The sequence below is a fragment of the Neptuniibacter caesariensis genome, assembly GCF_000153345.1.
Taxonomy (GTDB): Bacteria; Pseudomonadota; Gammaproteobacteria; order Pseudomonadales; family Balneatricaceae; genus Neptuniibacter; species Neptuniibacter caesariensis.
The window spans coordinates 933,686-980,715 of sequence record NZ_CH724125.1 but is presented as its reverse complement, the minus strand read 5'-3'; the positions used below and the strand labels follow the sequence as shown (position 1 = coordinate 980,715).

Below are 47,030 nucleotides of genomic sequence, written 5' to 3'. Positions count from 1 at the left end.
CCCCCGTGCTTCATTACCAGCCCACCGTATAAGAGAGCAACCGGCTAATCTGTGCCAAAGGCCGGCCTGATTCCTGCTGCCACTGGTTAAAACAATCCTGAACTTTCTGAAGATCTCGCTTTGCTGTGGGTTTCTTTTCCACAATGCCCTGCGCTTTCAACCCCGCGACCACATCATCGGTAAGAATAAACGTATCCTTACCGACCATACGCAAAAAATAAGGCCCTGAATTACCACCTAACTGGTTGCCATGCTTCTTTAAAAAAGCCCATAAGCCGATAATATCGTTCTCCGGCCAATCAGCCAGAAATTTGGCAAAGCTACCATGCTTTTTTGCCTGCTCTTCTACCATCATGGCATTAATGCGCACAGACTTTATCTTTCCCCAATGCCGAATTAGCTTGTCGTTCTGCATCAGATTTTCTAATTGCTCATCGCTCATTAAAGCAATTTTTTCCGGATCAAATCCGTAAAAGGCTTTCTCAAACTCCGGCCATTTTGAATCCACCAGCGAGTGTTTAAGCCCAGCGCGAAAAACTCGCCGCGCCATGTCACTTAGAATCCGGTCATCCGGCACCCTTTCGAGTTCCATTTTAGATAATGAATGCGGTAATAATGCTTCTACATCCTCACCGGAACGATGCTCACAGACGTGCTCGTAGATCCATTTGAAAGACTTCATTGCAGATTATTCACCCTCTTCAAAATTCAAAGATGCAGAATTGATACAATACCTAAGCCCCGTTGGTTGCGGACCATCCGGAAACACATGCCCCAAATGAGAGCCACAGCTTGCACAGGTCACTTCAGTACGAATCATGCCATGAGACGAATCACGATGCTCATCGATCACCTCTGAGGAAACTGGCTCCCAAAAACTTGGCCAACCGCTACCGGAATCATATTTAACTTCCGAGCGAAACAGCTCATCGCCGCAGCATACACACAGGTATTTCCCTAGCTGTTTATTATCGTAATACTCACCGGTAAACGCCCTTTCGGTGCCCTTTTCACGGCAAATTCTGTACTGCTCCGGACTTAACTGTTCTTTCCACTCCTGCTCAGAACGTACCAATTTTGGTTTTTTTTCACTCATAGTTCTCTCCAAACAAGAAAAAAGCCTGAAAAACCCCGTTTTTCTGGGTTTCAAGAAACAAACAGCGTATGATTAGCCTCTTTTTTTCAGAGACTTATACCATAAACGAATGGTTCCATTGCAATAGGACAAGCTTGCTTAGGGAAAAATTCCCGAACAAGCCTGCAGGAAATAAAAATGCCAGTTATCCGTAAATCAAACAAGCTGATCAATGTATGTTATGACATTCGTGGACCAGTTCTTCAAGAAGCCAAGCGGCTGGAAGAGGAAGGTCAACGAATCTTAAAGCTGAACATTGGTAATCCGGCCCCATGGGGGTTTGAAGCGCCAGAAGAGATTGTGCAGGACGTGATCCTTAACCTGCCCGCCTCCCAGGGCTACTGCGATTCAAAAGGCTTGTTTTCCGCCCGTAAGGCGGTGATGCAGGAGTGCCAGAAAAACGGCATCAAAAATGTAGGCATTGAAGATATCTACATTGGTAATGGTGTTTCTGAACTGATCGTGATGGCGATGCAGGGTCTGCTCAACGACACTGATGAGATGCTAATTCCTGCTCCGGACTATCCATTGTGGACGGCTGCTGTAAGCCTGAGTGGCGGCAACCCAATCCACTATCACTGCGATGAAGAGAAAGACTGGGCGCCGGATATCGAAGATATGCGCAGTAAGATTACTGAGCGCACTAAAGGCATCGTGGTTATCAACCCAAACAACCCTACTGGTGCTGTTTATCCTAAACCTGTACTTGAACAGATCATCGAGTTAGCCCGTGAACACAACCTGATTGTCTTCGCAGATGAGATCTATGACAAGATTCTTTACGATGAAGCGGAGCACACTTCAATGGCTTCGTTGGCTGATGATGTGCTGTGCATCTCTTTTAACGGTCTGTCTAAGTCATACCGCGCTGCTGGATTCCGCTCCGGCTGGATGATCGTCAGCGGCCCTAAGCATAATGCGCGCGACTATATCGAAGGTCTGGAAATGCTTTCGAGCATGCGTTTATGCTCAAACGTCCCAACACAACATGCGATTCAGACAGCTTTAGGTGGATACCAAAGTGTTAATGAATTGATCGTGCCAGGCGGCCGTCTTTATGAACAACGCAATCTAGCCTGGGAAATGCTTAATGAGATCCCCGGGGTTAGCTGTACTAAACCAGAGGGGGCACTTTATATGTTCCCGAAACTTGATCCTGACGTTTATCCGATTAAAAACGATGAGAAGATGGCTCTGGATCTACTGTTACAGCAAAAAGTACTAATCGTTCAGGGCAGCGGTTTCAACTTGCCGGATACACAGCATTTCCGCTTAGTTATCCTGCCTCGGGAAGACGAACTAAGGGATGCGATAGAAAGGATTGCAACCTTCTTAAAAACCTATGAACAATAAAAAACGGCCGCAAATGCGGCCGTTTTCTTTTGTAAGATTATTGTAATCATACTGACTCATACTATTGTATAGTTACCTAATGATTCGGAAACAACAGGACAAATAATGTTTATCAAGGTAAGAAAAAACTGCGGCATCTACATGGAACATAACGGACTGGAACAGCGTCACCTGGTGCCTGTAACGTCCAATTTCCTAATTAATCTAAATCACGTTGCAGAAGTCTCTTTCTACACAATCAAAGAAGCCAAAACTCGCTTCGACCTGGAACATCACGAGCACACTATTCCACCTCATACACGTGTTATTCACGTCCAGATGAGCTACCTGTTCGGGTCTTACAAAGAAACAGTTAACGATAAAAAAGCACGCTTGGTTGACCGCTGTTTCTACAAACTTTACTTCATGCCTGAAGAGATGGGCCAGTACGAAAGTATTCGCACACAGATAGAAGGCCTGGTGCTAAATCAAGACTAACTTAAAAAAGCGGCGATTAGCCGCTTTTTTTTGCTAGAAAATCAAAAACTTCTTGCAAAAAGCGGCGTAGAACTCTAATTATCTTATATGAGCTTTTCGCGTTTAAAGGGTACGTAAGTTTGCGAAGGGCTCAATAACAAGAATCTGATCTCTAAGGAGTGCATATGGAGATTCGCGAACTACTTGAGCAAACAGACAAACTGCCCAATGTTCCTGAAGTGGTAAGACAGCTTATTCAGCAGCTAAATAACCCCGCAGCTGACTACGGCGAAATCGCTGAAAAAGTATCACAAGATCAAACCCTATCCCTTAAAATCCTACGCTTGGTTAACTCCGCCCATTTTGGTTTAAGCCGCAAAGTTTCCTCTATTGATGAAGCGGTAGTCATGCTAGGTATGGTTCGCCTGAAAACACTCGTTATCGCATCAGGTATCGCAGGCTCGGTTAAAGAAGTTGAAGGCCTGGATCTCAAGAAATTCTGGAGCGAGTCCTTCCGCGTTGCAGCACTGGCTAAATGGTTTGCAGAGCGTGACACAGACGTTGATCCGGATATCGCATTTACGGCTGGCTTGATACATAACATCGGCCGCTTGCTCCTTCACCTTTCTCAGCCTATGCGTGCTCAGGCGATTCAGACACTGATCGAGGAATCCAACTGCAGCCGCAGCGATGCTGAGATGGAAAGACTTGGATTTACTTCTCCAGAAGCAGGTCAGGCACTGCTGGATATGTGGAACTTCCCCGCTGAACTGGGTATCGCTGTCCGTCAGCACAAAAACCCGACCAGCTTTGAAGAACCATCAGCACTGTCTGCCGTTGTAAACCTGGCTTGTGTGGTTAACTCCGCTATTCGTAATGGTGACGATGTTGAAACTCTGCAGGGTAATTTCCCAGCAGAATCTGCTGCGTTAGCAGGTGTATCAGCAGATACAATTGATAATCTTGAAGAAGCACTTAATCTGGATTCAGGCCTGGATGGCTTGGCAGATTAAGCAAACGCTATAAAAAAAGGCAGCTTAAGCTGCCTTTTTTTGTGTATTCAAATCGATTCCGCATCAGAACTCAGATTCACCGCCTTAATACAGGTAATGATATCCTCAACGTCCTGCAACGCTCGATGACGCCTAAACTGCGCTTTAGCCAGAAAGCCAAACTGAATCACCTGCTCTTTACTTAGCACCCTTTCAAGGCCTGCCATTTTAAAGCTTGGTGTCATACCGGTCGCGTCAAACAGTCGGCTGACCCAAAACCAATCAAATTCAAACGCGTCACTGATGAGCGTTTTGCCCTTCAGTTTTTCATTTAAGCGTTTGCAAGCTTGCTTAATATCAAGCCCTTTCTTAACCAGATCGCCTCGATCGATACCATGCATCTCCTCAGCATGGTCATCCCAGTACTGCCAATTCTCCGCAGTATCCGGATTGATCAGGAAACTATCTTTTTCACCCGTTTCATCGTTTATCCAGGCAACTTCAATCGGGTAAGACTGGGAACCCAGACCACTGGCTTCCAAATCAATACAGATTAACTCCACTTATTTCTCCCTAGTATAAAGCAGCACTTTAAGTCCTTTTTCTACTTCTGCTTCCGGAAAGTCTTCTGGGTTTGCTAATCGCTCGACAAACCTGAAATCCGGACACTCCTCAAGCATCAGCTGCTTTAAAAATTCAGTCCCGTTTTTGGGATCATTATGACAGGCAAGCACCTGACTTCCTGCCTCTGTTAACTCATTTAGTCGTCGGATAACCCGACGATAGTCTTTTTCAGCAACAAAACTACCTGGTTGGAAGCTAGGAGGATCGATGACAATAAGATCATAAGGGCCGTATTGTCTTACCCGCTTCCAGGATCTGAAAAGATCATAAGCCAGGAATTTAACTCTGCCATCTTGCAAGCCATTGAGGCGATGATTTTCTTTACCCGTATTGATTGCACCACGCGACATATCAACATTAACAACATGATCAGCACCACCCGCCAGGGCAGCAACTGAAAATGCACAGGTATATGAAAATAAGTTTAGAACACGCTTGCCACCTGCGTTCTGCATAACCCAGCGGCGCCCTTCACGCATATCCAGAAAAAGGCCGCTATTTTGATTACGTTGAGGTTTGACCTGATAAAACAGTCCAAGTTCCATGGTATTCATCTGATCAGGAACATCACCCCAAACAACATCCTGCAACGAATCCTGACCACGGGAGCGCTGCTGAATCACCAGCCCTTCCACCTCAGGCACTGACTTAATCGTTTCACTCAGCGCTTCTAACCAATCAGCCTCTACCGGTTTATAAAGTCGGGCAACAGCGTAGGGAGGGAACCAGTCCACGACCAGATGTTCAAAGCCGTCAAAGCAGTGACCTCTTCCATGAAAAATGCGGCGAGATTCACCATTAGCCAGTGGAATCTGGCGCTGAATTTCATCAAGAACGGCTTGCATTAAAGCTCCTGTAGTACAGTCGTAAAAAATGGGGGCTAGATTATAGGCCTGAGCGGTTTCTGAGACCAGATAATAGAAGACATTTTGACTTGAAACTTTTAGTATCCGCCACCATCTAATAATAAGTTTTTTAATGACAGGACTATTGTTAACTATGATGCGCATCGGTTTATTTTTACTTACCAATATCGCTGTACTGATTGTCGCCAGTATTACTTTAAATATTCTGTTCGGGCACTACGTCACAGCAACAGGGCTAAATCTTCCCGTTCTTCTTATTTTCTGTGTAGTTTTTGGCTTTATAGGTTCATTTATCTCGCTGTTCCTATCGAAAAAGATGGCCAAAATGAGCACAGGAACAGAGATCATCACCCAAGCCCGCAATGCTGACGAGCAATGGTTGCTGGATACGGTTGCTGAACTATCACAACAGGCAGGTATAAAAGTGCCAGAAGTGGGCATTTTCCCTGCTCAGCAAGCCAATGCCTTTGCAACAGGCTGGAATAAGAATGATGCGCTGGTCGCGGTGAGCTTAGGCCTGCTACAACGTTTCCAGAAGGAAGAGATCAAAGCGGTTATGGCCCACGAGATTGGCCACGTTGCAAATGGCGACATGGTTACAATGGCGCTGGTTCAGGGCGTAATCAACACATTCGTTATGTTCTTTGCACGTATTGCAGGCTATGCGGTAGATAGTTTCCTTAAAAGTGACGACGATGAAAGCCCAGCGGGTACTGGTATTGGTTATTTCATCACGGTCATTGTTTTTGAACTGATTTTCGCATTCCTTGCATCATTTATTGTTGCCTGGTTCTCACGCTACCGCGAGTTCCGCGCCGATGAAGCTGGTGCACGCCTGTCCAGCAACCACGCAATGATCGGTGCACTTCAGCGCTTGAAAGCTGAGTACGATATGCCGGATCAGATGCCGGGGCAGCTAACGGCCTTCGGTATCAGTAGCCACTTGCAATCAGGCTTAATGGCCCTACGTGCGAGCCATCCACCACTAGACAAACGTATCCAGGCCCTACAAAACATGAAGTAAACATCACTTCATAATAAATCCCCGGTTCGCCGGGGATTTTTTTATTTAGTAGCGAGTGTGTTTCCGGAGATAAATTGCCTATAACGTATTACTTTTTCTAACTGCCCTTCACCATACAACCGGTATTTATAGTACTTATCGCCTTTACGATAGACGCCTCTGCATCGAGATCCTTTACCCTCCATGCTCATGCACATCTCCCCTTGATTATTAACGTCCAATAGCATCCTTAATAATGCAAGCAGCGCCCCACCCCTTCCTGATTACCATAATGAATGATTAACCCGGCAACTACGGATTCGACTACACTGATATATAGCACTTTGTTTAAAAACGAAGGGCTATCAACCACGATGAATAAGGAATTAATTGCGTATTTCATATGCTTCTAGTGCCTTACACGACTTAAGTATGATAAAAAAACAACATTTCTCTACACAAAACAGCGACTAAAGTGTAATTTTTACTGTATCTCTAAAGTTGTTTTAGTTAGAGTTAAAAAAATAAGTACTTTCCCTTACTCTTGTTTGAATAGGGATTGCAGAATAACAACAAGAAGTACTGCGCTGGAGTAGTTAAATGAGCCTAAAACTCACCCATAAAATTACCTTGGGTTTCGCCGCACTGGTTATCTCGATTCTGGTCGTTGGTGGCGGTGGTCTGGTTGGTAACAGTAATATCTACCAGAAGTTAAATCACATTACTGAAGATACCCTGCCGATTCTGGTTGGCAGTTTCAACCAGATGATCGAACTGCAACAAGCCAACCAAAACCTCTATATCACCCTTGCCGAAGAAGACAGCGAAAAGATTGCAGCGAGCACGAAAGTCTTTGAAGCCAATCTCAAATCATTCAGCGCAAAGATAAAGCAGCTAGCGCCCCTTCTGGAAAACCAGCCGGAACTGTCTGAGAAGCTGGCAGGTGTTGAAAAGCTTAGCCAGGACTATCAAAAGCAAGCCGCTTCGGTACTCAAGCTACATAATGAGCGCCTGGTGCTGAGCCAGCGTGTGACAGAACAAGAGCTGGACCTGCAAGGCAAAGCGGATTCGGTATCAGGCTGGACACAACGCTATATCAGCAAAAGCAGAAACAGTGATGGCGTAATCGCAGCGCGTAACCTGACCCGCAGTATGACCAAGTTACGTATACAGATAACCAACTATAAACGCGGTGGTGATCTTAAAACGCTGAATGAGCGTGTAGCATCGAACAAAGGTGATCTGACTGACAAGTACGCGGCTTTTACCAAAGCAGAACTTAAAGCCCAGCAAGTTAACAGTTTGATTATTGCCCTAGACACGCACTTTAATAAAGAAGACGGCTTAATCAACCTCTACAACCGAAAGCAGCAAACACTTGATGAGCTAAATAAGCAGCTCACCAACACCCACCAATTGCTTAAGAAAGTCAGCACAGCTGCAAATCAGTTTATTGAATTTGCGAAAAATGAAGCCAGCACAGCGGAAACCGCTGCACAAGAAGCGAATAGCCTGAGTAAAGGCCTGATCATTGCGCTCTCGGTCGGTACTACCGCTTTTGCTGTGTTTATCGCTTTTATCACGATCGGTACGATCAGAAAGCCGCTGGCACAGTTTACGTCTGAGCTACTGAAACTACGTGATGGTGATTTGACCGTTAGCTTCAACCAGGCACGTAAAGATGAATTCGGTGAACTTGCTGAGTCACTAAACACAGTTGTATCAAGTCAGCGCCAGATTCTGCAGGAAGTTGCAAAAGGCTCAGAAAACCTATCTGTCGTGGCACAGACCAATTCTGAAATCAGCCAGTTGACCACAGGCGCTATGCAGGATCAAAGTCAGCAGCTTGAGATGGCCTCTTCGGCTGCGCTAGAGATGGAAAGCAGCGTAGGCGAAGTTGCAAACCATAGTGCGACCACCCTGGATGCAGTTCATCAGTGTGAAAGCCTGAGCCATGAAGTAAACAATAATGTTGGCGAAACGCTGAAGAGCATTAAAGAACAGGCAGCGGCTATCAACAATGCGGTAGACGTCAGTAATGGTCTGGCGAACTACAGCACAGAGATCGACGCGATTCTGGAAACTATCCACGCGATCGCTGAACAGACCAACCTGCTGGCTCTCAACGCGGCGATCGAAGCGGCCCGTGCCGGTGATCATGGACGCGGCTTCGCCGTTGTAGCCGATGAAGTTCGCGGACTAGCCAGCCGTACTCGTAACTCAACTGATGAGATTCAGGAGATGATCGAGAATATGAAAGGCAGTATTCAGGAAGTGGTTACGGTTATGCAGAACAGCTATGACCAGGCGCAATCCTGTGTTGGCAACGCAAACACTTCGCAGGAATCACTGGCTTCCATGAATGAATCGATCAGCAACATCCGCTTGCTGAACACCCAGATCGAAGATGCTGCACAACAGCAGAGGCAGGCCGTACAAGAGGTCAGCACTCAGCTAAACAGTATCAATCATTCGGCAAGTGAAACGGCTGAAGGCGCACAGGAAGCATCCAACAGTAGTGATCAGTTGCTGTCAATTTCTAACAAGCAACAAGACCTGCTGAAGCGATTTACACTATAACTAATTGCGGGCTCTAAATCCTTTAGAGCCCGCTTTATTAGTGAAGGCACGAAAACCTTTATCCTTAATTGAAAAAATGCGTTTTCACTGGCTAAAAAGAGTTGATGGCTTATTTTTTCACTCCTTATAAACATATCGGAGGTTAAAATTGCTATTTCGGGTCACATTGCCTACCTTTCTTCTGGAATGAAGCTCAAGTTCCTGTAGCAGATCATTGTTTCATTTTGATGCAGAAGGTATCTTTGAGCCGTTTTTTTTAAAACCCAAATATTTCCTATCCCCACAAGGGATTTCAAATAATAAAAATCTGAGGCATATGATGAACAAAATCGCCAAAAAGCTGATGACATTGGGAACCGTTGCTGCATTGGCAGGTGCTGTGTCTGTTGCAAACGCGGAAACACTGAAAATTGGTCTGGCAGGTCCAGCTACAGGTCCTGTAGCACAGTATGGTGACATGCAGAAAATCGGTGTTATGGCTGCGATCGACGATATCAACAAAGCAGGTGGTATCAACGGCATGCAACTGGAAGGCGTTATCTACGATGATGCTTGCGACCCAAAACAGGCTGTAGCAGTAGCGAACAAAATCGTAAATGATGGCGTTCAGCATGTTGTAGGTCACCTGTGCTCTTCTTCTACTGAGCCAGCAGCAGACATCTACGACGAAGAAGGCGTTTTGATGATCACTGCAGCGTCTACCTCCCCGACGATCACTGAGAAAGGTTTCCAGCTTGTATTCCGTACAATCGGTCTGGACAGCCTGCAGGGTAGCCTGGCTGCAGATCACATCCTGAACTCTGTTAAGCCTCAGCGTGTGGCAGTAATCCACGACAAGCAGCAGTACGGCGAAGGCCTGGCAACTGCTGTTAAAACTAAACTGGAAGGTAACAACCTGAACCCAGTTATGTTTGAAGGTGTTACTCCAGGCGATAAAGACTTCTCAGCACTGATCGCTAAGCTGAAAAAGAACAACATCGATTTCGTTTACTACGGTGGTTACCACCCAGAGCTGGGTCTGATCCTGCGTCAGTCTAGCGAGAAAGGCTTCAAAGCTCAGTTCATGGGTCCAGAAGGCGTAGTAAACTCTGACCTGGCTAAAATTGCGGGTAAAGCAGTTGAAGGCGTACTGGCAACAGCACCTAAGAGCTTCGACCAGAACGCAGTTAACCAGGCACGTGTAGAAGCGATCAAAGCGAAAGGCGAAGACCCAACAGGTCCATTCGTATTCACAGCTTACGCGGCAGTTGAAGTTATGACTAACGCAATGAAAGCTACTGGCAAAACTGATCCATTCGAGCTGGCGGACCACATCCGTGCAACTGAACTGGATACTGCTATCGGTAAAGTTAAATATAACAAGCAAGGCGACCTGACTGAGTCTACTTTCCTGGTTTACAAACTACACCAGGATGGCTCTAAGACGCCTGCACAGTAATTAACTATGCGGATTATTCCTGTGCTGACTACAAGACAGCACTAACGAGATCCTACCCCCCTACTCCGTGATCCGGAGCTGGGGGGTTCATGTTTTCTGGTCCCTGTAAATGTCTGAATTTTCTCTCTATCTTTTACAACAGCTTATTAATGGACTGACCATCGGATCTACCTATGCCCTGATCGCTATCGGTTACACGATGGTTTACGGCATTATCGGTATGATCAACTTTGCCCACGGCGAAATTTACATGATTGGCTCCTATGTCACTTTCATCGTAATCGCTGGCCTGCTAGGCATGGGTTTGGTCTCCCTCCCTATTGTTTTACTCATCGTGCTTATCGTCGCTGTCATTGTCTCCAGTACCTATGGCTGGACAGTGGAGCGAGTGGCCTACCGGCCATTGCGAGGCTCGAACCGTCTGATCCCACTGATCTCTGCGATCGGTATGTCGATCTTCCTGCAAAACTACGTTGGTCTGTCTCAGGGCTACCGTGATGCAGCGCTGCCACCACAAGTTGTGGGTGGCTGGACATTCGGTGATCCTGCGGTGTTTGAAGTCACTATCTCTTACATGCAGTCGATTATCTGGATCGCGACGCTGCTTACGATGACCGCACTTACCCTGTTTATCTCCCGTTCACGCATGGGTCGCGCTTGTCGTGCCTGCTCTGAAGACCTGGGGATGACCAACCTACTGGGTATCGACACTAACAAGATCATCGCGCTGACCTTCATCGTGGGTGCTGCACTGGCAGCAGTAGCAGGTATCCTGCTAAGCCTTTACTACGGTGTGATCAACCCGTTTGTTGGCTTTATCGCAGGCCTTAAAGCCTTCACCGCAGCAGTACTGGGTGGAATCGGTTCCATTCCGGGTGCAATGTTGGGTGGTTTGATTCTGGGTGTTACAGAAGCAATGACTGCGGCTTTCTTCCCGGCGGAATATAAAGATGTTGTATCTTTCGGCCTGCTGGTTCTGATCCTGCTGTTCCGTCCAAGCGGACTGCTGGGTAAACCGGAAGTGGAGAAAGTGTGATGACTAACAAGTTTTATAACGCGCTTTTTGCCTCGGGTATCGCTTTTATTCTCACCTGCCTGATGGTGGGTATTAAGCTTGATACAGAGGGCACACAGCTGGCAATTAAAGGTGCAAGTGCTGAACAATGGACCTGGATCGGTCTGGGTATCGCGCTGGTTTTCCTGTCACAGCTGTTCTCCGACAAGATCGATGCGATCTTCAGCAAAGTTCCGAAACCAAAGCTAAGCAATATGCTGCCAAAAGAGCAGAAAATGGCGACGCTGAAACCCTGGCTACTGGCCCTGCTGATCGTGGGCATGCTGGTTTGGCCATTTATGGTTTCCCGTGGTTCGGTTGACCTTGCGACCCTGGCACTGATCTACATCATGCTGGGTCTGGGCCTGAACATCGTAGTCGGCCTTGCTGGTCTGCTGGATCTTGGCTTCGTAGCCTTCTATGCAGTAGGTGCCTACACGTACGCGCTGCTTTCTCAGTATTTCGGCATGTCATTCTGGGCTTGTCTACCGATCTCGGCGGGTCTGGCTGCACTATTCGGCTTTATTCTGGGCTTCCCGGTATTGAGGCTGCGTGGTGACTATCTGGCGATCGTAACTCTGGGCTTCGGTGAGATTATCCGTATTCTCCTGAACAACTGGACAGCAGTCACTGGTGGTCCTAACGGTATCTCTGGTATCGATAAGCCAACCCTGTTCGGTCTGGAATTCAGCCGCCGTGCCAAGGAAGAAGACACGGTACTCTTCCATGAGTTCTTCGGCATTGATTACTCCAGCTCATACAAGGTGATCTTCCTTTATCTGATCGCAGTGATCCTGACCATCTTCGTGGTTTACGTGATCAACCGTCTGATGCGTATGCCGGTTGGCCGTGCGTGGGAAGCCCTGCGTGAAGACGAGATCGCTTGTCGCTCACTAGGTCTGAACCGTACAGTCATCAAGCTGTCTGCCTTTACACTAGGTGCAACCACTGCAGGTTTTGCAGGTGCATTCTTTGCCGCACGACAGGGCTTTATCAGTCCGGAATCCTTTATCTTCATCGAGTCCGCAATCATTCTCGCCATCGTTGTATTGGGCGGAATGGGCTCACAGGTCGGCGTTATCCTGGCCGCGATTATCATGACCATCCTTCCAGAGCTTGCGCGTGAGTTCTCTGAATACCGCATGCTGTTATTCGGATTCCTGATGGTAATTATGATGCGCTGGCGCCCACAGGGTCTGGTACCAATGAAACGCCCACATCTGGAGTTGAATCGATGAGCCAATTACTTCTTGATGTAAACGCACTAACGATGCGTTTTGGTGGGTTGGTAGCAGTAAACGGTGTAAATCTGAAGGTTAAAAACCGCCAGATCGTTTCGATTATCGGCCCTAACGGTGCAGGTAAAACCACCGTATTTAACTGCCTGTCGGGTTTCTATATCCCAACAGCGGGTAGCGTGATGTTCAAGAACGAGCAGATCGCTGGCCTGAAAGACTTCCAGATCTCCCGTAAAGGTTTGGTCCGTACTTTCCAGCACGTACGCCTGTTCTCAAACATGACTGTGGTTGAAAACATGCTGGTTGCCCAGCACCGTCACCTGAACACTAACCTGTTCTCAGGTCTGTTCAAAACCCCTTCCTACCGTCGTAAGGAAGGTGAAGCGATGGATCATGCGGCACAATGGCTCGAGGAAGTAGGTCTTCTGGATGTAGCTAACCGCCAGGCGGGCAACCTCTCTTACGGCCAGCAACGCCGTCTGGAAATTGCCCGCTGCATGGTAACTCAGCCAGAACTGCTAATGCTGGATGAGCCAGCGGCTGGTCTAAACCCCAATGAAACCAAAGAACTGGACGAACTGATCATCAAACTACGTGATGAGCACGAGATCTCCATTCTTCTGATTGAGCATGATATGAGCCTGGTAATGGGCATCTCTGATCATATCTATGTTATTGCGCAGGGTACTCCGCTGGCGGATGGTTCGCCGGAAGAGATCAAGAACAACCCTGACGTAATCAAAGCTTACCTGGGGGAAGACTAATATGCTGCGCATTGAAAATGTTAATACGCATTATGGCCAGATTCAGGCTCTGCATGATATCTCTCTGGAAGTTAAACAGGGCGAGATCGTTACACTGATCGGTGCCAACGGTGCCGGTAAAACTACCCTGATGATGACCATCTGTGGTGATCCGCAGGCGACCTCCGGAACCATCGAATTTGACGGTGAAGTGATCTCTGGTCTGGACACCCCATCAGTGATGCGTAAAGGCCTGGCGATCGTACCTGAAGGCCGCCGTGTCTTCAGTGGTATGACGGTAGAAGAGAACCTGTTTATGGGTTCCTACTTCCGCAGCAAAGCGGAAGCACAGGAAACCGTTAAACACGTACTGGAACTCTTCCCTCGTCTGGAAGAGCGTTTTGATCAGCGTGCCGGCACAATGTCCGGTGGTGAACAGCAGATGCTGGCGATTGGCCGTGCCATGATGTCTAAGCCACGCATGATCCTGCTGGACGAACCCTCACTGGGCCTGGCACCGATCATCATTCAGCAGATCTTCGATATCATCGAAAAACTGCGTGATGAAGGCGTAACCATCTTCCTGGTAGAGCAGAACGCGAACCAGGCTCTGCGTATCGCCGACCGCGGTTACGTGCTTGAGAATGGCCGTGTGGTATTGGAAGATACCGGTGATGCTCTGCTGGTTAACGACGATGTGCGTAAGGCGTATCTTGGGGGATAAGTAAGCCCTCTTAGAAACCATAAAAAACCGGCCGCTGAGCCGGTTTTTTTTGTTTCTAAGGGGCAGGGAAAAGCAGCCAGGGCCTGCTGACTGCGGATAACTTCAGCTAAATGCGGCTGCCTTCCGCTGCCTTCCGCTGCCTTCCGCTGCCTTCCGCTGCCTTCCGCTGCCTTCCGCTGCCTTCCGCTGCCTTCCGCTGCCTTCCGCTGACTTCCGCTGACTTCCGCTGACTTCGGCTGACTTCGGCTGACTTCGGCTGACTTCGGCTGACTTCGGCTGACTTCGGCTGACTTCGGCTGACTTCGGCTGACTTCGGCTGACTTCGGCTGACTTCGGCTGACTTCGGCTGACTTCGGCTGACTTCGGCTGACTTCGGCTGACTTCGGCTGCCTTCCGCTGCCTTCCGCTGCCTTCCGCTGCCTTCCGCTGCCTTCCGCTGCCTTCCGCTGCCTTCATCAGATCTTAACCGCCTTTAATACAATCTGTATCCCACTATTTAATTTATCTGTGCCTATTGCCAGGTCCGGCTTGGGATTACCATGTTTGGCACTATGCTAAACAGTTCAGTTAACGACAATATTCGCGGTACGCTTTTTATGGTCTTCGCTATGGCAGCTTTTGCCGTGGAAGATATGTTTATCAAAGCCGCGGCGGACCACCTTTCCCTTGGCACCCTGCTGATCCTGTTCGGTAGCGGGGGGATGTTGATATTTATGGTGATGGCTACGCTGAAAGGTGAAGCGATCTATAACCCGGCGCTCTTTTCCAGAGTACAGCTAATACGCTCAGCTTTTGAAATAGTCGGCCGGCTGTTCTTTGCCCTGGCGATTACCCTCTCTCCCCTATCCAGCGCCTCGGCGATTCTTCAGGCGACCCCCTTGGTGGTAGTTCTTGGCGGTATCCTGTTCTTTAAAGAACGGGTTGGCTGGCAGCACTGGCTGGCGATTATGGCAGGCTTTATCGGTGTTCTGATGATAGTACGCCCGGGGCTGGACAGCTTCAGTGCCGCTTCTATCTTTGCCGTCATTAGCACGATTGGCTTTGCCGGGCGTGATCTGGCGACTCGCGCTGCGCCCCCGACCCTGACCAATTTCCAACTGGGTATCTACGGGTTTATGGTACTGATTATTTGTGGCGCTATCCTTCAGGCTTGGTACGCAGAATCGGTTGATCTTGCCCCGCTGTTGGATTCCTCCGCAGGGCTAAAAACCGCTTGCGCCATCATCTTTGGCGTGATCGCCTATAACTTCCTGACCAAAGCGATGCGTACCGGTGAGATATCTATGGTCACCCCGTTTCGCTATACCCGGCTGATCTTTGCATTTGTTCTGGGGATTATTGTCTTTAACGAACGGCCTGATCTGCTGACGTTATTGGGCGGATTGGTTATTGCAGGAAGTGGAATTTTCTTATTGTGGCAAAGCCGCAAACGAACCAAGAAATTGGTGAGAAGTTACTAAACCAGGAGTCTGCTTTTATACTGTCGAATCAACAGCGGCTCGAAGTACTAGTATCGGTAAAGCCTGACGGACAGAAACCATCAAAACTATAGTTCATCACTTACTGGAGCTCTTTAAGTGCAGCAATGACTTTTTTTCGCTGAGCCGTGACGATATCGAGGTTTTTCTTAAGGCGTTTTAATTCATTTTCTTCACTTTCAGCAGCAACCTTCTCTTTCAGTTGCTTCTTTTTCTTTTTTAACTTTTGCTGGATATCTTTGAGACATTTCTTGCGCTCATCTGCTTGAAGTTTCTCATCGTCGAGGTATTTCTGGGCAGTCTCTAACAACTTGAGCAGTTTCACAGTCTTACCTCCAGGCAATCAATATTGAGATTGTTATTTGTTGTCATCGAGAATTTCGCTCACTTCATCTTCAGTCAGCGCCACACTGCGTACCGCCTTATCCATATCCAGATTCCCACTCGCAAACAGAGTCTCCCCCATCTGGATCAGGTTTTTGGCGACATCATAAGCATAATTTGTGTCATTCATCATCGACGTTGCCATAACAGCGGTGATTTTATTCTCGCGTATCAGCATCTCCATATCACCGTTCGCCGTCACATCATTGGCTCTCATATCAAGCTTCAAACTATCCAGGGAGAGCACATTTGAAGAGTCTTCAACATCATTACGAATAGCATCCAGTTCACGCATCAGGTTACCTAATTGAATGCGGAACTTATTGTACTCTGCGCGGATATATTGGTTTTCCGAGACAATGTAATATGAAAGGTTCTTGCTCATATGCTTGGTATCTTTAATGGCTTCCACAATGTCACGTCCTGCAGCCCGCAGCCGGAACAACTCATCACTTTGCTCCGGAGTCATATTCGACTGGGCACCACTGATGAACTTTACGATATCACTGTAAAGGCCCTTGATACTGATTTCATATTCGTGATCAAAATTGATCGGAATGACTTTATGGTCTTGCCTGACAACATCTTCGAGTTGTTTATCCGACAAAATATCATCGCGATGTAAACTCAGGCCGTGAGCGATGATGGCGAAGGCATTATCGTACAATCTCAGTGTTTCTTTACGTACCGCCTCAATTGCGGTGTCGGGCAACTCCTCAACCGCTTCATTGAGATACATTGGTTTCTCTCTGGACTGCACTTTCTCAGGCATCGCTTTGGTCAAAGAGCTAGCCAGTTTGTCGATGAAAGGCATCATCGCAATAATGCCTATCGAATTAAAAATCGTATGAAATATTGCCAGCTTTAAGGTGTAATTATCCGCAGCGATCCCCACCATAGCGCTGAAACCGTCGACCATTTCAGCAATCTGGTAGATAAACACGATAGCGATAATTGCGGTGACCATGTTGAATATCAAGTGAGCCGCTGCCAGGCGTTTACCCTGCACACTTGCGCTCATCGACCCGATGATTGCTGTAATCGTGGTGCCTATATTGGCACCTATCGCCAGCGCTAAAGCGTTCTCATAAGTGATCTGTTGCGCTGCCAAGCCGGTAATAATAATGACCAATGTTGCATGGCTGGACTGCATAATCACCGTTGCAGCGATACCAATAAGAGTAAACAACATAATTCCGCTGTAACCCGAAACCGAAAACGCTGTCAGATCGATGGTATCGCGGAAGGCCTCAAAGCCCTCTTTCATATAGTGAATGCCGAGGAACAGAAATCCGAGACCGGCAAGAATATAGCCGATGCCGTTCATCGTTCTCGATTTCTGGAAGATCAGAACAATACCGAATACCAACATAGGCATCGCATAGGCAGAAATCTTAACCTTCATGCCCAAACCGGCAATTAACCAGGCGCCGGTTGTAGTACCAAGATTGGCGCCAAAAATAATTCCGATCCCCGCAGCCAGGCCAATCAGCCCGGCACTCAGGAAAGAGATGGTGATGACCGAAACCAGCGAGCTGGATTGCATAATGGAAGTGCTGACTACACCAAACGTCAGTGACTTCCATGGGCCATCGGTTGTTTTTCGTAATATGCGCTCTAGCACTCCGCCAGTGAAGGTTTTGAAACCTTCTTCAAGAGCAAGCATCCCGAACAGGAAGATAGCGACCCCAGCGGCGATTTCCTTGAAGTTAGGACTGATCCAGAAACCCCAAGCCAGAATCGCAAGCATAGTGAATAGAATAATCTTCCTGAACATCTATAAATGTCACCCTTTCAGATAAAAAAACAAAACCACCAGTAAAGTCAGCGCCATACCAAAAGCTTAATGCATCGATAAATAATGCCGATTCAAACTTCCAGCATCATTCCTCTTATAGTAAAGAAAAGAATAGCAGCCATAACGCCTGCGGCAGGAACTGTGATCACCCACGCCGCTGCTATTTTTAATAGCGCAGAACGTTTAACCAGCTCTGTACGATAGATTTTTTTCAGGCTCTTACGCTCTTTTTTGTTCAGTTCAGCTGACGCTCTATGCTCTTTGAGCTGTTTCAGCATGACCTCTTTCTCTTCGATGGTTGCGTTCTCGAACTCCTCGATGAACTGCTTAACTTTATCTTCATCCTCTTCCGAATGGTGAGCATGTATCTCTGCTATTTTCTTCGCATAGTTTGTTTTCAGGTATTCGCGCAGGAAACCAACACCGAAAACACCACCCACGGCAATATGTGTAGAGGAGACAGGCAGACCCAGCTGAGAAGCAATGATGACGGTAATCGCAGCCGCCATCGCAATAGAGAATGCCCGCATCTGATTAAGCTCGGTGATTTCAGAACCCACAGTCTTAATGAGTTTTGGACCATACAGAGCCAAGCCGAGCGCGATACCCAGTGCGCCAATCATCATTACCCAGATTGGGATACTGGCTTTGGCAGAAACCTCACCGCTCATAATGGAATCATTGATTGCAGCAAGCGGACCGACCGCGTTGGCCACGTCGTTGGCGCCATGAGCGAAACTCAGCAACGCCGCCGCAAAGATCAATGGGATTGTGAATAAAGAGTTTACAGAATCCTTGCTGTTTTCAAGTTTATCGGCAGCCGTTTTAATCATGGGTTTTACAATCACATAGATAGCAGCCGCCACCACAGCACCGATTAATGCCGCCGTAGCAAAATCCAGCTTCCAGATCTTCTTCAAACCTTTAAGCGCCAGGTAAGTCGAGAAAGCCCAGGCCATTAAAGTCACCAGAATCGGCACCCATTTTTTGGCCGCGGTAATCATGTCTTGCTTATAGGTTATGTTCTTTTTGATCAGCATCAGGAAAGACGCAGCAATCACTCCGCCCATCACCGGAGAGATAACCCAACTGGCGGCAATCATGCCCATTTTGTCCCAGTTAGCGACAGCAACCCCGCCTGCTGCCATGCCTGCACCCAATACACCGCCGACAATGGAGTGAGTCGTCGAGACCGGCGCACCCAATGAGGTAGCGATGTTAAGCCAGATGGCTGCGGAAAGGAGAGCCGCCATCATAAGCCAGATAAACGTATCGGCATCCTGAATCGCTTGAGGGTTAATAATGCCTTTTTTAATCGTGCTAACCACGTCACCACCAGCGAGTAGCGCACCCGAAGCTTCGAAAACGGCAGCAATAATAATAGCCCCCGTCAAACTTAATGCCTTGGAACCAACCGCTGGCCCTACATTGTTCGCGACATCGTTAGCACCAATATTCATCGCCATATAGCCACCAATCATGGCAGCCGCTACCAACATTATTCCGTTGGGTACGTTACCTACCGTCGAGTAGCTGTACATAATAACCCCCACAATAAAGAGGATCGCATAGCCCAGCCTCACGATTTCAGGTCTGCCAAAAAGCGTAGCCCGCTCTATTTTGTCGAGTTGGTTGATATCCACTTCAGTTTTACCCCTTGGATTAACGCATCGTTGCTCGAAAGATAGGTAGCACCGAGGTTTTTCTGATTCATAGAAAACGGTGCTGTCATATCTTTGTAATCTAGTCCTCCGCGCCGACTAAAACCATTGAGTAGATCAATAAAATGGGTTGTAGATAAAAGAAAAACGGTTAAGAGCGGTTGGGGGCGGCTGAAACCAGGAAAAAGCAGGACGCCACTTCGTGGCTAGAGATCGCTTTACTTTCAGGACGCAGCTTCGCTGCTAGAGGACGGCTTCGCCTAGAGGAAAGTTCTAGACGCTAGTTACTAGAACCTAGTAACCAGGAACCCTTGCCTTTTCCATTAATCGATTACATATTAGGCACTTAAGGAATTCTCTGTGCAGATATATAAGCACAGTCAGTCATCAGAACGCGCATGCTCGTTTTTATCGGAGGAAAATGGCAGTGCTGTCTAAAAGCTATTTAGATTCAAATTGCTACAGCTATACCTATTTATCCTCTTGGCAGAAGAACGCGCACGCTTGTTATTAAAATTTTAAAGGTCAAAGGGAACTATGAGTAATATTTTAGAGATTGACCTCAATAAAAAACTAGAGATAAAAATTAATAATGAGAAGCCGGTTGCACTTAAGGACCTTTCATTATCCCTTTTATCGTTTAATCATCAATTTCACAAATTTGTTGAGTCTGAGACAGACAAAGAAACTGATATAGGCTCCGAGCTTCTTATCAAAGAAGTTCGGAAAGGCTCCATTGTGGTTGAATTGGTTTCTCAAGCAGCACCTGTTGTTCCATTATTGTGGGAGGGAGGTACACTAAATCAATGGGCCAAGCTGGTTCAAGATATGTGCCTTTGGCTATTGGGCCAAGCCGAAAACCCGCCAAAAGATGTTTCTAAGAAAGACCTTCAAGAATGGAATCAATTTGTGGAGCCGGTTGCTAAGGACCATGGTTCACAAATGAATATCAATGTCTCCGATGGTGGCACTGTAATAAATAATTTCACAATAAATTCAACAGAAGCCAATGCTATTCAGAATGAAATAGCTCGAAAAGTTGAAGCCTTAGATACTCCAGAAGATCACATTCATCGTCGTAAGGTAATGTACTGGTATCAAGCTAAGTTTGATCCGCATTCAGACACCGGAAATAGAGCAATTATTGATGACCTTTCAAGAAGTAGTTTAAAGGTGATATTTGAAAATAATGCGGTAAAAGATGGCATGCTTCATCCTCAGGAAAGGTTTAACAAACCTTGGCATGAACTAGCATATGTCGTTGATGTAGAAGTTGAAACTGTACGAGGAGTTCCAAAAATGTACAAGGTTTTGCAGTATTACCCAGAATATACTTTCGATCCTGAGGAAGATTGACTTTTAACAAGAACAGGTAGTTGACGCGCTATGCGCAAAACAACTGTAAGCACTACATTTCTCATCTATAAAGGAGTGAACTTGGAAGTCTATAACGTTAAATCCGAGGAAGAAGATGCAAAATACCTTCTTTCTTACATCAATGATGTATTAATTCCATCATCTAAAGAATTCTTCAGCTTACTGGATGACAATAATGTGTTACTCCATCATGCGTTTTCATTTAATGCCATCTTAGCTCACGCTATTGACTACATGGTTTTTATTGCTAAGAAAGTAAGCGATGTTAAGAGAAAGGATTTTATATCAAATTTTGATCAAAGATATGGAGTCGATGGCTGTGCTCACATCAACAATAAATTTAGATTGTTAGATGCAATTAACAACTCATTCAAGCATGTTGAGTTAGAACAAAAAAGATACTCTGACCTAATTGAAATGTATGGGGACCTAACCTTCCACAGTTTGGCACCAATTGAAGGTAAAATATTTTTCAAATCATCATCATATAAGTTTGATTATTCTCGCGTGGTAATGAGGCCGATAGCTGTAATTTTTAATTGCGGATTAAAAACAATAGACGATGTAGATGATTTTATAAACGGTAGGATTTGCGGGAGTACTGGGTACGGATATTTTGATTACGATTATGAACCACACGACGCTATTGATAGGATGATTGATGCGTGCAATCCAGAATGTATGGATTGTGGTGAAAGTGGTGATGATTGTGATTGCCCAAATTTCATATACGGCAATGATCGAGGTGATTTTTCCTCTAATATCGATCCAAGTTTCGAATTTGGTGACGTTATGTCAGATATCAGCGGCACGCGTGAATGGAGTAAGTGAAGCTGCATGTAGAACACCTATTAACTTCACATCTGAGTATATCGTTTCCGGACATCAACCTTGAACCTCAATACTTCGAAGGTGAAACCCCGTAAGCTTGCCGGAAGGCGCGGTTAAAGTGGCTTTGGTCGTAGAAGCCTACGGCCTGGGAGACTTCGGAGAGAGTCTGTTTAGTGCGGCGCAGAAGTGCGCAGGCGTGTTCGAGGCGGAAGCGGGTTAGCCAGGCGTGCGGGGTAACCCCGACGGTTTTCTCAAAGCGGCGAAGGAACTGGTAACGGCTTAGATCGCAGAGTTCGGCCAGTTCATCCAAAACGATCTTATTATCCAACGATTCACGGCAGTATTCCCGTACCTGTTGCCACTGTTTCTCTGAGAGATAGCCCTTGCCCCCTTCGGGTGTCACCACACAGAGATCGGTGAGGAGTGGTGCCAATAACTTTAACCAGTGCTCTTCGGTTGCCATAGAAGAGAGTTGGTTTTGTTCCTGTAATGAAAGGAACAGGTTGAGTAGCGCTGCTGCACAGCGTGGGTCTTCCAGCATCGCGCCAGCAAAAAACAGCTCGCCCTTATCAGCGAAAATATCCGCGAAGTAATGCTCCAGAATCTCTTGCGAGATACGGAAGGTTTTCATTTTGTAGGGTGAATCACCGTAGCTGATCCCATCGTGGATCTCGCCCGGCGGCATGATCGATACCCGACCGGGCCCTAAAAGCACCGATCTGCCCTGAAACTTCTGTTTTTGCACCCCTTCAACCACCAGCCCGATGTGGTAATCCAAGTGGTAGTGGGGCTCAAACTGAAAATCAGAATAAACACCTTCACTTAAAACCAGATCGGGCGTGTCGGCTACACGGTGGTACTGCACATCATCTGCCATGTTAACGCCTCCTCTGGTTTTAAAGTTAATCGTGATTGTTACGGTTTACTGACTATGCAGTTTAGCGATTGCCTGCAGGAAGTCATCTACTTCCTCTTCACGAGCCATAAAGGAGGTGACAAAACGGCACACACCTTTACCCCAGCGATTGGCGTAAAAGCTAAACCCCTGAGAGTGCAATGCTTCGATGGTTCGCTCGGGCAAACGGCAAAATAGAATATTTGTCTCTACCTCGGTGAGCAGTTCGATCTGCGGGAATCGGTCCAGCCCATCGGCCAACTTCTTTGCCATCGCATTGGCATGGCCCGCATTATGAAGCCAAAGATCATCTTTCAGGTAAGCGTTCATCTGCGCAGCCATAAAACGCATTTTGGAGAACAACTGCCCCGCTCGCTTGCGGCGAAACTCCAACTCTTCAACTAAGGACAGATCAAAGACGATGATCGCTTCAGCGGCCATTACGCCATTTTTAGTGGCGCCAAATGAGAGCAGATCCACCCCGGCTTTCCAGGTCATCTCTGCTGGGGTGCAGCCCAGACTGACCAGCGCATTAGCAAAACGGGCGCCGTCCATATGCAGTTTTAATTCCTGAGCTTTGGCAATCCGGCCAATCGCACTGATCTCTTCCAGACTATATAAGCTGCCTGACTCGGTTGCCTGGGTAATACTCACCACTGAAGGCTGCACCGAATGCACATCGCCCTTCTTCAGCCCTGCCTTCTCTTGCAGGTGTTCAGCACTGATCTTACTGTTCTCACCCGCTACATTAACCAGCTTTGCGCCATTAGTGTAAAACTCCGGCGCGCCACACTCATCATTATTTATATGGCTCTCTTCATGACACAGCACTGAACCCCAGGGCGGTGTTGCCGCTGCCAGACAGAGCGCATTAGCAGCTGTGCCAGTGGGCACCAATAACACTTTAAGATCACACTCAAATAGTTCCTTGAAGCGTTCTTCACAGGCCGCAGTCAGTTCATCACTTCCATAGGGTTGTGCGATGGATTGATTCGCCTGAATCATCGCTTCCATCACTTCCTGCGAAGCGGAAGCAATATTGTCACTGGTAAAACTGGCTTTGTAATTGTTGTTCTGCATCTATCTATCACTCTCTCCGATCAGGCTCACACTATATCCCCGGACTTTGATCGGCGTATTGTAAAAAATTGCATTTTTCATCGGCTCACGAAAAACCTGTCAGCAGATAAGTCTTAGCCAATCGCTTATTGTTCGATCAGGCACTGATAAATTTTATTTATCAGATAAAGAAGAAATAAATCATTAGACAAGCTATACAGCAGTATTAGATGATTCAGTAATCATATTTTCTTATAAGAGAGCCGCTAATTAGCCCGCTAACTTGTAGGAACACTTATAAAAACAGAAAGCGACTACCCTTAAGAAGAGCCTGGTCCCCAATGATCAGCTGCGAGCACCACATTCACTTAAGCAACGCCATCTGAGCAGTAGTCGGTTTAACAAGGGCAAGAATATGACATCCGAACTATCCCCGTTTGAGATTCGTCAGCAGATCCGCGCTGGCAACTTTACTGGTAATACATCCGGTCTGGCACAAGGTTTTGTTCAGGGTAACCTGGCGATCATGCCTAAAGAGTGGGCCAATGACTTCCTTTTATTTTGCCAGCAGAACCCTAAGCCCTGCCCTATTGTTGGTATGTCCACCGCACCGGGTGATTTTCTGCTCAACGATCTGGGTGAAGATATCGATATCCGCCGTGATGTCCCACGCTACCGTATCTACCGTGATGGGGTTCTGACCGAAGAGGTTCAGGATGTCTCTGAAGTATGGCGCGATGATCTGGTGACCTTTGTTCTGGGTTGCTCTTTCTCCTTTGAAGAAGCGCTGATCGCCGATGGTCTTGAAGTGCGAAACATCACAGAAGGTGTGAATGTACCTATGTATCGCACCAACATCGCCTGCAAACCTGCAGGTCGCTTCCACGGCAATACCGTTGTAAGCATGCGCCCGATGAAAGCGGCAGATGCGATTCGTGCGGTACAGATCTGCACCCGTTTCCCATCCGTTCACGGCGCCCCACTGCACCTGGGTGATCCGGCCGAGATCGGTATCAGCGATATCAACAAACCTGACTTCGGTGACGCTGTCACCATCAAAGAGGGCGAGCTACCGGTATTCTGGGCCTGTGGTGTTACCCCGCAGGCTGCTATCGAGCAGGCAAAACCTGAGTTCTGTATTACCCACAGCCCAGGCCACATGTTGATTACTGACCTGCCAAACAGCCGTTTGGCTGTACTTTAAGGAGTAGATCATGAGCTTAAAACTGAATTGTGATCTGGGCGAAAGCTTTGGCTCCTGGAAGATGGGGCTGGATGAAGCGGTGATGCCGCATATCGATCAGGCTAATATCGCTTGTGGTTTCCACGCTGGCGATCCGCTGGTACTGCAGAAAACCCTGAGCCTGGCGAAAACGAATAATGTCACTATCGGTGCACACCCGGGTTACCCGGATCTGGTTGGCTTTGGGCGCCGTACCATGAAAGTCAGCGATGCCGAACTTAAAGCAATGGTTCAGTATCAGATTGCGGCGATCGATGGCATGGCGGCAACTCAGGGCCTGACCCTGACTTACGTTAAACCACACGGCGCTATGTACAACGACATGATGGCGAATGCGCAGAACCGCAAAGTGATTATGCAAGCCATCGCCGAATACCACCGCCCGCTCGTGCTGATGCTACAGAGCACGCCACAGGCTGAACAGCATCTGGCTGAAGCTAAAGAAGCCGGCATCGAGTTGTGGTTCGAAATCTTTGCCGATCGTTGCTATGACGACGATGGCAAACTGCTGGCACGCAGCAAACCGGGTGCAGTACACAGCAAAGAGAAGATGCTGGCTCAGGTTAAACAGCTGAAAGAATCCGGCACTGTGACGACCGTTAGCGGCCATACACTTAACCTTCGCTCCGACACTTTGTGTGTTCATGGCGATAACATGGAAGGTGTTAACGCGATCCAGGAGATCCGGGAGCTAATCAGCTAATGCGTATTGAAGTGGCGGGCGAAAACGCCCTGATTATCTACTTTGGCGAGCAGACTGATCCCCGCGTTTCGGCACAGGTGCAGCAGGCCGTTACCATTCTGGATACAGAGCTGAACGACTGCTTGATCGATATGGTCCCCTCCTATGCATCATTGCTGGTGATCTTCGACATGCTCGCTTGTGACCATCTGCATATTCGCAGCAAGATCCGTGAGTTGCTTAGCCAACTGGATCAGGCCAATGCGACCGAAGGCAAGCTGGTAGAACTACCCGCATACTACAGCACCGAATCTGGCCCTGACCTTGAAGATCTGGCAAAACGCGCGGAGCTCTCGGTTGAGGAAGTGATTAAGCTGCATAGCGAAACTGAATACCGTGTTTACGCCATCGGCTTTGCCCCAGGCTTTGCTTATCTGGGTGAAGTTGACCCGCGTATTGCAGCACCACGTCTATCAACACCACGCCAGAAAGTACCCCGTGGTGCAGTGGCAATTGCTGACCGGCAGACCGCAGTCTATCCGGCCGTTTCTCCGGGCGGCTGGAACCTGATCGGCCTGTGCCCTACTCGTATGTTTGATCCGGCTGCTGAACCGACAATGCCGGTACAGGTAGGTGATCGCATTCGTTTCACCCCGATCGATCGTGCCGAATTCCTATCACTGGGGGGCGAATTATGAGCGGCTTTAAAGTCATTCAACCCGGTATTCTGACCCTGATTCAGGATGCAGGCCGTTTTGGCCACCACCGTATCGGGCTGACCACCGGCGGTCCGCTGGATGCTGACGCCTTTAACTGGGCTAACCGCCTGGTCGATAACCCGCTGAACACGACCGCACTGGAGATCAGTGTGGGTGGATTAGTGCTAGAAGCCGAAGTGAATACCTGCCTGGTACTGACGGGTGCCGAGATGCCACTGAAAATTAACGGCATTGAGCAGGACCGCTGGCACGCCCATCAGGTTAAAGAAGGTGACCGAATCGAAGTCGGCTTTACCACACAAGGGGCACGTGCCTACCTGGCAGTAAGCGGCGGATTCCAGATCGAGCATAGTTTTTCCAGCGCAGCGACAGTAACCCGTGAATCACTGGGTGGCTTGTCAGGTGAAAAGCTGCAGCAAGGCGATCACCTGAGCTGTGCCGAGATTGATGGCCGTAAGGCCTTCCGTTTGGCTGAACATCATCGACCGGTCTATCAGGATCAGATCAGCCTGCGTGTGATTACCGGTTATCAGCAACACACATTTAGCGATGTGGCTAAACGCGTGTTCTTCAGCAGTGAATATGAAGTCACGGATCGCGCTGACCGCATGGGCTACCGCCTTTCCGGTCCGGAAGTAAAGTCCTCAATCGACGGCATTCTTTCAGAAGGTATCTGTCACGGAGCCATCCAGATTCCAGCCGACGGTCAGCCAATCGTTTTGCTTAACGACCGCCAAACCATTGGGGGTTATCCAAAGATAGGTTCAATGATCTCGATGGATACCGCACGCATGGCACAGCTGATGCCCGGCGCCAAAGTTTCTTTTGAAGAGATCAGCATTGATGATGCCCACAACCTGCACTGTCTGGCGCACGTCAAATTCAACAACACCGACCCTGAAGCGGTGTAAATAAAAAATACGATAATAAGTTGGCTGCACTGACAGCCAACCAGTGGAAACAAATATGTCAAACGCAATCAATGAAGCGAACCTAAGCAAACAGATAGAAGACTTGCTGGTCGCAAAAAACCTACGCGGTATGAAAACCGTACAGCCAGCACTAGCGCCTGGTTATTACCAGCGCGCGGCGCGCATCCTTAACAAATGTAAGGGCCATGTGCTGATCGGAACCGGTTTTCCGGTAGTCGATACTTTCGAAACCGATGGGCCTGTAGGCGCTATTGCGCTGTACAACGCACTGGAAGCACTGGGTGCAACGCCGATCATCGTCTGTGGTCCTCCGGTATCACAGGCACTGATGGACGAATACCGAGTGCATGAGATCCGCGTTGGCGAACACCAGGAGCGAACGCTGGAAGCGTTCCAGGCGCTGTACCAGTACAACCCGGATGCAGTGCTATCTATCGAGCGTCCAGGTCAGGCTGCTGATGGTGGTTATTACAATATGCGCGGTGAAAGCATCAGTGAACGTACTGCCTGCTTCGATACCTTCGTCCTGAACGCAAAATGCCCAACGATTGGCATCGGTGACGGCGGCAACGAGATCGGTATGGGCAATATTCAGGATGCACTGAAAGATCTGGATATTATGGCGTCAGCCACTCAGGTAGATGAACTGCTGATCGCTGATGTATCCAACTGGGGTGCTTACGGCATTATCGCTTTCCTCAGCCTGTGGAATGACAAAGACCTGTTGGCCGATATCAAGCCGCTGGAGATTCTCGAATATCTCTCCAAGCTAGGCAGTGTCGATGGGGTTACGCGGATTAACGAGTTAACCGAAGACGGTCTGCCGGTTGACGAAGGTAATCAGATCATTGCCGAGTTACGTAAACTAACCGGCTTTGCGTAAACAGGAATAAGCCAGACTTTGTCTGGCTTTTTTTCACAACGGACGTATACAGCTTGACCGACCTTCTAAGCCCATTAGCTTTAGGTCATACTCAGATTAGCAGACCTTCATAGAGAACAGATGGAAAGTTAGAAGCTTATGCGCCTGAGAAATTTACAAACTTTTGTTGCGGTTGCTCGCCTGGGCAGTTTTCATGCAGCAGCCCAACAACAACATACCACCCAACCTGGCGTGTCTGCGCGAATCAACGCCCTTGAAGAAGAACTCGGCGTCCAGCTTTTTATCCGTGATAAAAGTGGTACCCGCCTCTCCCCTAAAGGGGTTCAGCTCCTTCCCTATGCAGAGAAGATGCTCGCAATCGGTCAGGAGATGAAAGAACAACTCAGCGAAGAACAGCAACAAAAAGGCAATATCCGCATCGGTATCGCCGATACGCTGGCACATCTCTGGTTGACCCGCCTGCTGGAACACTGGCAGCAACAGCACCCTCTACTGTCATTCGAGCTGAATACGGATGTCTCTCAACGCCTTATCCAGCAGCTTTCTGATCATCAGCTGGATCTGGCCCTGATCGTCGACCAACCGCTTTCCGATACAGCGCTGGTCTCCGAGCCTCTGTGTAGTTACCCACAAAAATGGGTTGCTGCCCCCGATCTGATCACTGGTGATTCGGTTAAAGATATCGAAGACTTGGCTCGCTACCCAATTCTGAGCTTCCCAAGGGATACCCGCCCATGGGAGTTTCTCCAAAGCCTGTTTATCAACCGGATTGAGATGCCTCGCTTTCATACCTGCGGCTCGGTTAAAGGATTACTGGAACTGACACAGCAAGGCCTGGGTATTGCTTTGTTAACTGCACCACTGGTCGATAAGCAGATAGCATCCGGCGAACTGGTTGAGCTGGATATTTCACCAAACCCGCCAGGGCTCAATTTTAGTTTTAGCTGGCGTCTGGATGACAACAGAATCCTGCCAAAACTATTAGCGGACAGTGGTCGAGGCACAATCAGCCAGGATCATACGGACTAAAACCAGATGATATTACGGAAAAATAACGCATAATCAGAAGATAAGCCTATATTATTAAAATAATTAGGGATTTATCGTTAAATTTCTTTTGCTATTGAAAGCTTTTCACTTTTTATAGAGACTTCCGGTAGCAAAATTTCCTGCATTTCATGGAAAAACCATGACATCTCCCTGAAATTTAAGCAGGCCCTAAATAAGTCTGAACTTGAATTAGACTGATAAGAGACCACAGCTATGTGTAAACAGTAAAATAACTGTGCGCTGGCAAAAATGGTTTCAGAACAAGAGTGGAAGGTAAGAATTTATGAGCATTTCATTTCTGAATGGCGACTACATGCCACTGGAAGAAGCACGCATCTCTCCTCTGGACCGCGGCTTCCTGTTTGGCGACGGCATCTACGAAGTTATCCCTTATTACAAAGGCAAATCTGTAGGCCTGATGCCGCACATCGAACGCATGATCAACGGCCTGGCTGCCATCGAGATTAAGTGCACTAAAACCGCTGATGAGTGGAAAGAGCTGCTGGATGATCTGGTAGCACGCAACGAATCCATGGGCGACAACCTGGGTGTATACGTTCACGTATCTCGTGGTGCTGATGTTAAGCGCTACCACCCGTACCCAGAAGGTGTTGAGCCAACGGTGTTCTGTTTCTGCTTCAACATCAAAGATCCTGAGCCGGTTGATCGCACTAAAGTCACTCAGTACAGCCTGGTTTCTACTGAAGACCTGCGCTGGCAGCGCTGCCACATCAAATCGACTGCGCTTCTGGGTAACGTTATCCACTTCCAGGAAGGTTACTCTAGCGGTGCTGATGAAGCGCTTCTATACAATGCTAACGGCGAACTGACTGAAGGTAGTTCTTGTAATGCCTTCATCGTCAAAGATGGCATTATCGCTACACCAATTCAGGACAACCAGATTCTGCCAGGTATCACACGCCGCATTATTCTGGACAGTCTGAAAGCAGACGGTTCCCTGCAGGTTGAAGAACGTACCATCACTATGGATGAAGTTCGCGATGCAGACGAGATCTGGATCACAAGCTCTTCAAAAGAGATTGCACCCGTGACTAAGCTGGATGGCAAACCTGTCGGCGACGGTTCTGTAGGCGAGATCTGGGAAAAAGCTTTCGCTATCTATACTGCATCAAAATACGATTTTTGATCGGCCAAATTAGCAAAAAAACGCAGCCAACGGCTGCGTTTTTTATTTCACTTTAATCTACTGATCATTATCCGGTAGCGCTGCGCTCTGCCCACATAAGTATTTACAGACAATTCGCTCCAACTCCCCCTCCTCTTCCAACCGACTAATACTGTTGTTCATCGGCTCAAGGAGTTTTGACTTGCTAACGTGCAGTCGGAAAACCACCGGGTTACTGTTGTAAGGTAGCGAGATCTGATAATTAAGATTACCCGCACGCTGGTAGTGCAGTGCTGGCGCCTCATTCATAAGGCCCAACTCATTCCAGCCACGGTGAACCCTCTGCGCAATCTGCCATTGATTGGTGAAATCTTCACGCAGGATCTTTTCCGGAACAGAGGAACCTCGCACCGTTGCTACACGTTGCCCCTCAAGGTCTTTAAGAATAAACACAGGGAAAGACAGTTCAGGACGGTAGATGAACACCTCATTCACGACCCCGAATGGGCGCGTATAGAGAGAGAAATCTTCTAACAGGGCAGATATTTCCGCTTTGGGGTTTACCCCTGCCTCCAGATCAATCTCACCTGCAACAAAGTGGCGCTGCAAACGCGCCTGAGACAGGGGAATAATCTCCAGTTCAACATTAAGCTCCTCGGCTATCGAGCGCAGAGTATCAACATAGATTCCGGTGTAATCACCCGCATCAGTCTGCCAGAAGAAAGGCACCTTTCCCGGTTGCGGCATACCCACCCTAAGCTTAACTGCATCAGCAAAAGCACTAGGGGCTAGTAAGGCACTCAAGCATAAAACGCTGAGCAATTTGGCACATGAGGACACTTTATTCATACGTAGTATGTTAATCTATACCGAAAGAAAACAAACCCAATTTTATTCCCAGCATGCCATTGTAATGACCAACACCCACTCAACCATAACTGTATCCGCTAAACTGCTTGAACCCTTTATGCAGTTGGCCCGTCACTACCCTCAAACCGATGGCAGCGATATCAGTTTGCAGTTACTACAACTGGCAAAAATTACTGAAGCTGAGTTTAACAAACCTGGTGCGCGCTTTCCCGAAGATAAATTCCCTCTGATACTTCAGAAGCTGCAAAGCATCACAAGTAATCCTCTTGTAGCGCTTAGCCTGGGTGAGGCGACTCAACCACAGATGCTCGGATCACTGGGCTTTCTGATGTCCACTGCACCTAATCTGGAACTTGCTTACCAGATACTAACGGACTACCTGCCACTGATTCACGAAGGGGCGGTACTGCAACTGGAAAAGAGCGTAGACGGGATCGAGTTAACATTTGAATTACACGATAACCATCCGGGTATCGTTAGCTTCTTCCTCTCCTGCTTAATCAACTGGCCACGTCATCTGACCGGACAACAAGTAGCTGCGAAGCATGTCTACCTGAATTGCCCTGAACCCGCGGATAAACGTCTTTATCAACAGCACTTCGCCGCAGAAGTAAGTTTCGATCAACCCAGAAACCAACTACTGATTAACAGCGAATACCTTAATCTGAGTTGCGTTGATGCCAATGCCGAAATGCACCAACTGCATCGGGAGTTTGCTGACTCGCTGATGAGCAAAATCGGGGTGCAGAATGCCCTGACAGCAAGAACGCGAAACCTGATTCGTCAGCACCTGAGTGGCAATAACGGGCTTATCCGCCGTGAACAGGTCGCATCAGAGCTGGGGCTAAGCTTAAGGACGCTGCAACGGAAACTAGGTAATCTGGGCAGTAGTTTTCAGGATATTTATGATGAAACCCGTAAAGAGATCTGCCTTCAGCTAATCCAGCGGGGCGAGCATAGTTTCGGTGAAATCTCCTATCAGTTGGGTTTCTCTAATCAGTCCGCCTTTCAGAAAGCTTTTAAGCGCTGGATGAACACCACGCCAAGTGAGTACCGATCGCGAATAAAGCCTGAGCAGGTTGAGATAGCCTCAGCGAAACCTGAAACCACGACCACCAGTTGGCTTAACCAATCAGACTTCACCGAATTGCTGATCCAGAAGACCGACCACCTCAGTCAATTCAGCTGCCAGCTTCTGGAATGGGCATCACTGTGCGGCGATGACTTCAGCCTTGAAGAGATCTCCACCCTTACCGGTGACCCTATCGCCCGGCTGGCTATTTATCTGTGGCCATCAGAGCAAAGCGGGCTGATCATCTGCACCGATGACCCGGGAGACAGAACCCACTTTAGGTTTGCTGACGTCAGAATTCGTCAGCATTTCCTGGAGCGTCAAAACGAGACACAGCTTATCCAACGCCATGGCGATCTCGCCAGAGCCATGCTCGGTCAAACCAACCTATCGCAACAGACCGCTAAGCTGTTCACTCATATCGAAAAGGCACGCTCGCTCTTTTCTGCAAAAGAGTGCGAAGCGATTCTTAAAATCGCCCTGCAAACCTCTGAAGACCTAGCCGCTGCGGGCGATTTCCGAAAAGCCAGTTATTATCAGAGCCAGGCCCTGGCACTTATTTCCGTAGAAAGTACGGCTGAATATGAAAAACAGTACTGGCGTTTAGCTGAACTACTGTTTTTATCAGGGGAAGCCAAATCGGCTCAGGAGATGATCGACCAGAGCGACTGTCACTCCCAGGCCAAGCCATTACTACAGGCAAGAATCTATCAGCACCAAGGAAGCGCTGACCGAGCGCTTGAGCATCTACTAAAACAGCCGGTTAACAGGCTTCTGCCCAAAGATGAATCTGCGCAATTGCTGTTCCTGGTTGAACAAACCGAGCACCATCGCGCCCGCCTTGAAAATATCGATGCAGAGTTTCAAAACCTTGCAGAAAGTAGTCAGCAGGAGCATTACCAGCAGTTTCTTGAACAGATTGCGCTACTTGCCAGAGAGCAAAAACACCCCTTGCTTGCTGCCTGTGCTATCTGCCTGATGGTCAAAGACACCTTTGAGTATGGTCGAACTTCACACAGCGCTTTTGCTTTTGCCAGTTTCGCCTGGGTGGCCGGTTGGTTCTGCGCTGATATTAAACTCGCCAGAAAAGCTGCGGATGCTAGCAGGCTAGTACTTAATGCACAGCAGGGGCAGATCCCACTGAGCAGCCCCCTCGCGCAGAATCAGGACCCATCACTGATACTCAGCAGCCAGGTAGAGCACTGGCTAGTGCCGCTTAATAAAGTGCAGCGTAACCTCTCTGAGCTTGAGCACTCTTGCCGTCTGAAGCATCACTGGCTTGAACTGATTGATGTACTCACTTTGAGCTTCCAGATGAGCATCTATCGCCCGGGCAGCCTTAACCTGGAGCAGCTTGAGGAAGCACTGGAAGACTCTCTGGAACCGATCCGCCACCCTGATCTTGAACATAAGAAAAACCAAGTCAGAGAGGAAATTTTATCGGCTCTGAATCAGCTAAGGGGACGACCTGGCCGCGAAAGAGATTCTGCATCGGTATATGGCCTTTCCGCCTGCTCCCAGATCGTTAATGCCCTTGTGTTGAATGAACAATCCTCCTGGGCAAAGTTACTGCTCAAAGTTGACCAGCTTGAGCAAAGCTTGCCGGGTTATTTCAGCCATACGGAAGCACTGTTTGCGACAACACTGATGCGGGCTATTCTTGCCCAGAAACAGCAAGGATTTAGCCGTAAAGGGCAGATTGAGTTTACCCGTCAGCATTCGCGTATTGAAATCTGGGCTGAGCAGATGCCAGAAAACTTCGCAACGCAAAATCTGCTGATCAAAGCGGAAAAAGCGCGGCTCTCTGACGAAGATCCAACGCCCTTCTACGAAGCGGTTTTATCTGAGTGTCAGATTTCTGAAGCGGGTTATATCACCCCACTTTGCTATCAACGTTATGCTGACTATCTGATCACACAACAACAAAACCACCTCGGCAGATTTTGTTTGGCCGAAGCCTGCAGACTTTATCAGCAATGGGGTGCGACAAAAGCAGCTAAAATAGTAGAACAACAACTGAGTTTGCTGGCAAAATAGAACCTTCTGACAGTCCTGAATTAGTGGCCACTCTATGACCCCCTGGAAAGTATTAATCGTCGATGATGAAGAGGGTATTCACGGTATTACCCGCATGATTTTCCGTGGCTACGAATTCGAACAACGACCTATCGAGCTGATCAGTGCAACCAGCAGTGATGAGGCGAAAAAGATACTCAGGGAACAACCTGATATCGCCCTTGCCCTACTTGATGTCGTGATGGAACAGGACAACACCGGCTTACTGCTTGTCGAGCATATTCGTAAAGAGCTGGATAATCAGGATATACGCATTATTCTGCGTACCGGCCACCCGGGCTATGCACCTGAGGCCCAGGTGATCGTCACTTATGATATCAACGATTATCTCAGCAAAGCGGAACTCTCGGCTTCCCGTCTGTTAACCTCAGTTATTGTCGCGCTTCGCTCTTATCGTGATATTCGCTCAGCTCGCATAGCGCCCGCTCAAGAAGAGATCAGCGATCCTCAGGAAAACAACGATCTGCTACCGACAACCGTCGGTCATCTTCATTCACTTCTGGCTCCACTGCTTAAAAGCAGTACTCGCCTAGAACAGATGGACCTGAATCCGGTTGCCAAGGATCTATGTACCAATCTTAAAGCGCAGCTTGATCGGCTGAATACCAACCTGTTACTGCTACAGGGAACCCAGCAGGCGACCGAGACAACGGTTATCTCAACATCGGCACTGATGGACGATGTGCTAAGGGTATTCCTGCCGCAAACACGCCAGGAAGGCTGGCTGATCGACTACCAGATACAATCCCCTCTGGAACAGGTCAGCACTGACCACCTGTTATTTCGAGCCTTACTAATCTGCTCAGTAGAACTGGCGTTGTTACAGGCCCAAGGTCATGATCTGAAGATAGTCCTGCAACCCACAGATGGACAGCAGATCAAACTCACGGTGAGTCAGACAAGCGGCCACGGAAGCTTCAAACAAACGCCATGGGCGCAATATCTGAGCACCTGCCTGGAAAGTCTGTGCCAACAGCTTGGCGGGAGTACTATTGAGGCAGATGACAACCATCTGATAAGTTGCCTTCTACCCCAAGTTTAAACTGAAGGTTTTGCGCGATTAGTTATCTGAAAGCATGTAGATGGTTGCTTCTTCAGACTGGCGCTGTAACCACTGATCAGTTTCTTCTTTGTTGCGGCCAAAAAACACCACACGTGATGCCTGGCTTAGCTCACCACGGCGACCGATCTCATAGCGGTATACCCACCAGCTATGATCACTCACCTGACGAACTTTAAGTGCGAATTGAACGAATTTACTTGTTAGGAGCGTATTTGCGTAAGTCATTTTTAGTTTATTTGGTTAGGGTTAGAAAATGCCGGAGCCGTTCGGCTCCGGCGTCGCTCAATTAATACTTTCCTTTTGCCTGAGCCAGTTCCATCAGACCACGGATTGCCACAGTAAAGATTGCATAATCCTGCTGGTCGCTGTTGCGAATTTCCTGCAACAGGCCATGCCAACGATTTAGCAAAACTTCATTTTCTGACAACCAGCTCGTCATGCGTGCATCCATATCCAGTTCTGCATCCTGATCAGTTCGAAGAACAGAGATAGTGATGGACTGCTGATGACGGGTCAGGTCTTCACGGAAACCGTCACGGGCCATAGTTTCCCAGTGGTTGCTGGTATCCAGCAGTTTGATCTGATGGTCAAACCAGTGCAGGTTCAGACGATCACTCAAACCGAAGTGGATTCGCGCCACCTGATCAGGGGCTGTACCGGTCTGCTCAGATGCCTCAATAACACCCAACAGAGTGTAAAGGCTATCAGACGCAGCAACGATATCAGCCAGGGCAGTAGGCGCCCCCATAGCCACCAATTCGCTGTACTGCTCCTCCCAGCGTTCAAGGTGTTTGCCTTCCAGGAACTGTTGCAACTGACCACTGATCTCACGCACTGCCGGGCGGAATTTCTCAACCGCTGCAGCAGCATTCTGTCGCATGCGCTGCTGGCGCATAAACCAGTAGGTTGCACGACGCATCAGACGGATCATTTCTGCCATCATCAGTTGCTGAATATCAGAAGATACCTGGTTATCCAGCGCCTCGATATCACGCCATCTCTGTGGAATATCGAAAACATCACGGGCGATCACATAAGCAGCAGCAACCTCGGCACACGCGGAACCACCCATCTGCATCAAACGCTCGACAAAGGTGATACCCATGGTATTTACCATGCCATTCGCCACCTGAGTCGCAATGATCTCTTTACGCAGTCGATGCTGATTGATCTGTTCTGCGTACTCTTCGATGAGCCTCTGCGGGAAGGCACTCATCACCTCCTTGCTCAAGTACTCATCGGACGTAATCCAGGAATCAATCAGCGCTTCTTTAAGCTCCATTTTCACATAGGAGATAAGCACAGATAGCTCGGGACGGGTCAGACCCAGACCTTTAGTTTTACGCTCGAACAACTGGTCAGACGGCGGGATAAATTCAAGTCCGCGATCCAGTTTGCCATCCGCTTCCAGACGATCGGTCAGGCGGATATATTCATCCAGAGAACGTATCGCATGGCTATGCGCCAGACTGATCGCCTGCGCCTGCTCATAGTTGTTGTGCAATACCAGTTCAGATACTGCATCGGTCATTTCACGCAACAGCGCATTTCGCTGCTTAACGGTCAGATCACCATTGGCTACAACTTCATTCAGCAGGATCTTGATGTTGACCTCATGGTCGGAACAATCCACACCACCCGCATTGTCGATAAAGTCAGTATTCGACTTACCGCCGTTAGCACAGAACTCCATACGTCCCAGCTGGGTAAAGCCAAGGTTTCCGCCCTCACCCAGTACTCGGCAACGCAGTTCATTACCATTAACGCGTAAGCCATCATTCGCCTTATCACCCACATCCGCATGGGTTTCATGGCTGGCCTTAACATAAGTACCGATACCACCGTTCCAGATCAGATCTACAGGTGCTTTCAGCAACGCATTGATCAGATCATTTGGCGTCAGGCGATCTTCTTCGATTGCAAAACGCGCCTTCATCTCAGGCGAGATATCCAGCCACTTAGCTGAGCGAGAGAAAATGCCACCACCAGCGGAGATCAGTGACTGGTCATAGTCTTCCCAGCTTGAGCGCGGTAGTTCAAACATACGCTTACGTTCAGCATAGCTAGCCGCTGCTTCAGGGTTTGGATCGATAAAGATATGCATATGGTTAAATGCTGCACACAGACGGATATGCTCCGACAACAGCATGCCGTTACCAAATACATCACCGGCCATATCGCCGATGCCGATCACAGTGAACTCTTCACTCTGAGTATCCAGACCAAGTTCACGGAAATGCAGTTTTACTGACTCCCAGGCACCACGTGCGGTTATACCCATACCCTTGTGGTCATAACCTTGTGAACCACCTGAAGCGAATGCATCGCCCAGCCAGAAGCCCCGGCTCTCTGCAATCTCATTGGCAATATCAGAGAAAGTCGCTGTACCTTTGTCTGCCGCGACCACAAAATAAGGGTCGTCTTCATCATGACGAACCACATCAACCGGAGGGACTACCTCGCCCGCTACCAGATTGTCGGTAACATCCAGCAACGCACTGATAAAGATCTTATAGCTGGCAATACCTTCATTCAGCCAGGCATCACGACCTCCTGTTGTTGGCAGCTGTTTGGCAACAAAGCCACCTTTCGCCCCTACAGGCACGATCACCGAGTTCTTAACCTGCTGTGCTTTTACCAGCCCCAGCACTTCCGTACGGTAATCTTCCAAACGGTCAGACCAACGCAGACCACCGCGGGCAACTTTACCGCCACGCAGGTGTACACCCTCTACCCGCGCTGAATAAACAAAGATCTCAAACATCGGACGTGGTTGAGGAATACCACTGATCTGTTTAGGGCTCAGTTTGAATGAGAAGTAATCTTTCAGTTCACCTGCTTCATCACGCTGGAAGAAACTGGTTCGCAGTGTTGCTTTAATCAACTCCAGGAAACGGCGCAGAATCTGGTCTTCGTTGAGGTTATCAACTTTGTCCAGCGCATCAACGATGCTTGATTCGATACGCTCGGCCAGCGCCGCTACTTTTTCACTGTTCTGGCGGCCTGGTTCAAAACGCGCCCGGAACAGTGCAACCAAAAGACGGGTAACCGGAACATGCCCGGAGAGTGCTCCGGCAATGTAAGGCTGAGAAAAACCAAAACGGATCTGCTGGCTGTAACGGGCATAAGCACGCAGCATCGCAACCTCACGCCAGTTCAGGTTCGCCCCAATAACCAGTTGGTTGAACTCATCATTCTCAGCACGGCCACTCCAGATATTGGCAAAGGCTTCCTGGAATACATCCTGAACTTCGTCCAGAACCACAGGCTCAGCGCCCTGATAGATCAGGGTGAAGTCATGAATCCAGAACTGATCACCGTCTGCACGTCGCACCGAATAAGGGTGCTCCCCTACCACGCGCATTCCGAGGTTTTCCAGAACAGGAATCACGTCAGATAACACCAGAGGCTGACCTGCGTTAAACAGCTTAAAGCGCAGTAGTTCAGAGCTCTGCTCTAGTACACGATAGAAGCTCATCGTAATTGGATTCACTTCACTCAGCGCTTCGATACGCTGGATATCATAAACTGAACTTGCCGGGCTGAAATGCTCACGATAAGCACTGGTAAAAGCATATCGATACTGGCGAAGCAGGCGGTTGCCTTTCTCTTCACCACAAACATCATTCAACGCAGCATACAGCTCTTCACTCCAGTCGCGGGATACTTTCACAACTTCCGCTTCCAGTGCTGCCATATCCACCTGCGGTGGATTATGCGGATCGATTCGCAAGACATACTGAACACGAGCAAGGACAGATTCGCTGAAAGTGGTGGTGAACTCTGTACCGGTTGCACCAGTTGCTTTCACAAGTAGATCCTGTACCTGCAGACGTAGCTCGGTATTGAAGATGTCACGCGGTACATAATAAAGGAAAGTAATAAACTGGTTACAACGATCTGCGCGCATAATCAGTCGCGCTTTGCGACGCTCATTGAGGCTGAAAATGCTCATCGCAATTTCATGCAGTTCTTCAGCAGTCGTCAGGAGCATCTCATCACGGGGCAGATCATTCATAATCTGCATTAAGTGCTTACCATTGTGGCTCTGAGGATCAAAGCCTGTGCGTTTCAGTACTTCTTTGGCTTTATCGCGCAGGAAAGGAATCGTGGACAAGGAATCAGTATAAACTGGCGAGGTGTAAAGGCCATGGAAACGGACTTTACCGATGACATTACCCTGCTCATCAAAACGTTTTATCACAACACGGTCGATATAGGCCGGACGGTGTACCAGAGAATAATGAGCATCTTTAGCAAACATCAGCGTTTCAGGTTCCAGCAGGAACTCACGCTCCTCGTCTCTCAAACCTGCTAAGTGTTTAGCATTCTTTTTCTTGTCCAGCTTGAAGATACCTAGCTCGGCACCAGCCACAGGTACAACCTGCTCATCTTCTACTGTTACTTCGTCATAACCGAGGAATGTGAAATGATCATCCAGCATCCAGTTAAGGAATGCGCAGATCGACTCATTGCCTTCCTGCTGCTCCAACTCTGCCAGGATCTCTTTAACCCGGCCACACATCGAATCATAATCATCAACCGCTGCATAAACATGCTTGAGCACATTATTTAACAGGGCCTGGATCGCTTTAAGATCTGCATCATCGCTCGTGCGATCAACTTCCAGATAGATCACCGACTCAGCATTTGCGCCTTCAGTACCTGCACCGACTACCTGCTTAAGCTGGCCTTTATCGCGCTGGGTGTGAAGAATCGCATTATGGATCGTATGGATCACCAATCCTTGCTGGTTTAGCGCCATCCGCACAGAATCCACCAGGAATGGCATATCCTGCTGAATGATCTCAATCACTGTGTGATTGGCACGCCAGCCATGCTGTTCAAGATCAGGGTTGTAGATATGAACCTTAGGTTTACCCGGCTCAATGCTTTGCAGGAACTGCCAACATGAGAGGGTTGCACCATAAAGATTATCTAATGAACGTTCTGCTATCTCTTCAGAGGTCGCAGTACGATAAAAATGCTCGGAAAAGTCGGTCACCTGCGTGGCCATTTCGGCAGACAGACGTTGCTGGAACTGTTCAATCAAAGGTAACAGCAAGGCACTGCTGTCGCAGACTCGGTCAGACATTGTTGTTTTATTTTTAACCTCAGTTTGGTGAAAGACAGCCAGTGAAGTCCAACCACTGGCCTAAGTTATGACTAATTCTTTAACAGCATCACAGTGCATCCTGCTCGCTCTGCAACTCGTGCAGAAACTGAACCCAACAGGAACTCATCAAACTTATTCCTGTGATGTGCACGCATGATGACAAGATCAACAGCATTCTTCTTAATATAGCGATTGATCATCTCCGCTGGAGACCCTTCATAAACCTTGAGTATAGGCTCAAGATCTTCAGGTAGCATCTCTGCAGCCTCTTTATAAAACTGACGGGCAACTTCTTCGACCGCTTTGGTGTGATCCTTCTGGCTAAAGTAAGACGCCACCAGCGCATTCGAAAACCCGGGAACAACAGTAATCATGTGCAGTTCTTCTGCACCATCACGCAGTTCACGTAGCGCATATTTCAATGCTTCACGGGTAAATTCAGGTTCAGCCAGATCTACCGGTACCAATACTTTTTTAAACATAACCATTGCTCCGGTCAGGCCGGCTTACACCGGCACTGACATCTTTTATAACCTCAGGCAGCTACAGGCTCTGCAGCTGTACCCTCTCCCGTACGACGACGGCGCTGAAGAACCACAACCAGAATAAGCAACAATATCGCCGGGATATAGATTAGCTGCTTAGGTGGTTGCGACTGAGGTGCTTCAACGGATGTGATCACCTGATCAAATGCCAGGCCGGCTTTTTCAGCAGCGCTATCAAAGCCCACATAATCGATAACGACCTTGCCGTTATTTTCGATCAGCTCGATACCGCTAGCCGCCAGACGATCTGCACCCGTTGCCCCTTCTTCCAGCACCAAAGTCGCAACAAAGCTTCTCTGGTTACCCACATCATCTTCACCATCGATCCAGAAACGCAGTTCCGATCCCACTTCAAGCTCCGCCAACTGAGTTGTAACAGCAGCAGGTTGAATGGTCTGATAAGGCTCAACAATCCGATCCATCCAGAAACCAGGGCGGAACAGAGAGAAAGCGATCAGCAGAAGCAATACCGTTTCATAGCTACGGTTACGCGCAAAGAAATAACCCTGTGTCGCAGCCGTGAAGATCAGCATCGCGATAGTCGCAACAATAAATACCTGAATACCTTCTGCCCAGGTCACATCAATCAACAGCAGATCAGTATTGAAGATAAACAGGAACGGCAGTAATGCTGTACGCAGGCTGTAACTGAATGCCTGGAAACCAGTTTTAATCGGATCACCACCTGATACAGCTGCAGCGGCAAACGATGCAAGCCCCACTGGCGGAGTCACATCAGCCATAATGCCGAAATAGAACACGAACAGGTGAACCGCAATTAACGGCACAATCAGACCGGATTCTTGACCCAAAGAGATCACAACAGGCGCCAGCAGAGAGGAAACCACAATATAGTTGGCTGTGGTTGGCAGCCCCATACCGAGAATCAGACTCAGAACCGCTGTCAGAATTAACATCAGTAGCAGATTGCCCATCGACAATACTTCTACCAGATCAGCCAGAACTGAACCTACACCGGTCTGGGATACTGCACCCACGATGATACCCGCAGTCGCCGTAGCGATACCGATACCGATCATGTTACGCGCACCACCAATCAGACCGTCGATCAGCTCATTAAAGCCCTGACGAAGTTTGCTGATTGGGTTTTCCTGTTTACGGAAGAACGCGATCAGAGGGCGCTGCGTTACCAGAATGAAGATCATCAACACGGTCGCCCAGAAAGCGGATAGCCCTGGCGAAAGGCGTTCAACCATCAAGCACCACACCAACACAACAACCGGCAGTAAGAAGTGCAGACCTGACTTAACGGTTGGGCCCACTTCTGGCAGCTCAACCATGGGTGCGTTAGGGTCATCCAGTTTCAGATCTGGTACAGATGCAGCAATGCGGATCAGCCAAAGATAAGCAACACCCAGCAACACTGAAATAACCACTGCGGCGAAATCACCGAAGGCTGGTTTAATCCATCCGATACCAAAATAAACGGCCGCAGCCAGACCTGCTGTAACCATAAAACCGGTCAGCACACCGAACAAACGAAGGTGCCAGGCTTTAAGCTCAACACGACGTGGCAAGCCCTGCATGTTCTGCTTTAGCGCTTCCAGATGCACGATATAGATCAGTGCCAGATAGGAGATCAGCGCTGGCAGGAACGCATGGGTAATGACTTCTACATAGGAGATACCCACGTATTCGACCATCAAGAACGCAGCAGCACCCATCACTGGTGGCATAATCTGACCATTGACCGAAGACGCTACTTCTACAGCACCAGCTTTTTCAGAGGTGAAGCCAACACGCTTCATCATCGGAATAGTGAAAGTGCCGGTTGTAACAACGTTCGCAATCGAAGAACCCGAAATCAGACCGGTAAGGCCGGAAGACACAACAGCCGCTTTGGCAGGACCGCCGCGCATGTGACCCAGCAGGGAAAACGCAACCTGAATGAAGTAGTTACCCGCGCCCGCCTTATCCAGCAACGCACCAAACAGTACAAACAGGAAGACAAATCCGGAAGACACCCCAAGCGCAATACCAAAAACGCCTTCAGTCGTTAGCCATTGGTGGTTAACAAGCTCTTTTAGTGTGACGCCTTTATGAGCAATCAGCTCTGGCATGTAAGGACCGGCCAGCGAGTACACCAGAAAGACAATCGCCACGATCATCAACGGCGGACCTAGGGTACGTCTTGTCGCCTCAAGCAGCAGAACCAAGCCAATCACAGAGAAAACCAGATCCTGTGTATTTGGCAGCCCTGGGCGAGTCACTAACTGATCGTAGAATAGGAAAATATAGGAAGCGCTTACCGCACCTGCCAGACATAAAACAATATCCGTTACCGGGATACGATGGCGAGGTGAACGACTAAAAGCAGGATAGGCAGTAAAAGCCAGAAATGAAGCGAAACCAAGGTGAATAGCACGAACCTCAGTATCGTTAAAAATGCCGAAGCTACCAACAATCGGCCAATCTAAAAATGGTAGTGGGGATGCTATCCATAGCTGAAACAGAGACCAGAACAGCGCAACCGCTAGCAGTAGTTTTCCCTGAACGCCTTCCGGGATTCGTGCTCCGGTGTCGCTTGATGCGACCATCTCTTGGAGTTCTTTCTCATCAATCTGATCCTGACCACTTTGCAGATGTGTCATATCAGCTCCAATAATTACTCAAGTGAAAGAGGACCCCCACCGCAAGGCCTCACGGTGAGGGTCAAATGAAGATCGATGCCTTCAAAGAGTTATGACTGGATTACATCCAACCCTTCTCTTTGTAGTAACGCACTGCACCTTCATGAAGTGGAGCTGATAGACCGCCTGAGATCATTGCTTTTGGATCCAGGTTGTTAAACGCCGGGTGTAGGCGCTTGAAACGGTCGAAGTTGTCAAATACGGCTTTTACTACCTGGTAAACTGTGTCTGCATCAACTTTTGCAGAAGTCACCATTGTTGCTGCATTACCGAAAGTCGCTACATCCTGGTCAGAACCTTTGTACATGCCGCCCGGGATAGTTGCGTTAGCGTAGAAGTCGTTCTCTTTGATCAGTTTGTTGATCACATCGCCTGTTACAGGGATCACTTTAGCGTCACAAGAAGTCGTCGCTTCTTTGATTGCACCAGATGGGTGGCCAACCGCGTAGATCATCGCGTCGATTTTGTTATCACACAGTGCCTGAGCCTGTTCAGCAGATTTCAGTTCAGCAGCCAGCTTGAACGTTTCATTCGTCCAGCCTTTCTCTTCCATGATCACTTCCATCGTGCCACGGGTACCAGAACCTGGGTTTGTCAGGTTAACGCGCTTACCTTCCAGGTCATCGAAATGCTCGATACCGGAATCTGCACGAGCAACCAGCGTGAATGGCTCGTTATGTACAGAGAACAGAGCACGCAGGTCTTCAAACTTACCCTGCTCTTTAAATGTCTGGTGCTTAGAACCGTGCAGAGCGTGGAACTGCCAGTCAGACTGAGCCATACCCATATCCTGCTGTCCCTGACGAACCGCATTGATGTTAGCTACGGAACCACCTGTAGATGGTGCAGTACATTTAATGCCGTGATCAGCAGTCTGGCGGTTAACCAAACGGCAGATGGACTGACCTACTACGTAGTACACACCTGTCTGACCACCGGTACCGATAGTCACATAGGTTTGTTCTGCTGCATTTGCAGTAACAGAGAAGGAAGCAGCCAGACCAACAGCTGAGGAAAGTAATGTCGTTGCAAGTTTATTTTTCAGAGACATGGGACGCCTTCTTTTTATCTTCCGTTTTCACGGACTTCATTTTTAATAACCACAGGGTTCTCTGTGGCCGCCAACCTGTAACTTCATCCTTGCTAAGCAATCCAGTGGAATTGTTACAGGATTGTCTTTTTTGAATCGGACCAGCCAAACATAGGTGAAAAAGCAGACAAGGCAGACCCCCTCCCATGCCAACTAAACCTCCTGGCGTGCCAAAGTGAGTTTTTTTAAAATTTATCTCTGATTTCTCTGTGCCGAACGAGCAACGCTGGTTATGATGCTTTTTAACTGTTCTGAAATGATCTCTCTGTTTTTTATGGGCCTGCTGCAACGTTTTAATCTTCTGAGAAACCAGAAGCCTCTCGGCATTAAAATGCTAGCGGCTATCCTGCTGTGCAGCTCTGCCATAACCCTATTGGCAACCGGCACTCAGCTGTGGCTCGACTATCGATATGAACTATCAGCCATTGACGAGCGAATCGAGCAGATTGAAAAAAGCTCCCTGAAAAGCCTCTCTAACAGTCTCTGGGAGATAAGCCCCGAGCAGATTCAGGTGCAATTAGATGGGCTGCACCAACTTCCGGACGTAAAATATCTGGAGATCAGTTCACAGTACGGTGATTTTTATCAAGCAGGCACAAAGCCAGACTCTGGCCCTATTGTGTTACGCCAGTATGATTTGTCCCATCGTGCCGCCAATAATGAAACCTATCAGGTAGGCACCCTGAACCTAATCATTAGCTTGGAAGAGGTTTATCAACGACTCGGGGATAAGGTGTTGGTTATTCTCGCAACCCAGGGGATCAAAACCTTTCTGGTTTCTATCTTTATCCTGACTATTTTCAGTCGTCTAATCACTCAACACCTGGGCACGATGGCCGAGTACGCAAAACGCTTAAAGCTAGACCATCTTGATCGCCCGCTTCGTCTGAAACGGAAAACACCAGGTCGGGAGGATGAACTAAGCCAGGTAGTTAACGCGATGAACAGCATGCGTGAATCGATGCTGAAAGATATGCAAAAACGTGAAGCCGCCGAGCAGGCACTGGAAAACCTCAACGCTGACCTTGAACAAAGGGTTATTCGACGCACCAAAGAGCTGGAAGAGCGAAACAACCAGTTACAGGAAACCCTGCTAAAACTACAGCGAACGCAGGAACAACTGGTCGAATCTGAAAAACTCGCTGCCCTGGGGGGCTTGGTTGCAGGGGTGGCCCATGAGATCAACACACCTATAGGCATCGGCTACACCGCCGCCTCTTTCCTGACCGATCAAGCCGAAGAGCGCCACAAACAGAATCCAGATGACCCACTGGCAGCCACTGCGCTGGAAAGCAGCCAAATGATCAAACAGAACCTGGAACGCGCCAACCAGTTGATCAGTGCTTTTAAGCTGGTTTCAGTTGACCAGTCCAGCGAGCAGCGCAGGCGCTTTGATCTGGTTGAATATCTGAATGAGATTCTCACCTCATTGAGTCCACGTATGCGCGGCTGCCAACCAGAGATCAACATCGAAGGGCCACAGCACCTGATTCTGGATAGCTACCCAGGTAGTTTTTACCAGATTTTTAACAACCTGATTATTAACTCGCTACTACATGGTTTTGATAACCAGCCCGGTGGGGTTATTACTATTACGCTATCCGAAAGCGATGATACCTTGCTCATCGATTACCGGGATAACGGCCAGGGCGTGCCTAAAGGCTGGAGCCGTAAGCTATTTGAGCCTTTTGTAACGACGAAACGAAATCAGGGTTGTAGCGGCTTAGGCATGCATATTACTTATAATCTGGTGAGCCAACTGCTTAACGGACATATTAGCTGTCTGGAAACCGATCAAGGTGCGCACTTCCGGCTTTCTGTTCCGCTAAAGCAATAGAAAGTAATAGCCTACTTAATCAGACCAATCTCTCGGTAATAGCGCTCTGCTCCAGGGTGCAAAGGCGCAGCAAGCTTTTCCGGTACCATCTGCTGTTTTTCCAGTTCCCAGAACGCCGGATGCATCCGCTTGAACTGGCTGAACTGCTCAAACAGCGATTTCACCATTGCATAGACAACGTCTTCAGACATCGCGGTACTGGCGAACAACGTCGCATCCACGCTGACGGTATCAATACTGGATAGCTCAGGACTGTAATAACTGCTACGCAGTTGACGAGGGTAGTAATGGGGATTGAGAGAAGTCAGTGCTTTGACTTCTTGAGAGGAGAGACTAATCAGGCGACTATTACAATCACGCAGCGCTTCTTTAATCGCGCCACTGGG

Annotated in this window: 39 protein-coding genes (1 of these 39 cut by a window edge); 23 read left to right on the top strand and 16 right to left on the bottom strand. The window is 48.4% G+C overall.

Going from position 1 to position 47,030, the window contains the following annotated elements:
• Positions 1-13: 13 nt before the first annotated feature.
• Both MED92_RS04635 and msrB read right to left on the bottom strand, forming a co-directional pair.
• Positions 14-682 carry a DNA-3-methyladenine glycosylase I gene (locus MED92_RS04635; RefSeq protein ID WP_007020340.1) on the bottom strand — a complete coding sequence of 223 codons (669 nt, stop codon included), beginning with the start codon at positions 680-682 and terminating at the stop codon, positions 14-16.
• A 6-nt stretch (positions 683-688) separates the two neighbouring features.
• Positions 689-1,096 (bottom strand): peptide-methionine (R)-S-oxide reductase MsrB, encoded by a 408-nt coding sequence (gene msrB, locus MED92_RS04630; RefSeq protein WP_007020339.1) that lies wholly within the window; start codon positions 1,094-1,096, stop codon positions 689-691.
• Between the two features lie 177 nt (positions 1,097-1,273).
• Here msrB and MED92_RS04625 point away from each other — a divergent pair, with 177 nt between their 5' ends.
• The 3 genes from MED92_RS04625 (at position 1,274) to MED92_RS04615 (ending at position 3,957) form a co-directional block, all read left to right on the top strand.
• Positions 1,274-2,488 carry a pyridoxal phosphate-dependent aminotransferase gene (locus tag MED92_RS04625; RefSeq protein ID WP_007020338.1) on the top strand — a complete coding sequence of 405 codons (1,215 nt, stop codon included), beginning with the start codon at positions 1,274-1,276 and terminating at the stop codon, positions 2,486-2,488.
• A 105-nt stretch (positions 2,489-2,593) separates the two neighbouring features.
• Positions 2,594-2,965: a hypothetical protein gene (locus tag MED92_RS04620; protein WP_007020337.1), complete on the top strand. Its 372-nt coding sequence runs from the start codon at positions 2,594-2,596 to the stop codon at positions 2,963-2,965.
• A 164-nt stretch (positions 2,966-3,129) separates the two neighbouring features.
• Positions 3,130-3,957 carry an HDOD domain-containing protein gene (locus MED92_RS04615; protein ID WP_007020336.1) on the top strand — a complete coding sequence of 276 codons (828 nt, stop codon included), beginning with the start codon at positions 3,130-3,132 and terminating at the stop codon, positions 3,955-3,957.
• 47 nt (positions 3,958-4,004) lie between these two features.
• On the opposite strand, the gene MED92_RS04610 is transcribed toward MED92_RS04615, so the two are convergent.
• Together MED92_RS04610 and MED92_RS04605 are read right to left on the bottom strand one after the other, a co-directional pair.
• Positions 4,005-4,499, bottom strand: a complete 495-nt coding sequence (locus MED92_RS04610) for a 3'-5' exonuclease (protein WP_007020335.1) — start codon at positions 4,497-4,499, stop codon at positions 4,005-4,007.
• The gene (locus MED92_RS04605; RefSeq protein ID WP_007020334.1) at positions 4,500-5,405 is read right to left on the bottom strand and encodes a class I SAM-dependent methyltransferase; all 906 of its coding nucleotides are present in this window, start codon (positions 5,403-5,405) and stop codon (positions 4,500-4,502) included.
• Positions 5,406-5,559: 154 nt separating this feature from the next.
• On the opposite strand from MED92_RS04605, the gene htpX reads away from it, so the two are divergent.
• The 8 genes from htpX (at position 5,560) to MED92_RS04555 (ending at position 15,666) form a co-directional block, all read left to right on the top strand.
• Positions 5,560-6,450 (top strand): protease HtpX, encoded by an 891-nt coding sequence (htpX, locus tag MED92_RS04600; protein ID WP_007020333.1) that lies wholly within the window; start codon positions 5,560-5,562, stop codon positions 6,448-6,450.
• A 579-nt stretch (positions 6,451-7,029) separates the two neighbouring features.
• Entirely contained in the window at positions 7,030-9,009 is a 1,980-nt protein-coding gene (locus tag MED92_RS18410) for a methyl-accepting chemotaxis protein (protein WP_007020332.1), read from the top strand.
• Between the two features lie 316 nt (positions 9,010-9,325).
• On the top strand, positions 9,326-10,447 hold the full coding sequence (locus MED92_RS04585; protein WP_272941711.1) for a high-affinity branched-chain amino acid ABC transporter substrate-binding protein: 1,122 nt from the start codon (positions 9,326-9,328) through the stop codon (positions 10,445-10,447).
• Between the two features lie 109 nt (positions 10,448-10,556).
• Positions 10,557-11,483, top strand: a complete 927-nt coding sequence (gene livH / locus MED92_RS04580) for a high-affinity branched-chain amino acid ABC transporter permease LivH (protein WP_007020330.1) — start codon at positions 10,557-10,559, stop codon at positions 11,481-11,483.
• Complete coding sequence (locus MED92_RS04575) at positions 11,483-12,739, top strand: high-affinity branched-chain amino acid ABC transporter permease LivM (RefSeq protein ID WP_007020329.1); 1,257 nt, start codon at positions 11,483-11,485, stop codon at positions 12,737-12,739. Before livH ends, MED92_RS04575 begins: the two co-directional genes overlap by 1 nt.
• Positions 12,736-13,503 (top strand): high-affinity branched-chain amino acid ABC transporter ATP-binding protein LivG, encoded by a 768-nt coding sequence (livG, locus tag MED92_RS04570; RefSeq protein WP_007020328.1) that lies wholly within the window; start codon positions 12,736-12,738, stop codon positions 13,501-13,503. Before MED92_RS04575 ends, livG begins: the two co-directional genes overlap by 4 nt.
• Before the next feature lies 1 nt (position 13,504).
• Complete coding sequence (locus MED92_RS04565; RefSeq protein WP_007020327.1) at positions 13,505-14,206, top strand: ABC transporter ATP-binding protein; 702 nt, start codon at positions 13,505-13,507, stop codon at positions 14,204-14,206.
• Positions 14,207-14,745: 539 nt separating this feature from the next.
• Positions 14,746-15,666, top strand: a complete 921-nt coding sequence (locus MED92_RS04555; protein ID WP_007020325.1) for a DMT family transporter — start codon at positions 14,746-14,748, stop codon at positions 15,664-15,666.
• A 100-nt stretch (positions 15,667-15,766) separates the two neighbouring features.
• Here the strand turns inward: MED92_RS04555 and MED92_RS04550 are convergent, their stop codons facing one another.
• The 3 genes from MED92_RS04550 to MED92_RS04540 form a co-directional block, all read right to left on the bottom strand.
• Positions 15,767-16,009: a hypothetical protein gene (locus MED92_RS04550; RefSeq protein ID WP_007020324.1), complete on the bottom strand. Its 243-nt coding sequence runs from the start codon at positions 16,007-16,009 to the stop codon at positions 15,767-15,769.
• 33 nt (positions 16,010-16,042) lie between these two features.
• A complete protein-coding gene (locus MED92_RS04545; protein ID WP_040661555.1) occupies positions 16,043-17,845 on the bottom strand; it encodes a Na/Pi cotransporter family protein in 1,803 nt (600 codons plus the stop codon).
• A gap of 92 nt (positions 17,846-17,937) precedes the next feature.
• Complete coding sequence (locus tag MED92_RS04540; protein WP_007020322.1) at positions 17,938-19,509, bottom strand: inorganic phosphate transporter; 1,572 nt, start codon at positions 19,507-19,509, stop codon at positions 17,938-17,940.
• 555 nt (positions 19,510-20,064) lie between these two features.
• Here MED92_RS04540 and MED92_RS04535 point away from each other — a divergent pair.
• Complete coding sequence (locus tag MED92_RS04535) at positions 20,065-20,883, top strand: hypothetical protein (protein WP_007020321.1); 819 nt, start codon at positions 20,065-20,067, stop codon at positions 20,881-20,883.
• A 75-nt stretch (positions 20,884-20,958) separates the two neighbouring features.
• A complete protein-coding gene (locus MED92_RS04530) occupies positions 20,959-21,735 on the top strand; it encodes a hypothetical protein (protein ID WP_040662124.1) in 777 nt (258 codons plus the stop codon).
• A gap of 67 nt (positions 21,736-21,802) precedes the next feature.
• Here MED92_RS04530 and MED92_RS04525 read toward each other — a convergent pair whose 3' ends face one another.
• Positions 21,803-22,612 (bottom strand): AraC family transcriptional regulator, encoded by an 810-nt coding sequence (locus MED92_RS04525; protein WP_007020319.1) that lies wholly within the window; start codon positions 22,610-22,612, stop codon positions 21,803-21,805.
• A 45-nt stretch (positions 22,613-22,657) separates the two neighbouring features.
• Positions 22,658-23,710, bottom strand: a complete 1,053-nt coding sequence (locus MED92_RS04520) for a threonine aldolase family protein (RefSeq protein ID WP_007020318.1) — start codon at positions 23,708-23,710, stop codon at positions 22,658-22,660.
• A gap of 394 nt (positions 23,711-24,104) precedes the next feature.
• On the opposite strand from MED92_RS04520, the gene MED92_RS04515 reads away from it, so the two are divergent.
• The 7 genes from MED92_RS04515 to MED92_RS04485 all read left to right on the top strand — a co-directional run bounded on the left by MED92_RS04515 (position 24,105) and on the right by MED92_RS04485 (position 30,345).
• Complete coding sequence (locus MED92_RS04515) at positions 24,105-24,893, top strand: putative hydro-lyase (protein ID WP_007020317.1); 789 nt, start codon at positions 24,105-24,107, stop codon at positions 24,891-24,893.
• A gap of 10 nt (positions 24,894-24,903) precedes the next feature.
• A complete protein-coding gene (locus MED92_RS04510) occupies positions 24,904-25,635 on the top strand; it encodes a 5-oxoprolinase subunit PxpA (protein ID WP_007020316.1) in 732 nt (243 codons plus the stop codon).
• Positions 25,635-26,312: a 5-oxoprolinase subunit PxpB gene (gene pxpB, locus MED92_RS04505; protein WP_007020315.1), complete on the top strand. Its 678-nt coding sequence runs from the start codon at positions 25,635-25,637 to the stop codon at positions 26,310-26,312. Before MED92_RS04510 ends, pxpB begins: the two co-directional genes overlap by 1 nt.
• Positions 26,309-27,244, top strand: coding sequence for a 5-oxoprolinase subunit C family protein (locus tag MED92_RS04500; RefSeq protein ID WP_007020314.1), 936 nt, complete (start codon positions 26,309-26,311; stop codon positions 27,242-27,244). The genes pxpB and MED92_RS04500 overlap by 4 nt, the downstream gene beginning before the upstream one ends.
• 55 nt (positions 27,245-27,299) lie before the next feature.
• Positions 27,300-28,148 (top strand): DUF4392 domain-containing protein, encoded by an 849-nt coding sequence (locus tag MED92_RS04495; protein WP_007020313.1) that lies wholly within the window; start codon positions 27,300-27,302, stop codon positions 28,146-28,148.
• Positions 28,149-28,286: 138 nt separating this feature from the next.
• Positions 28,287-29,177, top strand: coding sequence for a LysR family transcriptional regulator (locus MED92_RS04490; protein WP_007020312.1), 891 nt, complete (start codon positions 28,287-28,289; stop codon positions 29,175-29,177).
• Between the two features lie 304 nt (positions 29,178-29,481).
• Positions 29,482-30,345: an aminotransferase class IV gene (locus tag MED92_RS04485; protein ID WP_007020311.1), complete on the top strand. Its 864-nt coding sequence runs from the start codon at positions 29,482-29,484 to the stop codon at positions 30,343-30,345.
• A gap of 57 nt (positions 30,346-30,402) precedes the next feature.
• On the opposite strand, the gene MED92_RS04480 is transcribed toward MED92_RS04485, so the two are convergent.
• Positions 30,403-31,128, bottom strand: coding sequence for a substrate-binding periplasmic protein (locus MED92_RS04480; RefSeq protein ID WP_162010852.1), 726 nt, complete (start codon positions 31,126-31,128; stop codon positions 30,403-30,405).
• 109 nt (positions 31,129-31,237) lie between these two features.
• On the opposite strand from MED92_RS04480, the gene MED92_RS04475 reads away from it, so the two are divergent.
• On the top strand, positions 31,238-34,303 hold the full coding sequence (locus MED92_RS04475; RefSeq protein ID WP_162010851.1) for an AraC family transcriptional regulator ligand-binding domain-containing protein: 3,066 nt from the start codon (positions 31,238-31,240) through the stop codon (positions 34,301-34,303).
• 34 nt (positions 34,304-34,337) lie between these two features.
• Complete coding sequence (locus MED92_RS18405; protein ID WP_007020308.1) at positions 34,338-35,384, top strand: response regulator; 1,047 nt, start codon at positions 34,338-34,340, stop codon at positions 35,382-35,384.
• 18 nt (positions 35,385-35,402) lie between these two features.
• Here MED92_RS18405 and MED92_RS04465 read toward each other — a convergent pair whose 3' ends face one another.
• The 5 genes from MED92_RS04465 to MED92_RS04445 form a co-directional block, all read right to left on the bottom strand.
• Positions 35,403-35,630: a hypothetical protein gene (locus MED92_RS04465; protein ID WP_007020307.1), complete on the bottom strand. Its 228-nt coding sequence runs from the start codon at positions 35,628-35,630 to the stop codon at positions 35,403-35,405.
• A 61-nt stretch (positions 35,631-35,691) separates the two neighbouring features.
• Positions 35,692-40,500 carry an NAD-glutamate dehydrogenase gene (locus tag MED92_RS04460; protein WP_007020306.1) on the bottom strand — a complete coding sequence of 1,603 codons (4,809 nt, stop codon included), beginning with the start codon at positions 40,498-40,500 and terminating at the stop codon, positions 35,692-35,694.
• Between the two features lie 71 nt (positions 40,501-40,571).
• Positions 40,572-41,003 (bottom strand): universal stress protein, encoded by a 432-nt coding sequence (locus tag MED92_RS04455; RefSeq protein WP_007020305.1) that lies wholly within the window; start codon positions 41,001-41,003, stop codon positions 40,572-40,574.
• Between the two features lie 53 nt (positions 41,004-41,056).
• A complete protein-coding gene (locus MED92_RS04450; protein ID WP_007020304.1) occupies positions 41,057-43,678 on the bottom strand; it encodes a TRAP transporter permease in 2,622 nt (873 codons plus the stop codon).
• A gap of 100 nt (positions 43,679-43,778) precedes the next feature.
• Positions 43,779-44,768 carry a TAXI family TRAP transporter solute-binding subunit gene (locus tag MED92_RS04445; protein WP_007020303.1) on the bottom strand — a complete coding sequence of 330 codons (990 nt, stop codon included), beginning with the start codon at positions 44,766-44,768 and terminating at the stop codon, positions 43,779-43,781.
• A 271-nt stretch (positions 44,769-45,039) separates the two neighbouring features.
• Between MED92_RS04445 and MED92_RS04440 the strand changes: the two genes are divergently transcribed.
• A complete protein-coding gene (locus MED92_RS04440) occupies positions 45,040-46,644 on the top strand; it encodes a sensor histidine kinase (protein ID WP_007020301.1) in 1,605 nt (534 codons plus the stop codon).
• 11 nt (positions 46,645-46,655) lie between these two features.
• Here MED92_RS04440 and MED92_RS04435 read toward each other — a convergent pair whose 3' ends face one another.
• A protein-coding gene (locus MED92_RS04435; protein WP_007020300.1) for a TAXI family TRAP transporter solute-binding subunit crosses the window boundary here: on the bottom strand, positions 46,656-47,030 show its end. 585 nt of this gene lie beyond the right edge of the window; 375 of the gene's 960 nt are visible here — the last part of the coding sequence; its start codon lies off the right edge, out of view; it ends in the stop codon at positions 46,656-46,658.

Excerpts from the sequence above, each read along its gene's own strand:
- livH (WP_007020330.1), top strand. The coding sequence starts at position 10,557 with ATGTCTGAATTTTCTCTCTATCTTTTACAACAGCTTATTAATGGACTG.
- MED92_RS18410 (WP_007020332.1), top strand. The coding sequence starts at position 7,030 with ATGAGCCTAAAACTCACCCATAAAATTACCTTGGGTTTCGCCGCACTG.
- MED92_RS18405 (WP_007020308.1), top strand. The coding sequence starts at position 34,338 with ATGACCCCCTGGAAAGTATTAATCGTCGATGATGAAGAGGGTATTCAC.
- MED92_RS04510 (WP_007020316.1), top strand. The coding sequence starts at position 24,904 with ATGAGCTTAAAACTGAATTGTGATCTGGGCGAAAGCTTTGGCTCCTGG.
- MED92_RS04565 (WP_007020327.1), top strand. The coding sequence starts at position 13,505 with ATGCTGCGCATTGAAAATGTTAATACGCATTATGGCCAGATTCAGGCT.
- MED92_RS04515 (WP_007020317.1), top strand. The coding sequence starts at position 24,105 with ATGACATCCGAACTATCCCCGTTTGAGATTCGTCAGCAGATCCGCGCT.
- MED92_RS04605 (WP_007020334.1), bottom strand. The coding sequence starts at position 5,405 with ATGCAAGCCGTTCTTGATGAAATTCAGCGCCAGATTCCACTGGCTAAT.
- msrB (WP_007020339.1), bottom strand. The coding sequence starts at position 1,096 with ATGAGTGAAAAAAAACCAAAATTGGTACGTTCTGAGCAGGAGTGGAAA.
- MED92_RS04635 (WP_007020340.1), bottom strand. The coding sequence starts at position 682 with ATGAAGTCTTTCAAATGGATCTACGAGCACGTCTGTGAGCATCGTTCC.
- MED92_RS04535 (WP_007020321.1), top strand. The coding sequence starts at position 20,065 with ATGAGTAATATTTTAGAGATTGACCTCAATAAAAAACTAGAGATAAAA.
- pxpB (WP_007020315.1), top strand. The coding sequence starts at position 25,635 with ATGCGTATTGAAGTGGCGGGCGAAAACGCCCTGATTATCTACTTTGGC.
- MED92_RS04440 (WP_007020301.1), top strand. The coding sequence starts at position 45,040 with ATGATGCTTTTTAACTGTTCTGAAATGATCTCTCTGTTTTTTATGGGC.
- htpX (WP_007020333.1), top strand. The coding sequence starts at position 5,560 with ATGATGCGCATCGGTTTATTTTTACTTACCAATATCGCTGTACTGATT.
- MED92_RS04545 (WP_040661555.1), bottom strand. The coding sequence starts at position 17,845 with ATGTTCAGGAAGATTATTCTATTCACTATGCTTGCGATTCTGGCTTGG.
- MED92_RS04625 (WP_007020338.1), top strand. The coding sequence starts at position 1,274 with ATGCCAGTTATCCGTAAATCAAACAAGCTGATCAATGTATGTTATGAC.
- MED92_RS04500 (WP_007020314.1), top strand. The coding sequence starts at position 26,309 with ATGAGCGGCTTTAAAGTCATTCAACCCGGTATTCTGACCCTGATTCAG.
- livG (WP_007020328.1), top strand. The coding sequence starts at position 12,736 with ATGAGCCAATTACTTCTTGATGTAAACGCACTAACGATGCGTTTTGGT.
- MED92_RS04490 (WP_007020312.1), top strand. The coding sequence starts at position 28,287 with ATGCGCCTGAGAAATTTACAAACTTTTGTTGCGGTTGCTCGCCTGGGC.
- MED92_RS04575 (WP_007020329.1), top strand. The coding sequence starts at position 11,483 with ATGACTAACAAGTTTTATAACGCGCTTTTTGCCTCGGGTATCGCTTTT.
- MED92_RS04585 (WP_272941711.1), top strand. The coding sequence starts at position 9,326 with ATGATGAACAAAATCGCCAAAAAGCTGATGACATTGGGAACCGTTGCT.
- MED92_RS04555 (WP_007020325.1), top strand. The coding sequence starts at position 14,746 with ATGTTTGGCACTATGCTAAACAGTTCAGTTAACGACAATATTCGCGGT.
- MED92_RS04445 (WP_007020303.1), bottom strand. The coding sequence starts at position 44,768 with ATGTCTCTGAAAAATAAACTTGCAACGACATTACTTTCCTCAGCTGTT.
- MED92_RS04450 (WP_007020304.1), bottom strand. The coding sequence starts at position 43,678 with ATGACACATCTGCAAAGTGGTCAGGATCAGATTGATGAGAAAGAACTC.
- MED92_RS04525 (WP_007020319.1), bottom strand. The coding sequence starts at position 22,612 with ATGGCAGATGATGTGCAGTACCACCGTGTAGCCGACACGCCCGATCTG.
- MED92_RS04495 (WP_007020313.1), top strand. The coding sequence starts at position 27,300 with ATGTCAAACGCAATCAATGAAGCGAACCTAAGCAAACAGATAGAAGAC.
- MED92_RS04485 (WP_007020311.1), top strand. The coding sequence starts at position 29,482 with ATGAGCATTTCATTTCTGAATGGCGACTACATGCCACTGGAAGAAGCA.
- MED92_RS04615 (WP_007020336.1), top strand. The coding sequence starts at position 3,130 with ATGGAGATTCGCGAACTACTTGAGCAAACAGACAAACTGCCCAATGTT.
- MED92_RS04520 (WP_007020318.1), bottom strand. The coding sequence starts at position 23,710 with ATGCAGAACAACAATTACAAAGCCAGTTTTACCAGTGACAATATTGCT.
- MED92_RS04475 (WP_162010851.1), top strand. The coding sequence starts at position 31,238 with ATGACCAACACCCACTCAACCATAACTGTATCCGCTAAACTGCTTGAA.
- MED92_RS04620 (WP_007020337.1), top strand. The coding sequence starts at position 2,594 with ATGTTTATCAAGGTAAGAAAAAACTGCGGCATCTACATGGAACATAAC.
- MED92_RS04455 (WP_007020305.1), bottom strand. The coding sequence starts at position 41,003 with ATGTTTAAAAAAGTATTGGTACCGGTAGATCTGGCTGAACCTGAATTT.
- MED92_RS04460 (WP_007020306.1), bottom strand. The coding sequence starts at position 40,500 with ATGTCTGACCGAGTCTGCGACAGCAGTGCCTTGCTGTTACCTTTGATT.
- MED92_RS04465 (WP_007020307.1), bottom strand. The coding sequence starts at position 35,630 with ATGACTTACGCAAATACGCTCCTAACAAGTAAATTCGTTCAATTCGCA.